This window comes from Rhodococcus sp. ACPA1 (assembly GCF_002300195.1).
Taxonomy (GTDB): Bacteria; Actinomycetota; Actinomycetes; order Mycobacteriales; family Mycobacteriaceae; genus Rhodococcus_F; species Rhodococcus_F opacus.
Genome location: NZ_NSDX01000005.1, coordinates 454276 through 509928 on the forward strand (window position 1 = coordinate 454276; position 55653 = coordinate 509928).

Sequence of the window (55653 nt, forward strand, 5' to 3'; positions counted from 1 at the left end):
CGGCTGCGCCGCGGAGCGATCCGCGGTCGCGCCGTCCTCGTGCCGTGACCGGCGAAAAGATTGCGCGATGCTGCGTGTGATGACTGAGAATGACAGTGGTTCGGTAAACAGGAGGTCTGCGAGATGTGGGAGTTGGCTCGCGAATTCGATGCTCGCGCAAAGAGTTCGCCGGATGAGATCGTGGTCGTCGACGCCTCGGGCGAGTACACCGCTGCGTGCGTGGTCGCGGCCGCGACCGAGCTCGCCGCACTGTTGGCCACCGCCCCCGGGGGGTCGCCCACCGTGCTCGTGCAAGCGGACAACAGTTGGCGGACACTGACTGCGGCACTCGCGGTCGGACTGCGGGGCGGTGTCGTCGCCGTGTTCAGCAGGCATGCCACCCCGTCGGAGTTCGCCGTGGCCCTACACGACATCGCGCCCGATGTGGTGATCGCCGACCGGGAGTCTCTTGCCCACTGGGGTGTACCCGACGACCGCTTCGGTGAAGAGTCGACCGCGCTGGGCGGCTGGGCGGTGCGCTGGTCGCGATCACCGGTCAGCGACGTCGGGCGGTGGAACGGCGGGATCGCGATCGCGATGACGTCCGGGTCGACGGGGCATCCCAAGTGCGTGGTCCAGTCGGAATCTGCGATCCGGTACGCGTGCCGTTGCACGATCGACGCGGTCGGACTCGAACCCGGGGATCCGGTTGCCGCATTCGTCCCGCTCTCGTCGGTGGCCGCGTTCTGCTTCGGGCTGTACCTCCCCGCGATGCTGGCCGCGCCGATGGTCTGTATGGACGGCTGGAAGCCTGCAACCGCCCTCGAGGTGGTGAGGAAACACCAGGTTGCGTGGACGATGCTCGTCCCGACCATGGCGCTCCAGCTGGCCGTCGCGCCGGACGCGTCGGGCGCGCTGACCTCGCTGCGCGCGATGACCGTCGGCGGCGGCCCGATGGACGCCGGTGCGCTCGGTCGCGCCGAGCAGACTCTCGGGACGACGTTTCTGCGGGTGTTCGGTATGTCCGAGTGCCTCGGGCACACCACCCCGCTGCCCTCGGACGAGCCGGCCGTACGCCTGGGCCGGGACGGTCGTCCGTTCCCCGGTACCGTCGTCCGAGCAGTCGACGAACAGGGCGCGCCACTGCCACCGGGGCGGGTGGGCGATGCCCAGGTCGCCGGACCGTCCCTCTTCGTCGGGTATGCGCGAGCCGGGGCTCCGACACCGCCCGACCTCACGGCGGACGGATTCCTGCCCACCGGCGACCTCGTCGAAGTCGCGGAGGACGGGAGCATCCGGGTGATGGGGCGGCAGAAACAGATCATCATTCGCGGGGGTCGCAATATCGATATCAACGAGGTCGAGGCCGCCATCGCGCGCATCCCGACCGTCTCCCAGGTGTGCGTGGTACCGGTGCCGGACGACCTCCTCGGTGAACGCGCCGCAGCCCTGGTCGTGAGCACGGGTGCACCGATTACCCTCGGTGAGGTGACCGCGCACCTCGGAGACGTCGAGTTTCCGAAGTTCAAGTGGCCGGAGTTCGTCTTCACGATCGACGATCTGCCGCAGAACCGCGTCGGGAAACTGTCTCGACCGGATGCGGTGGACCTCGCAACACGCCTGCTCGCCGGTACCGAGAGCCACTGATCTCCACCCGACTTGACCTCAGTTCAGGTAGTCTTACCGGTACCGACCCGACAACAGATGGATGGGGATCCCGTGTCCGTAGAAGCCATGACGCTCCGCGATGGTCCGCGTTCCAAGCGCGGGCTCATCCTCACGGCCGCGATCGAACGCTTCGGGGAAGTGGGCTTCGAGCACACGAAGTGGGCGTCGATCGCCGGCGAGGTCGGTATCGGCCAGACTGCGCTCTACCACTATTTCGAGTCCAAGGCGCACTGCCTGCTGACCATCATGCGTCTCGAACTGGCAGAGTCCCTCGAGCGATTCACGGCCGCGATCGAGGGCGTGGACGACCCGGTGGAGGCGTTGGGTGCCGCCGTCACCAGTGCGCTGGAAGCGACCCCCCGGGACGCCCTGCAGCGTCGCATCCTCCAGAGTCACATGGATCTGCTCGCCACCCCACGTCAGTCCGAGAAGGAAGAAGCCGAGCGCCAGACCTCACGTGCGCTGGTGAACTCGATCGAAGAAGCGTGGTCTCTCCTCATTGCGAAGGGGATGGGCGCCGGAGTCTTCGCCGACGCCGATCCACGTCTGATGGCCCGGCTGGTCCTCGGACTCGTCGTCAGCGTGTGGCGTTGGTACCGGCCCGGCGGCGACATGAGTCTCGACCAGCTCAACCGACAGGTTCGCGACGCCACTCTGCGTATCGTCCGCGCGTAGCGCGCGGCGTTCGTGGAGGGGCTTTTGCACGCCCTCAGTAATTGAACTTAATTCAGGTCAGTATTGGAGCGATGAATGTACAACTTGATCGTCTTGGCCGCCCGTCCCCACGACTGGAGCCACGAGCAATTCATCGAGTGGTGGCGCGGGGAACATGCCGACGTGACCTATCCACTCCCCGGCCTGCGGCGATGGCAGCACACCGAAGTGCTCGACGCGATGGACGACAGGTCCCGGGAATGGGACGGCGTGTCGATCCTGAGCTTCGACTCCCGCGAGGACCTCGATGCCGCGCTCGCCAGCCCGCAGTGGCAAGCCGCGGTGGACAACGTCGGCCGGATGCGTGGAAAGCGCATCCTCGTCATGGGCGAGGAGAAAACGATGGTCGAAGTGGACGGCGGCACACCATGAGGGCTCGGTGGATGGAGCCGGGCTGCTACGAGGTGGCGCCCGGCGTGCACCGAGTACCCCTCCAGATGCCTGCCGACGGTCTCGGAGCGGTGAACGTCTACGCCCTCGAGACTCCGGACGGCCTGGCCCTCGTCGACGGTGGTTGGCGAGTCGACACGACCTTCGGGGAGATGGAGCGCGCACTGCGCCGGATCGGTCACGGCACCGAGCAGATTCACGACATCTACGTCACCCACGTGCACCGCGATCACTACACGTTCGCCGTCGAACTCCGCCGCCGTCACGGTTCACGCGTCCATCTCGGTGTAGCCGAGGCGGACGGATTGGCGGCTGTCGGCGCACTCGGCAGCAACGTCCCGACGGATTCGCTCCACGAACTCCGCCGCGCCGGAGCCCCCGTCCTGGCCGACACCGTCGAGGCCCTGACCGCCGCGGAGCCGTTCTACCCCTCGGACTGGGAAGAGCCCGACCACTGGCTCGCCGCGGGTCCGCTCCGGATCGGGCAGCACGCTGTCGACGTCGTGCACACGCCGGGCCACACCAAGGGGCACATGGTCTTTCATGATACGCAGCGCGGACTGCTCTTCAGCGGAGACCACGTACTGCCCTCGATCACCCCGTCGATCGGCTTCGAGCTCGGTGAGTGGGACCTGCCCTTGGGGCGTTACCTCGACTCGTTGTCCGGATTGCTCGACCGCCCCGATTCGCAACTCCTGCCGGCACACGGAGATCCGACGCCGAGCGTCCACGTGCGAGTCGAAGAGCTTCTCGCGCATCATGACCGGCGATTCGCCGCCATGCGCGACGCGCTGGCCACGCTGGGACCGGTCACCGCGACGGCCGTTGCGGAGGCCATTCCGTGGACCCGTCACGAACGGCCGTTCGCCACGCTGGATCCATTCAACCGGATGATCGCCACCTGTGAGACCCTCGCGCACCTCGACACCTTGGCCGACCGCGGCCAGATCACCGTCCGAAGCCGAGGCGATCGCGACGTCTTCGCCGTCGCATGAGCGGAAGGAACCCTGTGCAGAGCCGTGAGCTGAAACTGGCACGCCATCCCCAGGGGAAGGTTCGGCCGGACGACTTCTCTCTCGACGTGGTGAGCGTTCCCGAGGAACTGGGTCCCGGTGACATCCTCGTTCGCAACTCGTGGCTGTCGATCGACCCGTCCGTCAGGATGCGCCTCGGTCCCACCGGCCCCGCCGGCTACCTGCCCCCGTTCCGCATCGGGGAGACGCTGACCGGGTTGGCCGTCGGCGAGGTAGTCCGATCTCGTGCCCCCGGCTTCGAGCCGGGCGACATGGTGCTGCACATCAACGGCTTTCGTGAGTTCGCCGTGATCCGGCAGGACGGCGACACCCTGGCCGGGGCGGGCGGTGTGACACGACTCGACACGACCGAGCATTCGCCGCAGTCGTATCTCGGAGCGCTCGGCAGCTCCGGGCTCACCGCCTATGTGGGGTTGCAGTGCATCGGCGAACTCACGGGCGACGATGTCGTCTGGATCTCCTCGGCGGCCGGAGCGGTCGGCAGCCTCGCGGCGCAGATTGCGCGGATCCGAGGTCACTACGTGGTCGGCAGCACGGGATCCGCCGAGAAGGCCCGGTTCCTGTCGGAGGAACTGAAACTCGATGCCGCGTTCGATTACCACACTCCGGATCTGATCGGAGCTCTCGAACGCGCGGCACCGAACGGCATCGATCTGTATTTCGACAACGTGGGCGGAGCGCATCTCGAGGCCGCCCTGTATCACCTCCGGCGAGGAGGCCGGGTTGCCATGGCGGGCGCCGTCGCGTCCTATGACGCGGAGGCGCCGACTGCAGGCCCGAACAATCTCTTTCAGATCGTGGCAAAGAACCTCACAGTGAGGGGGTTCCGGGCCGGTGCATACGAACATCTGCTCGGCGACATGCGGGCCGAGGTCGGGAGCTATCTCCGCGACGGCCGGCTAGTTGCTGCGGAAACCGTGTTCGACGGTCTCGAGTCGGCACCGGATGCCATCATCGCGATGCTGCGCGGCCGCACCGTCGGAAAGACGCTGTGCCGTCTACTCTGATGCTCCGGCGGCTACACCGACGAACATGGCCTCCGCATCACGCGGAGGCCATGTTCTTCTGCGCAGCTCAGGCCGCCGTCCACCCACCGTCGGCGTAGATCTCCGAGCCGGTGACGAAGCTGGAGTCGTCGCCGGCGAGGAAGGCGACCGCGGCCGCAATCTCCTCACCGCGTCCGAGCCGTCCCATCGGCGTGCGGGCCAGCATCTCGCGATGACGCTCGCTGCCCTCCCAGCGCTCGAGCAGCGGGGCCGTACCGATGAACCCCGGGTGTAGCGAATTGACCCGCACTCCCGCTTTCGCCCAGTGCAGGGCGGCGTTCTTGGTCATCGTGCGGACGGCGCCCTTGGCCGCCGCGTAGGCGACGCTGTTACCCAGACCGCCCACGGTTCCCAGGATCGAGCACATGTTCACGATCGAACCGCCGCCGCTACGCTCGATCAGTGGGCCGGCATGTTTCATGCCCAGCCAGGTGCCGGTCTGGCCGACCCCGATCACGCGATCCCAATGGGATCGGGTTTCGTCCTCGGCCGTGGCGACGCTGCCGATGGCGGCGTTGTTGACCAGGGCGTGCAACGCGCCGAACGTCGCCTCGGCTGCTGCGACGACCGCCTCCCACTGTTCCTCGGACGAGACGTCCAAGGCGTGCGCGGCATGTCGCTCGGGACGGGCGAGAGAGCGGAGCAGATCGTGGCAGGCCGACTCGTCGAGATCCGTCACGACGACGTGAGCGCCTTCCTCGGCGAGCCTGTGGACTATCTCGACGCCGATTCCACCGGTCGCACCCGTCAACAGGACGACCTTGTCGCGAAGTCGGTCAGGGCCGACAGTCATCGTGACTCCTTGTCACTCGTTCGGATCTGGCAGGGCACATCGACATCACAGATTGCTCAGTACGTTCCGGCCACCGATGAGCATCGCGAACACGACGCCGATGCTGGTCACTGCCGTCATGAGCAGCGCCATCGCAGCCACCAGCGGGTAGGAACCGTTCTCCCACAGGTCGAACAGCAGCGTACCCATCACCTGGGTCGTGGCGGCGCGGACGAGCAGGGAGGCGGCGAACTCGTGGGTGAGCAGGATGAACATCAGGGCGACGGCACTGAGCACGGTCGGCCTCATGAGCGGCAGGATCACCCGGACATTGGTGACGAACGGGCTCGCGCCGCTCGTCGCCGACGCCTCGGCGTAGGTCTCCCCGAGCGACAGCATCGCCGTCATCTGCATTCGAGTGGAGAAGGGCACCATCAGCACGACGTAGACGAGGATGATGACCGCTTTGGTGCCGTAGAGGATCAGCGGAGGCTGGGTGTAGGTCAGCAGGAACCCGACACCGAAGATCACCGCTGGAATGCCCAGGGGGAGGGCCGTGATGACGTCACCGACAGTCCCCAGGACGCGGTGTTTGCGACCGCGCACGAGCAGGGTGGCGGTGAGGTAGCCGATCGGCACGCAGATCACGACCGCCACGACCGAGGTGAGGAGACTCGTGTACACCGAGTCGACGATGCTCGCGGTCTGGAAGAGCGCCCGGAAGTTGTCGAGGGTGAACAGATTCCAGGACAGCGATTCCGACCAGTACGGAGACACGGCCACGATGGCCAGTCCGATCAGCGGAACGACGAGGGCGAGAATCGCGTACACGGAGATCGCCACCGCGGCCCACACCGAGCGACCGGTGTTCGGTGCGAACGCTTTTCCCCCGTGGGTGACGAAGCGCGACTGATTGCCGAGAAGCATCTTCTGTGCGAGCACGACGACGACTCCGAAGATGACGAGCGGTGAACCCGCCGCCGCGGCCGCCGCGAAGTCCGCCGGCGACTCGGACACACGCCGATACATCTCGGTGGTGAGCACCTTCACACCGGAGTTCTGCCCCAGCAGGAGCGGTCCGGTGAACTGTCCCAATCCGAGGAGCAGCGCAATTCCGCCGCCGTACACGAGAGATGGGCGAAGCAGCGGAAGGACCACGCGAAAGAACACTCCGAGCGTCGACGAACCGCTGATCTGTGCAGCCTCGAGGTGCTCGGAACTGATGTTCTGCATTCCCGCGCTGACGAAGAGGTAGACGAAGGAGGTGAGCCCGAAACCGGTGAGAATGATGATCCACGGCGTGCTGTAGACATCGATCGGTCCGGAATCCACGTGGTTCCACCAGGGAAGTTTCCGCAGGAGTGCGTTCAGGTACCCGGGTCCCGGAGAGAGGAGGAATGCCCACCCGACGACATTGGCGACCGCGGGCATCACGATGGGTAGAATGGGGACGATCCGGAGGAAGCTCAGCCGTCGTGGCAGCCTGGTGGCCGCGAACGCGAGCACCGTGCCCAGAACCATTGCGATAGCGAGCGACGTGACGGCGAGGGCGATGGTCGTCCGGATGGTTTGACCGATGTCGTACCGCCCGTACTGGGCCTGATATCCGCGTGCGCCGTCTTCGAACGCCAGCGACTGCAGCCGGAAGAGCGGGAGCACGATGAGGTATGCGAGAACCGCCATCAGCGCGCCGTATCCGAGCCTCGTTCGCCACACCGTGCTGACCACGAGCGGACGCGCGCCGCGGTGTACGGCAACCGTAGCCATCATGCCTCCGATCGGGCGGTGGCCTGGGCGAGCACGGGAACCTGCAGATCGACGTGCCCGTCGAGGTGCGGGAACACCCGCAGTGCGGTGGGGGAGAAGCTGACCACCAGGGGGGATCCCGTGGCGGCGCCACGCAACCAGGGCCCGTGTTGTGCCGCATCCGCGCGAAGGTACAACCGCTCGCCTCCGGCGTTCACCGTGACGTCGAAATGGCGACCCCCGTACTCCGAGGTGACGAGTTCACCCGCGAGGCCGACATCACCCGGGGCGACCTCGTCGAGCGAACGACGAAGTGCGAGGTCGTCGGGACGCATTCTTCCCACTGCCGCGTCGCCGCTGATGTGTCCGCCCTGGACGCCGGCCGCGTCGAGATCTACCGGAGTACCCGCTCGCGTCGTCCAACCCTCGTGCCGCCGGACGAGTTCGAGTCGATTCGCCATGCCGATGAACGCGGCGACATAGTCGGAGGACGGGGACTCGTAGACCCGTTCCGGGGTGTCGTACTGCTCGATTCTGCCCGCCTTCATGATGGCGAGTCGGTCGCCGAGCGCAAACGCCTCGGCCTGGTCATGGGTGACGAATACGGCCGTGAAGCCCAGACGTTGATGAAGCTGATGAATCTGGGACCGCACCTGATCGCGCAGTCGTGCATCGAGATTGCTCAGGGGTTCGTCGAACAGCACCAGATCGGGTTGTGCGACCAATCCGCGCGCCACCGCCACTCGCTGTTGCTGCCCACCGCTGAGTTGGGAGGGATACCGGTCGAGCAGGGCTCCGCAGTCCACCATTCCTGCTGCGGTTTCGATCTGCCCGGCGGCGATGGCGCTCTTCATTCGTCGAACCTTCAGCGGGTATCGGATGTTTTCGCGCACCGTCATGTTGGGCCACAGCGCGTAGGACTGGAAGACCATGCCGATGTTGCGCTTGTAGGCCGGAACGTTGACCCGGGTCGACGCATCGAAGACGGTGTGGTCCTTGAACGTGATCGACCCGCCCTCGGGTGTCTCGAGGCCGGCGATGCAGCGGAGCGTGGTCGTCTTCCCGCAACCGCTGGGGCCGAGCAGGACGAGGAATTCACCGTCCTCGATGTCGAGGTCGAGTTGATCGACGATGGTGTTGGACCCGAAGGTCTTGGTCAGGTTGGAAACCCTGAATTGCGATGTCACCTTGGCACCTGCTTGGTTGCGAGGGGTTTGTCGGGGGAGGAGTAAGGAAAGTGAATTCAGTGTGTATTAGGACTGCGTCGGGCGCTTCGGAGTCCTGGCACCCGCGGAGGTTCCGCCGTCGATCATGAGATCGGAGCCGGTGATGTAGCTGCTGTCGTCGCACGCGAGGAACAGGATGGCCTTCGCCACCTCGAGTGGGAGACCCCGGCGTTGCAGCGGAATGCTTTTCACATACGCGTCCATGTCGTCGTCGGCGAAGTCGGCGCCGGCGGTGATTCCCGTCTCGATGCTGCCCGGGCAAACAGCGTTGACCCGGATATTCGATTCCGCGAACTCCAACGCCGCAACGCGTGTCAAGGCACGAACACCGAACTTCGACGCGCCGTACGCACCGAGTTCGGCGGTGGCGAGGACGCCGCGCAGCGAAGACAAATTGACGACCGACCCTCCTGTGGTCATCGCGGCGCCGGCCGCCTGCAGTCCGAGGAAGGTGCCCACCAGGTTGAGGTCGATCATGCGTCGCAACTCGGCGACCGAGGTCTGCATGATCGACGCCTTGGAGGCGGCGCCCGCGGAGTTGACGAGAATGCGCATCGGATGCCCGCGCTCCGCCATCTCGGTGGTCACCCGGGTCCACTGGGATTCTTCGGTGACGTCGAGGTGTCGATAGTGTGCTCTCGCACCGAGTTTCGCCGCAACACTGTTGCCCAGCTCGTCGTCGACGTCGCACAGGTACACGGTCGCCCCGTGGGCGTGGAAGAGTTCCGCGGTCGCGGCGCCTATCCCGCGTGCAGCACCGGTCACGAGAGCGCAGGTGTCACGCAGTCGCGCGTCGTGGGTGGTCACTGGATGAACCGCTTTTCCCAGTCGGACTGGTATTCGGTGAGCGATTCGGGCGTCAGATCGGAAGTGTTGGGCAGCGCGATGTCCTGCGCGTGCGCGACGCTTCCTTCGATGTCGGGCAGGGCGCTCGCGTAGCCGAGCGACAACGCCTTCTGGCCGGCCGGGGTCACCATGAAGTTCGCCAGCACCTGCGCTGCATTCGGGTGCGGTGCCGCGGACAGGGCGTGGGTGAACCAGGGGGTTCCCCACGGGGGCGACGGCAGCGCCCAGTCCACCGGTGCACCCGATTCCTTCTCTCGCACCAGGGGTTGCACTACGGGGGTCGCGACGATTTCACCCGAGGTCAGGGCCTGAGCGACACCCAGCGCACTCGGATAGATGCGCGGTTTCAGTTCCGCGAGCTTCTGGAGATAGTCGTCGCCGAAGTTCTTTTCGAAGAATCGGTAGAAGTCGACGTAGGCGGCGATACCCGACGGGTTGACGATTCCGATCTTGCCCTTCAATGCCGGGTCGAGCAGGTCTGCCGGCTTCTGCAGACCGCCGGGAAGCGCTGTCGTGTTCCACCCCAGGGCGAACACCGCCGCACTCGTCAGGAAGAACTTGTCGGAAATGATGCTCTTCTGCGGTTCGTATTCCGGCGCGTCGAATGCCGGACCCACGAGGTCGGTCGAGTAGGTACCCGACTCGGCGGCATTCTCGATCCAGGCGGCGTCGGTGAGCATGTGGACGTCAGCCGTGCCGCGCTTCGTCTGGCTCTCGACCTCGACCTTCGGGTTGATGTCGGCGTCGGTTCCCCGGACGTACTCGAGGGAGATCTCGGGATACTCCTGCTCGAAGGCCACTTCGAGGGCGTCGAGGTTGGCAGGGAGTTGGCTCGAATACAGCAGCACACTGCCTTCGCCCTTGGCCGCTGCGACGACGTCGTCCCACGTGCCGGACACGGGCCCAGTGACACCGGCACCGCCGGATCCGCAGGCGGCGGAGGCGAACGCGGCGACCACCGCGACGGCCATCAGCTTTATCGGCACACTTCTCATGGCATGAAAGTCCTTCCGGAATCGGTTCGCCGGATGCGAACCTGTGCAATCGGTTGCGGAGTGCGAGATCGAATGCGGGGCGAAGCCCTACGACGCGAGCGTGTCGAGCAGTGCGGCAACGCGATCGGGAATCGTCACCATGGCCATGTGGCCGGAGTCGAGAAAGACGGTGTCGCCGCCGACGACGGCAGCCGAACGCTCCTGCAGCTCGGGCGGATAGCACGTGTCCTTCGTCAAACGTACGTATGTGCGGGGTACGTCGGCACGGAGACCGGACAGATCCACGAACTCGGTGAGTAGCGCACCGGAATCGTCGACCAACTGGTCGATCATCCAGTCGGTCTGCTCGGCGTCCATGTCGTTGCAGAGCATCGCTGCGGCGCCCAGTGGATCCTGGCGATACACACCACCTTCTATCGACGCTTCGACCGCCACGCGGACGTCCGGATCGATCTGGTCGATCACCCGCGTGCCGTCAGGAGGGACGACGGCGGAGAGGAACACGACGTGCCGTAGTCGGTCCGCGAGCGCTGACATGGCCAGCGGGGCCGTCACTCCTGCGAATGAATGCGCGACGAGAACGATGTCCTCGAGGTTCGCCGCCTCGACGTCCTCGACGAGGGCGGCGGCGCAGTCGGCGAGGGTGACCGACCGCGGGTCGACAGAGCGGCGTTCACCCCGTCCCGGGAGATCGACTGCGAGAGTGTCACCTTCGAGCAACGGGAGGAGAGGCTCCCAGCAGGAGGCGCCCACTCCTGCGCCATGGATGAGAACGAACGACATGATGCCCCTCACTGAATTGAACTGATATCAGTTTGAATCTAGGGAAATCGCCTTGTGATGTCAATCACCTGCTAGCGTGAAGTGAATCCAGTTCAATCGAGAGGTCGGTATGACGACTCCACGTGCAGCGCGGCCGCTGCAGCTCGGCAAGCTTCGGTTGGAAAACCGTCTCGTCGGTACGCCTCACGCCTCGGGAGCCGTTGCGGGCGGCATCCCGTTGCCCGGCGACGCGGACTACTGGCGCCGCCGCGCGGCGGGCGGTGCAGCAATGCTCGTCGTCGGCGGAACCGTGGTGTCGCCCAGCTCGACCAATCGCAACGGCAACATCACCGAGGCCTGGCGTCCCGAAGTCGTCGCCGGCCTGGAGGCTCGGGCACGAGCGATCACGGCGGAGGGAGCCGTCGCGGCATGCCAGCTGGTGCACCTCGGGCGCGAAACGCTCGGCGCCGAGCTGTGGAGCCATCCCGTGGCACCGACCGCCGTCCGCTCTCCGCGCGAACCGACGCGGGCCCGAGTCCTCTCCCACGCCGATGTCGACGGGATCGTCGACGCGTTTCGCACATCCGCCGTTCACGCGTGGTCCGCCGGATTCCCAGTGGTCGAACTGCATGCGGCCCACGGATATCTGCTGGCGCAGTTTCTGTCACCGATCACCAACTTCGGCCGAGGCGCTGGGACGGTTGCGGGGCGTGTGCAGATCCTCGACCGCATTGCGTCTGCGGTTCGCGACGCCTGCCCCGGTGTCGTCCTCGGTGTTCGCGTCTCCGCCGAAGGGGACGACGAGGCCGGCCTGAGCATGGACGGGCTCTGCGAGGTACTTCCGCACCTCTCGGATTTCGACTACGTCAACGTCACGGTCGGGGTGCGCACCACCTATGTTCGCGACATGGCCGTCGCCGACCCGCCGCTGCTCGGTGCCGTCGGACGGTTGCGCGCCGCCACGGTGACGCCGCTGCTGGTGTCGCAATCCTTCCGCACTGGTGCGTCTATCGACACCGCGCTGCAATCGGGAGCCGATCTCGTCGGCATCGCGCGCCCGCTGATCGCGGATCCGGACTTCCCGAGGAAGATACTGACCGGCAGGGAGACCTCGATCCGCCCGTGTGTGTCGTGCAACGAGGACTGCCGGGCGTTCGACCCGGTCCTGCTCTGCTCGGTCAATCCGGAGCTCGCGCCGCCTGGCCATTCCGCACGTCCGGCGTATCCGCTGACCCTGGGCCCGACACGCTCGTCGAGCGGTAGGCGACGGATCGCCGTCGTCGGTACCGGCCCGGCCGGGCTCGAGTGTGCGATGCGGCTCGGATCCGACCACGCCGTCACCCTCTTCGAGCGTCGCGACCGGATAGGTGGCCAGCTCGCCACAGCCGCGGACGCGCCACATCGCAGCGGCTGGCGTCGCCTCCTCGACTACTACTCGGACAACATGCCGAAGGTGGCAATCCGTCTGGCGCACAACGTGAAAACCAACGACCTGGAGGACTTCGACGACGTAGTCCTGGCCGTCGGTGCCGTGGAAGAACTTCCCCAGGGATTGGCGGGAACGTCGTCCATGCTCACCTCTCAGGCGTTGCTCGACGGGGGAGGAGCCCTTCGCGGCGCGGGCCACGTCGTGGTGGTCGACGACGGATTCGGGCTCTGGCCCGCGGCGAGTTCGGTCGAAGCCGCGCTTGCCGCCGGCGCAGACCTCGTGACCGTCCTGACACCTGCCGCGGCCTTCGCGTCCGGCCTCCCCGCGGAGAGTCGCGTGCAGTATCTGCGTCGGCTGTCGGGCACACCGGTCGACGTGCGGGTGCTGTCGTCGCTCGTCGCGGTCGCAGACGGCTCGGTCGAGTTCGAGAACACCCTGTCCGGGGAGAAGACGCGTCTCGACGTCGACCGTGTTGTCGTCGCCGGTGAGCGGCGGTCGCTCGATTGGTCACGCCTTGCGCCGGAAAGCGCACGCGTGCACGTCATCGGCGACGCTCTCGTGCCACGCAAAGTCGCGCACGCGGTCGCCGAGGGTCGTGCAGTCGCCTGTGAGTACTTGTCAACCGCCCGCGGTTGACAAGTACTCACAGGGGGTGTTCGCCGACATCCGCGGCGGCGAGGGTGATGACCAGCAATGGCACCACCTTCGCCGCCGCGATGCGGTAGTGGTTCCTCGACTCCTGCTCGACGATGCGCGCCCCGCCGAGGGCGCGCAGGTGGTGGTAGAGCTGACCGGGCGAGGACAGCCCGACCGCGGTCTGCAGCTCGGCCGCGCCGGCGGGACCGCGCAGCAGTGTGCGGACGATCTCGAGGCGGGTCGGATGTCCCAGTGCGGCGAGCACATTCGATACGGCGGTGGGGGAAAGGTCGAGGGTGGCGCCGGCGTCGTAGCGGATCGTCCACTGGATGTCGCCGCCCAGGTCGACGGTTCCCTGATACCCGATCTGGCCGATGCTCTCGCCGGAATCGGCTGTCGGGGATTCGGCGGACGTGGCCGATTCGAGGGCGTGGACGCGCGCCTCGAGGTCGGCGAGCCGGGCGTCGTACTCGTCGTTCACACGGCACAACTTAACTGCGACGTCGTGTCGGGATCGGTCATCGCCTCGAGAAGCAGCTGCTGGTGCGCGAAGTTCCCGCCGATGATGTTCAGGTAGTCCTCGCTGGAGAGGTTCGACGTCAGCAGCACCGCGGTGGCGACGGTGCCGTCGGGACGACGGATCGTCATCGCCTCGGTGACCACCCCGGGAAGGTTGCCACCTTTGAAACCCAGCCCGTCCAGCCCGGGCGGGGCGGGCTGCCATTCGAGTGTTCGGCGTGCGACGTCGGAGCCGGGACCGAAGTCGCCGGTCGCGATCGCGCGGTGCAACGAGGCCAGGCCCGCGGCCGAACCCGCCACCCCCGACTCCTGCACCCGGGCCGTGACCGCCGGGAAGTCGTCGCCGGGCGACATCCGCACGACCTGTTCGCGGTAGGCGCCGTCGTGTGCGTAGCGCTGGGCGGCGTCCCACCGGCTGTCCCGCGAGATCGCCGGATCGAGGAGAGCGATGGTCGAGCCCAGCAGGGTCGGCACCTCCAGGTCGTCCCAGCCGCCCTGCGCGGCGGCGTCGGCGAGGGCGGCGTCGCCGAGCCGGTCGCGCAGATAGTCGGGGACGGCGTTGTCGCTCTCCTGGATCATCGCGGTCACCATCTGCTCGAGCGGGACCGTGGCGCCCGGTTCGGTGACGCCGAGCCGCTGCAGGGCCTTCGGGTGGGCGCCGCCGTCGGTGTTCGGGAGGTACCAGCGTTCCCACTCGGACAGCGGTACCGGCTCGGCCGGGTCGAGTTCACCCGACGCGACGGCCCGCGCGTAGGCAGCCAGGTGCACCACCTTGATCGCGGACGCCAGCGGAACGGTCTCGCCGGCGCGGTGCGCGACCGTTCGGCCGCGACCGTCGTCGACGGCGAAGGCGACGTCGTCGGGGTGGGAGCCGACGTATCCGACCCACCCGGAGGCCGTCGTGATGTCGGCGGGTGGCAGCGGTGCGCACACGGCAGGAGCCTCCGGTTCGCCCTGCCGGTCTGCGGAGTCGTCGGCGCTGCACGCGCCCAGGCTTACCGCGACCGCGACTGCTGCTGTGACCGTGCCCAGCTTCCTGGTCATCGAGAAGGTCCCTTCACCTGTGTAAATTCGATAATTCGGAATTACGGAATTCTAGAAGTACGGTAGCCCGTACCGGCGGGAGTGTCGAGACCGCACGCTCCGACCATCCCGTTCGGCGTGGCCCGTAGGCTGACACCCGTGCGCGTACTCGTTATCGGCTCCGGAGCCCGTGAACATGCCCTCCTTCTCGCCCTTGCTCGCGATCCGGGTGTCACCGCCCTGATGTGCGCGCCCGGCAACGCCGGGATCGGCAAGATCGCCGAGCAGCACCCCGTCGACATCGCGTCCGGGGAGGCGGTGGCGGCCCTCGCGAAGAAGCTCGACGCCGACCTCGTCGTGGTCGGCCCCGAGGTCCCGTTGGTGCTGGGTGTCGCGGACGCCGTCCGCGCGGCAGGCATCGCCTGCTTCGGCCCGTCGGCCGACGCCGCGCGCATCGAGGGTTCCAAGGCGTTCGCCAAGGACGTCATGGCCGCCGCCGGTGTGAAGACCGCGCACAGCGAGATCGTCGACTCGCCCGCCAAGCTGGACGAGGCACTCGACCGCTTCGGTCCCAACTGGGTGGTCAAGGACGACGGCCTCGCGGCAGGCAAGGGCGTCGTGGTCACCACGGATCGTGACGCGGCCCGCGATCACGCGGCCGAACTGCTCGAGAACGGTCACCCCGTTCTCCTCGAATCCTTCCTCGACGGTCCCGAGGTGTCGCTGTTCTGCGTCGTCGACGGCGAGACCGTCGTGCCGCTGCTGCCGGCCCAGGACCACAAGCGCGTCGGCGACGGCGACACCGGACCCAACACCGGCGGCATGGGCGCGTACACGCCGCTGCCGTGGCTGCCCGAGCAGACCGTGACCCAGATCGTCGACGACGTCGTGAAGCCGGTCGCGGCCGAACTCGTCGCCCGGGGCAGCGCCTTCAGCGGCCTGCTGTACGCCGGGCTGGCGATCGGCAAGGACGGCCCCGCCGTGGTCGAGTTCAACTGCCGCTTCGGCGACCCCGAGACGCAGGCGGTACTCGCGCTGCTGAAGAGCCCGCTCGGGGAACTGCTGAACGCGGCCGCCACCGGAACGCTCGATCAGGTCGCGCCGCTCGAATGGCAGGACGGCTCGGCGGTGACCGTCGTGGTCGCGGCCGAGTACTACCCGGCCACCCCCCGCACCGGCGATGTGATCACCGGCGCCGACGGTGACGGCGTCCTGCACGCAGGCACCAAACTCGTTGACGATCAGGTGGTCTCCGCCGGCGGGCGCGTGCTCAGCGTGGTCGGAGTCGGAGCCGACCTCGACGCGGCGCGCGCGGATGCGTACTCCAAGATCTCCGCGATCAAGCTGCCGGGAAGCCACTTCCGCAAGGACATCGGACTGGCCGCGGTCGAGGGACGCATCGCCCTTCCCTAGGTCGGAGCGCTCCAACGACTGAGAGGCGTGCACCCCCGGAACATCCGGGGGTGCACGCCTTTTTCGTCACGTCACCGGGCGGTCCACCCTCCGTCGATCGTGTAGGAGGCGCCGGTGACCATGCCTGCGTCGGCGGACGCGAGCCACGCGACGAGGGACGCCACCTCCGACGGTTCCACCAGTCGCTTGATCGCGCTCTCGGTGAGCATCACCTTCTCGATCACGTCGGCCTCGCTGATGCCGTGCACCTGTGCCTGATCCGCGATCTGCTTCTGCACCAACGGTGTCAGCACGTAACCGGGGTTGACGCAGTTGCTGGTGACGCCGTGCGGGCCACCCTCGAGCGCCGTCACCTTCGACAGGCCCTCGAGTCCGTGCTTGGCGGTGACGTACGCGGCCTTGAACGCCGATGCGCGGAGTCCGTGCACGGACGAGACGTTGACAATGCGCCCGAAGCCCGTGGAATACATGTGCGGCAGGGCTGCACGGATCAGCAGGAACGGTGCCTCGACCATCAGCGTCTGGATACGCCGGAAGTCCTCGGGGCGGAATTCCTCGATGGGACTGATGGTTTGGATACCGGCGTTGTTGACGAGGATGTCGGTCTCCAGCCGCAGCTCGGTGAGCGGTTCGGTGTCGAGGAGGTCGACGTGCCACGCGGTTCCGTCGATTTCGTCGGCGAGGCTCTTGGCGGCCACGTCGTCGAGGTCGGCGACCGTGACGTGGGCTCCGCGTGCGGCGAGCGTCCGGGCGCAGGCCGCCCCGATCCCGCTGGCGCCGCCGGTGACGAGCGCGGTGCGTCCGGTCAGGTTCCGCTCGGTCATGCGGGGACCCCGTCCTTCGCGCCGGCAGCCTTCTCGTCCGCCAGGATCTGGGCGTCCGCCGCGTCGATCGATTCGAGCGAGATGCCCTTGGTCTCCCGGGCGACGATGACGGCGACGACGGTGACGAGGCACGCGATCGCCAGGTAGATCGCAATCGGAACGGACGAGTCGTACTTGCTGAGCAGGCTGGCCGCGATGATCGGCGCCAGCGAACCGGCCACGATCGAGGTCACCTGGTAGCCGAGGGAGACACCCGAGTACCGCATGCGCGTTGGGAACATCTCGGCCATGATCGCCGGCTGGCCGGCGTACATGAAGGCGTGGAAGACCAGGCCGATGATGATCGCTCCGAGGATGACGGCGTTGTGCCCGCTGTTCATCATCGGGAAGGCGAAGAAGCCCCACGTGCCCGCGGTCAGCGCGCCGATCATGTAGACGGGACGCCGGCCGATGGTGTCGGAGAGCCGCCCGACGAGCGGGATCACCGCGAAGTGCACGGCATGCGCGATCAGCATCCACCAGAGGATCTGCGCGGTGTCCGTGTGGACGACCACCTTGAGGTAGGTGATCGAGAACGTGACCACCAGGTAGTACATGACGTTCTCACCGAAACGCAGGCCAATCGCCGTCAGCACGCCGCGGGGGTAGCGCTTGAGCACCTCGAAGACGCTGAAGGACGTCTCCTTGATGTGCTCCGCTTCCTTCTGCGCCTGGATGAAGATCGGAGCGTCCGTGACCTTCGTGCGGATGTAGTAGCCGACGAGGACGATCACGGCCGACAGCCAGAACGCCACGCGCCAGCCCCAGCTGAGGAACGCCGCATCGGACAGCGTCGTCGTCAGGATCAGCAGGACGACGGTCGCGACGAGGTTGCCGGCAGGCACGCCGGCCTGCGGCCACGACGACCAGAAGCCGCGGGACTTGTTCGGGCTGTGCTCGGCCACCAGCAGCACCGCGCCACCCCACTCGCCGCCGACGGCGAATCCCTGGATGAAGCGGAGGGTGACGAGCAGGGCCGGGGCCCAGTACCCGATCTGGCCGTACGTGGGCAGGCAGCCCATGAGGAACGTGGCCGCGCCGACGAGGAGGAGGCTGAACTGGAGCAGTTGCTTGCGGCCGAACTTGTCGCCGAAGTGACCGAAGACGATGCCGCCGAGGGGCCGGGCGACGAAGCCGACGGCGTACGTGACGAACGCCGCGATGATCGCGTCGAGTTCGTTGTCCCCGGCCGCGAAGAAGACCTTGCTGAACACGAGCGTCGCCGCGGTCCCGTAGAGGAAGAACTCGTACCATTCGACGACGGTGCCGGCCATGGATGCGCCGACCACCTTCTTCAGCCCGGACGGCGGGGCTTCCTTCGCGTGCGCTGTTTCGTCGACGCTCATCTGTCGCTCCTCGTTACACTCCGTACCCCGTTGTGACTGGGGACACAGTTCGTTGGTCCTGCCGAGTATTGATGCATATTTGTGCGCACACAATGACGCAACCTGCAGTCGGCATGTGCAAATATGCACAAGTGACCTCTGGAACAGCCCTGCCCAGCGCCGACGACCTGCTCGTACTGCTGGCAGTGGGGCGGACCGGCCGCTTCAACACCGCCGCCGACGACCTGGGCGTCAACCACACGACCATCTCGCGGCGGATCGCGAGTCTGGAGAAAAGCCTCGGCGGCCGGGTACTTGTGAAGGCCGCGGGCGGGTGGGAACTTACCGACCTCGGGCGGCAGGCGCTGACCGCGGCCGAACGCGTGGAGGCCGCCGTCCACGGACTCGTCGCCGAACCCGGCCGCGCCGACCACCTGAAGGGCGTGGTCCGGGTATCGGCGACCGACGGGTTCAGCGCCTACATCGCGGCACCCGCCGGCGCGCTGATCCGCAGCAGGCACCCCGAGGTGTCCGTGGAGATCGTCGCGATCACCCGCCGGGCCTCACAGCATCGCTCGGGGCTCGACATCGAGATCGTCGTGGGCAAGCCGCAGGTGCACCGGGCGGAGGCGCTGTGGCTGGCCGACTACACCCTCGGCCTGTACGGCGCGAAGTCGTATCTGTCCGCACACGGCACACCGAGGCAGGTGGGTGATCTGGCCGATCATTCACTCGTCTACTTCATCGACTCGATGCTGCAGGTCGACGAACTCGACCTCGCACGCCGCCTCACCGTCTCGATGCGCGAATCGGTGACGTCGACCAACGTGTTCGTGCACGTCGAGGCCACCCGGGCGTCGGCAGGTATCGGGTTGCTGCCGTGCTTCATGGCCGACCGCCACGACGACCTCGTCCGGGTGCTGCCCGGGCAGGTCGAGGCCACGCTGGCGTACTGGCTCGTGGCAAGACCCGAGTCGTTGCGCCGACCGGAGGTCGCGGCGGTGGTGGGGGCGATCCGGGAGACGGTGGAGTCGCAGCGGGACGCGTTGGCGGGGCAGTGAGCGCGTCACGCTAGCGTCAAGGGGTGCGTCCAGAATCCCAGCGGTCCAACATCCAGACCTTCCACGTGATGGACGTGTGGAAGGCCGCCACCGAACGTCAGCGCACCCACGGTGACGTGCTGACGCTCGCAGCGGGGCAGCCGTCCACTCCCGCTCCGCAGCCGGTTCTCCGCGCGACGCGGGAAGTGCTCGACGGACACCTGCTCGGCTACACCGAGACGTTCGGGATCCTGCCGCTGCGCGAGGCGATCGCCGGATACCACTCCTCCAAATCCGGTATCGACGTCGACGCCGAGGACGTCGTCGTGACCACCGGATCCTCGGGTGCGTTCACGCTGCTGTTCCTCGCCGCGTTCGACGTCGGCGACACCGTCGTGGTGGCCCGCCCCGGCTACCCGGCCTACCGGAACACGCTCGCCGCGCTCGGCTGCAACGTCATCGAGATCGACTGCGGAGCGGACACCCGGTTCCAGCCGACGGTCGCGATGCTCGACGCCCTGCCCGAGCCGCCTGCCGGACTGATCGTTGCCAGCCCCGCCAACCCCACCGGCACCGTCATCGACCCCGGCGAACTGGCCGCCCTCGCCCGCTGGTGCGACGACCACGGGACGCTGCTGATCTCCGACGAGATCTACCACGGCATCGGCTACGGCGAGCAGGCGATGACGAGTTCGTGGGAGACGTCGCGCGAATCCGTCGTCGTCGGATCGGTGTCCAAGTACTTCTCGATGACGGGCTGGCGGCTGGGCTGGATGCTGGTCCCGGAGGGGCTGCGCCGGCCGCTGCAGCGCCTGGCCTCGAACATGACGGTGTGCCCGCCGGCCATCTCCCAGTACGCGGCGATCGCCGCGTTCACCGAGGAATCGAGGGCCGAGCTCGACGGCCACGTCCAGCGCTACGCCGTCAACCGGGAGTTGTTGCTCACCGGGCTTCCGGAACTGGGCATCGCCGACCTGGCGCCCGCCGACGGCGCGTTCTACGTGTACGCCGACATCGGGCACCTGCTCGGCGGATCCCACGGCGGCACGTCGACGGAATGGTGCTCGCGACTGCTGCAGGACACCGGTCTGGCGCTGGCCCCGGGCATCGATTTCGACACCGTCCACGGCGACCGGACGGTCCGGCTGTCGTTCGCCGGATCCACCGCCGAGGTCCGGGAATCGCTGGTGCGACTGGGTCGCTGGCTGTAGGCGGAGTTTCTCGACGACAGCTCTTGCGGCACCGCCGCAGCAGTTGTTCGATGGACTTGGGCGCACTGCGTGTTCGGGCGTGCCAGGCAAGGAGAACGGCGATGCTGTACATCGCGTTGTTCGCATTCGTGTTGTGGGTCCTGTGCTTCGCCGACGCCATCACCACCGACGACGACCAGTTCCGGAACCTCTCGAAGGAGGGCTGGCTGGTGATCGTGCTGCTGCTTCCGCTCGTCGGCTCGGTGTTGTGGCTCGTCGTCGGACGGCCGCAGAAGGACCCGGGCGATCGGCTGCCCGCCGACCCCGAGGAAGCCGAGTTCGTGCGGCGGTGCCGGGAACGGGCCGAGGAACAGCGCCGGGAAGGTTTCCACGGGCGCGACCAGGAGTAGAAGGCCTACACTGTGGCTAGGATTACACTGTTACACCCCGGCCCTGAGGCGACGACATGAGCGACATCAGTCATCCACAGCCACCCGTTCCCGGCGGAGTCCGCATCGGGACCGTGGAACGGGAGCAAGCCGCGGCGGCACTCGCCGAACATTTCGCAGCCGGACGGCTCGAGACCGACGAGTTCGACGCGAGGGTCCGCCAGGCGTACCTCGCCAAGACCGCCGCCGACCTCATGCCGCTCTTCGCGGACCTCCCGGACGAACAGCGTTTCGCGCCCGAACCCGATCGCGTGCGCCGCGATCCGGGACGGGAGGCCGCGGCGCTGCGGACGCTGGTGTTCGTGGTGGCCGTGCTCGCCGCGATCCTGTGGGTCGCCCTGGTCCGCGTCCCCCCGCTCGTCTTCCTGCCCATCGTCTGGCTCGTGCTGGCCCGTCGCGGCTTCGGCAGGCGGTCGTGCCGGGCGTGGTGACGCTCTGACCCGGACCGGCGAGAACTGCTGAAAACTACCTCGAGGTCGGTTGTCGCTCCCGTACTCTGACACGCAGGTCCACGCCGTCGAGCGATCGAGGAGCCACGATGACCCCCAGAATTGTGCGATGTGCGAGCCTGATCCCGGTTGTCGCGGCCTCCGCTCTGCTGCTGGGTGGCTGCGGTTCCGACAGCAGTGACACCTCGTCGACCTCTGCCAGTGCCACGGCATCGGCCACGGCCACGACGGCGCCGCCGACAACCACGGGCACGGCGGTGGCGTCGGCGGTCACCAAGCAGCAGGCGGAGCAGATCGCTGTCGCGGCAGTCCCGGGCGGCACCGTCTCGAACTCCGAGGAACAGCAACGGGATGGAAAGACGGTGTGGCATGTCCACATCCGCGACACACGGGGCTACGACTACGACGTCGACGTCGATGCGGCGACCGGCGCGGTGGTCCCCGAGAGCCGGGACGGGGAGACCACAGCTGCACCCGCACCCGCCCCTCCCGCCGGCGGAGCGGTGACCCAGCAGCAGGCGGAGCAGATCGCTGTCGCGACAGTCCCGGGCGGAACGGTCGCGAACGCCGAGGAGCAACAACGGGACGGTAAGACGGTGTGGCACATCCATATCCGCGACGCCAAGGGCTGGGACTACGACGTGAACGTCGACGCGTCGACCGGAGCCGTCGTTCCCGACAACTGACCACAGTGGGTAGAACGACCCATGTGCCCGCCTCGGGAAGATGGGTACGTTGCCCGATGCTCGGGCCGTGGATGTCGCTCTAACGTCGATGGCATGGTCACCACGTCAGTTCTCGTGTCGTGCACCGACTTCCCGTGTTGGGCGGCCCGTACGGGCGCGGCGGGGCCACTCGTGTTCACCGCCGGGTTCGTCCTTCAGGAGATGTTCCGGCGAGACGGCTACAGCCCGATCGCCGATCCCATCAGTGCTCTCGAGGCCGACGCGAGCGGATGGATCCAGCAGGTGAACTTCCTGGTCTTCGCCGCGCTCCTGACGACCTTCGCCATCGGATTGCACCGTGGTGTCGCGGCGACGCGGTTCGGCTGGGCGGGACCGGGTCTGCTCGGCGTCGCGGCGGTGGGACTGGTTCTCGCCGCCGTGTTCCCGTTGCGTGCGGACGCGGCCGGGAACGCCTACGACCCCGGCAACCATGTGATCGCGGGTGTCACGTTCTTCTCGTGCAGCGCGCTCGCACTCGTCGTGCTGTCTCGCCGATTCGCCGCCGATCCGCGGTGGCGCAGCCTCGCGTCGTATGTCGCCGTCGCCGGTGTGGTCGGTCTGGGCTGTTTCGTGATGCTGGGCCGGTTCGCGATGCCCGACGGTTCCGCGCTGCACGACGTCGCCGGACTTCTGCAGCGCTGCACCCTGCTCCTCGTGACGTTCCCGGCGCTGGTGACGATCGCGCTGCGGCTCCGTCGCCTCGCCCGACGGCCGACACTCAGGGCGTCGTGAACGTCGGCACCCGCACCTGGTCGAGGCAGCTTGTGTCGTAGTCCCCGCCCGGACTTTCGAGGAAGCCGACGGTGACGGCGGGGGCACAATCCGAGGACTGCAGCACGTCGTGGCCGAGCCCGGGGAACGCGAGGACCACGACAGGGTTTCGGCCGCGGTCCGCGCCTGCGATCCGCACCGACACCCGCATGGTCCCGACGCTACGCGGGTGGCCTCCACAGCCCACATACTTCACGGTCTGTCGTCCAATTTGCCCTGGTTCGGCACCCGCGGCTGGCAGGATGAATTGGTGTCATCTGCGGCAACTCCCAAGGGCGAACGGCGCCGACAGGCGCTGGTCGAGGCTGCCGCCGATCTGTTGCTCGAGGGTGGATTCGACGCGGTCCGGCACCGCTCGGTGGCCACCCGGGCCGACCTTCCGCTCGCGTCGACCACCTACTACTTCGAGTCGCTGGACGACCTGATCGCGAAGGCCGTCGAATGCAACGGCAACCGTGATCTCGCGGTCATGCGCGGCCGCGTCGACGACGTCACGCACCGGCGCCGCGGCCGCGAATCCACCGTCGACCTCCTCCTCGACCTACTCGTCGGACCGGCCCTGATCAGTGAGGACTGCCGCGAGAGGCTGATCTCCCGGTACGAGCGGTTCACGGCCTGTGCGCGTCGCCCCGAACTGCGCGAGGTGCAGTTGCGGTTGCGCGCGCAACTCGACGACGTACTCACCGAGGCCCTGCGACGCTCCGACCGCGACGTCCGGCAGGAGCAACTCCGGCGGCTCGTCGCCGTCGTCGACGGAGCCCTGGTGACCGCGCTCGGCGAACACGACCCCGACCTGCGGGCCCTCGCCCGGGCCATGCTGCTCGACGTCGTCGACGTCGTCGCGCCCGCCCTCGACCGGCCGGACCACGTCGAGCTGTAGCACCGCCGTAAACTGAGGACTCGTGAGCCGCATCCCGAACGTCCTTGCCAACCGTTACGCCAGCCCCGAACTCGTCGAGTTGTGGTCGCCCGAGCACAAGATCGTCCTCGAGCGCCAGCTGTGGCTCGCCGTGCTGCGTGCCCAGGCGGAACTCGGGATCGACGTGCCGGCCGAGGCGCTCGCCGACTACGAGCGGGTGCTCGAGCAGGTGGACCTCGACTCCATCGCCGACCGTGAGCGTGTCACGCGCCACGACGTGAAGGCCCGCATCGAGGAGTTCAACGCGCTCGCCGGGCACGAGCAGGTTCACAAGGGTTTGACCAGCCGCGACCTCACCGAGAACGTCGAGCAGCTGCAGATCCTGCGGTCGCTCGAGCACGTGCACGCGCACGGTGTCGCGGTCGCCGCCCGGCTGGCCGAGCGGGCCGCCGAGTACGGCAGCCTCGTCATGGCCGGCCGGTCGCACAACGTCGCCGCGCAGGCCACCACACTGGGCAAGCGGTTCGCGTCGGCGGCCGACGAACTGCTCGTCGCGCTCACCCGGCTGCGCGAGCTGATCGACCGCTACCCGCTGCGCGGCATCAAGGGACCCATGGGCACCGCGCAGGACATGCTCGACCTCCTCGACGGCGACGCGTCGAAGCTGGAGGCGCTCGAGCAGAAGGTCGCCGAGCACCTCGGCTTCTCCCACGTGTTCACGAGCGTCGGCCAGGTGTACCCGCGGTCGCTGGACCACGACGTGCTGTCCGCGCTGGTTCAGGTGGCGGCCGGGCCGTCGTCGTTCGCGCACACCATCCGCCTGATGGCCGGCCACGAACTGGTCACCGAGGGCTTCCAACCCGGCCAGGTCGGGTCGTCCGCGATGCCGCACAAGATGAACACCCGTTCCTGCGAGCGCGTCAACGGACTGCAGGTCGTGCTGCGCGGGTACGCGTCCATGGCCGCCGAGCTCGCGGGCGCGCAGTGGAACGAGGGCGACGTGTTCTGCTCGGTGGTGCGCCGCGTCGCGCTGCCGGACGCGTTCTTCGCGATCGACGGACTGATCGAGACGTTCCTGACGGTGCTCGCCGAATTCGGCGCCTACCCCGCCGTCATCGAGAAGGAACTCACCCGGTACCTGCCGTTCCTCGCCACGACCAAGGTCCTGATGGCCCTGGTGCGGGCCGGAGTAGGCCGGGAGACGGCGCACGAGGTCATCAAGGAACACGCCGTCGCCGTCGCGCTGGCGATGCGCGAGGAGGGCAGGGAGCCCGACCTCCTCGACCGCCTGGCCGCCGACGACCGCCTGCCCCTCGACCGGGCCGCCCTCGACGAGGCCCTCGCCGACAAGAAGGCGTTCATCGGTGCCGCCGAGTCGCAGGTCGCGACTGTCGTCGCGCAGGTACAGAAGCTCGTCGACGCCAACCCCGAGGCAGCCGCCTACCAGCCGTCCCCGATCCTGTAGGCGGCTTCGCCGCCCGTGCGTGGTTAACGAGTGCAGGCACTCGTCAACCACGCACAAGCACCGGAGGTGCCTAACCCGTGAACTGCATTTTCTGCGAGATCGTGTCGGGCCGATCCGACGCCAGCGTCGTGCACGAGGACGACGACGTGATGGCGTTCATGGACATCCGGCCGTGGACCTCCGGACACCTGCTGGTGGTCCCGAAGCGGCACGCGACCGGGCTCGCCGACCTCGACGCGGGTGACGGCGCGGCGGTGTTCGCGGTGGGGCAGCGCATCGCGTCCGCGCTGCGCCGCGGGCCGATGCGGGCTCAGGGCGTCAACCTGTTCCTGGCCGACGGGATCGCCGCCGGCCAGGAGGTCTTCCACGTCCACCTGCACGTCGTTCCCCGGACCGCCGGTGACGGGTTCGGGCTGCGCGGAATGCCGAAGTCGCCGAGCCGGATCGCGCTCGATCAGACGGCGGGCGTCATCCGTTCCTCCCTGACGTGAGTGGCAAAGCGTGCGGGAGCACACTTTGTCACTCACGTGCGGGGTAGCGGACCTCGCCGGTGGGGCCGTTCTCGTCGAACCGTCGTTCGGTGATGTCGAAGGTGCCGTCCGGCCGGACCCGCAGCAGTGTCGACGCCCGCGTCCCGTAGTCGCCGTAGTGAATGAACCGGGACGACAGGGCGCGTTCGAGTTCGGGTTCGATGCCCGTGTCGGGTAGCGCCTCCCACGGTGCGGGGTCGCTGTCGGCGAGCACGTCGAAGTATGCCCCCGGATCCGCATCGGGGCTGCCGTCGTCGGCGGCGAGTGCAGCGGCGAACGCCTGCTTGCCGCCGGTCACCTTCGGCCACGGTGTGTCGAGTTCGGCGTTGGACAGGCCGTGGACGCCGGGTTCCACCCGCTGCCGCCGACCGTGGGGCCGGTTGGTGGCCCACCACAGTTCCGAGGGGTCGCCGACGAGCAGGTTGAAGCTGCCGTACTCGGCGCCCGTTGCGGCCACCTGTGCGGCGTAGTCGGCGGGTGACAGCCGACCGCGGAGGTAGTCGACGGGCAGGGCCCCGCGGGACCGTGCCCCGGTGGAGGGTGCGCCGTTGCGGACGTTGGTGACGGCCGCGAATCGCAGGGAGTCGGCGATTCCCATCCAGGTGCCGCCGGCGAGCAGATCGCGGCCCGCGAGGAACCCGTCGTCCCACCTGCTCAGCGGTTCGGTGGGGCGGGCGTAGAACTCGTCCCGGTTGGCCGCGACGACGAGGGGGAGATCGGGGCGGGTATGCCAGGCGAACAGGACCAGGCACATGCAGACGTCTCCTTGTCACCCTCGATCATCCGAACTCGGTGTGCATGCCCGAGCGTAGCCGCCCTCGTAATACCTCTGAAACAGAGCTATATTGATTTCATGGCACAGAACGAGTCGCCTGCCGAACAGCTCTTCGCCGCAATCGGATTGCTGCGCCGGCACACGCGCCGTCGGGTCGGGCGGCCGTGGCCGGAGACGCCGTTGACGGGGGCGCAGGTGGAGCTGGTGCGGCTGCTCCGCCGCAGGCCCGGCACGTCCGTCGCGGAAGCCGCGGCAGCGTTGGGCCTCGCCGCGAACACCGTCTCCACCCTCGTGCGGCAACTCACCGACGCCGGGCTGATCGAACGGGTGCCGGACGAGTCCGACCGCCGCGTCGCCCGCCTGGCGCTCACCGACGACGCGCGGGCCCAGGTCGAACGGTGGCGCGACCGCCGCAACATCGAGGTCGCCGCCGCATTCGACGGACTGAGTGCCGAGGACCGGAAGGCCATCGAATCCGCCGTACCCGCCATCACCCGCCTCGCCGGAGCCCTCCACCCGGATCAGGCCGGGCCGAGCGATCAGGAGGTCGCCAGATGATGTTTCGCAGGGCGCGGACCGCCGCACGACAGCGGCCGTCCCACGACGCGCTGGCACTGTCGCACGTGACCTACTCGTTCGGGGACTACACCGCGGTGAAGGACCTGAGCCTCGTGATCGAGGCGGGGGAGTGCTTCGGCCTACTCGGCCCCAACGGGGCGGGGAAGACCACCACGATCCGACTGCTCAACACGCTTCTTCCGCTGCAGGAGGGCGACGTGAGCATCTTCGGGTACGACGTGCGCACCCAGGCCATGGCCGTTCGACGGCTGCTCGGGTATGTGCCGCAACAGTTGTCGATCGAAGGCGCGCTCACCGCCCGCGAGAACGTGTCCTGGTTCGCCCGCCTCTACGACGTGCCCCGGTCCGAACGCCGGCGCCGGGTGGACGAGGTGCTGGAGATGGTGGATCTCGCCGACGCCGCAGACCGGGTGGCGTCGAGTTTCTCGGGCGGCATGGTCCGGCGCCTCGAACTCGCGCAGGCGTTGGTCAACCGGCCGTCGTTGCTGGTGCTCGACGAGCCGACGGTCGGGCTGGATCCGGTTGCGCGGGATTCGGTGTGGACCCGCGTCACCGAGATGCAGAAGCAGTACGGGATGACGGTCCTGCTCACCACCCACTACATGGAAGAGGCCGAGGCGCTGTGTGATCGGGTCGCGTTGATGCACCGCGGCGAACTGCGGGCGGTCGGTTCCCCATCGGGGCTCGTCGCCGAACTGGGGCCCGACGCGACGCTCGACGACGTCTTCCGCCACTTCACCGGTGACAGTCTCACCGCCGACGAGAAGGGAGGGCTCCGGGATGTCCGTAGCGCCCGCCGCACTGCCCGCCGTCTGGGCTGAACCGCCGACCCGGGGTGTGCTCCGGTTGTTGTCGCGGATCGTCACGTTCTGTCTGGTCGAGCTGCAGAAGCTCCGCCACGACCGGACGGAGTTGGTGACCCGGGCGATCCAGCCGATTCTGTGGCTCGTCATCTTCGGGGAGACGTTCAGCCGCATCCGCGCGATTCCGACCGGCGACGTCCCCTACCTGGACTACCTGGCACCCGGCATCATCGCCCAGTCGGCGCTCTTCGTCGCGATCTTCTACGGCATCCAGATCATCTGGGAACGCGACGCCGGGGTCCTGACCAAACTGCTCGTGACACCCACTCCGCGTGCGGCTCTCGTGACGGGTAAGGCGTTCGCGGCCGGTGTTCGCGCGGTGGCCCAGGCCGTGGTCGTCGTGGTCGTGGCGGCGCTGCTCGGCGTCGGGATGACGTGGAATCCGGTGCGACTTCTGGGTGTCGTCGCGGTCGTGGTGCTGGGCGCGGCGTTCTTCTCGTGCCTATCGGTGGCCATCGCCGGGGTGGTGCTCAAACGTGACCGGCTGATGGGGATCGGCCAGGCGATCACGATGCCGCTGTTCTTCGCGTCGAACGCGCTGTACCCGGTGGAACTCATGCCGGGGTGGGTTCAGGCGATCAGCCGCGTGAACCCCCTGAGTTACGAGGTGTCAGCACTCAGGGGGCTGCTGATCGGCCAGCCCACGAACTACTGGCTGGACTTCGGGGTGCTCGTGGCGGCCGCGGTGCTCGGGATCGCCGTCGCGTCCGCGCTGCTGGGGCGACTGTCCCGATAGCCGGGCCCAGTCACGAGGTCACGAACGTCTTCTCCAGTGCCCGGCGCAGGTCGGACTTGCTGATCTTGCCGACGCCGGTGACCGGGAATTCGTCGACGAACACGACCTTGTCCGGCACCTTGTAGTCGGCGAGCCCGCGGCCGCGGACGAACTTCTTGAGTTCGACGGCCTTCGGCTGCTCACCTTGCACCACGACGAACGCGCAACTCCGTTCGCCGAGATACGGGTCGGGCATCGACACCACCGCGACGTCGGCGACGGCGGGGTGTGCGAGCAGATGGTTCTCGACCTCTTCCGCGGCCACCTTCTCGCCGCCGCGGTTGATCTGATCCTTCGCGCGGCCCTCGACGACGAGGTAGCCGTCGTCCGTGAGCCGGACGATGTCGCCGGTGCGGTAGAAGCCGTCCTCGGTGAAGGACGTCGAATTGTGTTCGGGAGCGCGGTAATACCCGCGGATCGTGTACGGGCCGCGGGTGAGCAGGTGACCGGTCGTGCCGTTCGGGACGGGCTCGCCCCGGTCGTCGACGACCCGGACCTCGTCGTCGGGGCTGATCGGTCTGCCCTGGGTGGTGACGATCGTGTCTTCCGGATCGTCGAGCCGCGTGTAGTTGACCAGGCCCTCCGCCATCCCGAAGACCTGCTGCAGCGTGCACCCGAGTTCGGGACGCACCCGCTTCGCGGCCTCGGCGCTGAACTTGGCACCGCCCACCTGCAGCACCTCGAGGCTCGAGAGGTCCCGTTCCGTGCGACCACGGGCGGCCAGCCAGGCCAACGCGAGCGGCGGCACCAGCGACGCAATCGTGACGCCCTCCTTCTCGATGAGCGCGAACGCGGTGTCGGGGCTCGGATCCGGCGCGAGCACCACGCGACCACCGGCGTGCAGCACGCCGAGGATGCCCGGTGAGCTCATCGGAAAATTGTGCGCCGCAGGCAGAACGACGAGCATGCGGGTGCTCTCGTCGACGCCGCAGATGCGGTCCGACTCGCGCACCGAGTACAGGTAGTCGGTGTGGGTGCGCGGGATCAGCTTCGACACCCCGGTGGTTCCGCCCGAGAGCTGCAGGAATGCCACGGATTCCGGACCCACCGCCGGCCCGTCCGAGATCGGATCCGCCGCCCGCAGTTCGTCGAGTGACGTGAACTCCTCCGCGTCCCCGGCCACGATGATCCTGGGCGGATTCTCGGCCGAGGCCACCACGTCGCGGGCGAGTGTGCGGTAGTCGAATCCGGCGTGCGTATCGGTGACGACGTAGGCCGCGGCGTCGGTGAAGCTGCAGAAGTAGGAGATCTCCTGGGCGCGGTGCGCGGGCAGCGCGAACACCGGCAGTGCGCCGAGCCGGAAGACCGCGAAGATCACCTCGACGTACTCGACGATGTTCGGCAACTGCACCACGACCCGGTCGCCGGGCCGCACTCCCGACGACTGCAGCCCGGCGGCGAGCCGGTCGGCGCGGTCGGACAGTTCCCGGTAGGTGAGGGCGCGGTCGGCCCCGGACGCGTCCGGTCCGGTCACGGCGATCGCGTCCCCGAATTGCTCGGCGCGGGCGCCCAGGAACTGCTGGAACGTCTCGTCCGTCCAGTACCCGGCGTCACGGTAGCGTGCGGCGAGGTCGGCGGGGTAGCCGACGGTGGTCTCCAGGGGAGCGCGAACGCTCGTGGTCATCGAAAGTCCTTTCACGGGCATGGCTGTTCGGGGTCGTCAGGCTCGGAGGGTAGCGCCGCCGTCGACGTAGAGCGCCTGCATGGTGATGTGACGTGCCCGATCCGACAGGAGGAACTCGACGGAGTCCGCGATGTCGGCGGCGTCGGCGATGCGGCCCAGCGGGATACCGACCTTGAACGAGCCCAGGTCTCCGTCGATCGCTCCGCGTGCTCCGGCGTCGTCGGCGGGATCCGACCACAGCGACCGCTGCATCGCTGTGTCCGTCGAGCCGGGGGCGACGATGTTGGCGCGGATCCCGTATTCGGCGAGTTCGAGGCCGAGTACCCGGACGATCATCGAGACGGCGGCCTTGGACGCGCCGTACGCGCCCATTCCGGTGCGGGGGACGCCCGCGGCGTTGGAACCGACCACGACGATGGAACCGGCTGCACGCTCGCGCATTCCGGTGCCGACCGCCCTCAGCACGTTGACGAGGCCGGTGACGTTGACGTCGAACACGCGCTGCCAGCTCTCGGGGTCGGCGTCGAGAACAGAGCCGGTCTCGAGTACACCCGCCACGTGCGCGAGTGCGGTGAGGGGTCCGTGCTCGTCCTCGATCCGGCGGACGGTGTCGGTGACGGCGGCGGTGTCGCGGATGTCGGTGACGGCGGTGCCGAGCGGCGGGGTGTCGAGCAGTGCCGCGGTGGCGGCGAGGCCGTCGGCATCACGATCGAGCAGTACCAGGCGGTGGCCGGACCGCGACAGTGTGACGGCCGTGGCCCGTCCGATGCCCTGGGCCGCCCCGACGACCAGTGTCGTGCCGCTCATCGGGGGAGTCCCAGTGCGGCGAGGACGGTGCCCAGTTTGGTTGTGGTCTCGGCGAGTTCGTCGTCCGGTTCGGAGGCGGCGACGATGCCACCGCCGGCGTACGCCGTGACGGTGGTGCGGTCGGCGTCGATCTGCGCGCACCGGATGGTGACCATCCATTCGCCGTCACCGTCGGCGTCGGCCCAGCCCACGGCGCCGGCGTAGAAGCCGCGGTCGCCCTCGAGTTCGCCGATCAGTGCACGCGCGGCGTCGGTGGGGGTGCCGCACACGGCCGGGGTCGGGTGCACGGCGACGGCGAGGTCCAGTGCGGTCACCGAGCGGTCCCGCAGTCGTCCCGACACGGGTGTGCCGAGATGCCACAGTTGCGGTGTGCTGGTGAGGGTGGGCCGGTCGGGGATGTCGAGTTCGGTGCAGAACGGTTCGAGGCTCGCTCGCAGTGCCTCGACGACGAGGGCGTGTTCACGCAGATTCTTCTCCGACGCCGCGAGGTTCTCCGCGGTCGGCCTGTCGATCTCGGGATCGGTGTGCCGGGGAGCGGATCCGGCGAGAGGATGGCAGGTCACGGTGTCGCCGTGGCGACGGATGAGCACCTCGGGACTCGAGCCGACGAGGTGCCGTCCCGACCAGCCGGTGCCCGCGGCGCTCAGATCGACGCTGAAGCCGTTGCCGCCGAGGTCGTTCGCGACAAGGTTCGCGAGCAGTGCGTGCGGATGCAGCGGTTCGTCGGCGTGCAGGACGACCGATCGGGCGAGCACCACCTTGTGCAGTGCGGCCTCGGGCTCTCGCAGCACGTGAATGGCGGCGGCGACCCGGGCGACGTGCTCGTCCTCCGGGGGAATCGACTTGCCGGCGCGTACGTGTGGAAGGGCCTGCCGACGAGGGGACCAGCTTCGCGGGTGATGACGCAGCGTCTGTGGTGCGATCAGCGCGGCGGGATGTGACGGGTCGAAGGCGAGCGCGCCGACCACCGACGTCGCGGTGCCGCTCCGCAGGGCCGCGGCGGCGTCGCGGGCGGAGTCGTAACCGGTGTGGATGCCGTCGGCGATCACGGTGCCGTGCGGGCGGGAGAGAACGAACGGCGCGCCCGGCGGGAGGTCCGCCGAAGTCTCTGCGGACTCGGCAACGGCCGTCGACTGCATATGCGATCACCTTTCGTAGCGGACAACTGCGGTGCGCCTGGCGATGCGCACCGTCACGTTCAGACCATATACGGTTAGCCTAACCTTTGGTGATTCAGCTTGTCCGCCTGCGGTCCCGTTGCGACCCGTATTCCGTTGCAGGCCAGCGATTTCGAGTCGCGACATGGGGCGCGATATCAGCCGCGAACAGCATCTGGATTCTCGCCACCACCGACTGGCCTAACATCGCATGCACACGTTGCATGGAGGGCAGGCGGCTTCAATGACCGAACGCAGGTTCTCGCTCGATCAGCGGATCGTCGCCGCCCTCCAGGTCGACGGGCGGTGTTCCTGGAGCCGAATTGCGCAGGCGCTCGGCGAACCCGAGCGGAACGTGACCCGGCACGGCATCGCGCTCCTCGAGTCCGGCCGGGTGGCGGTCACCGCCGTCGCGAACAGCGGCGGCACCGCGATCGTCCGCCTCCAGTGCTCCCCGGGAACGGTGCGGGTGGCGGCGAGCGCCCTCGCGCAGCGCAGCGACTGCATCTTCGTGTACATCCTCACCGGCACCGCCGACTGTGTGGCCGAAATCCACGTGTCCCGGGATCGTCTCCCGAAGCTCGTCATGGACGAACTGCCCGCGACGATGGGCGTCGTCCGAAGCTGGACCGACCCGGTGCTGCGGTACTTCCGCACGGTCCGCGAATGGGAGGCCGGGGTCCTGACCCCCGCCGAGAAAGAAGCGATCGGCGGGGTGGCGCCTCCGGCGACCTTCCTCACGGACCTGGAACGCGGCACCCGGGACCCCGTCGACCGGACGATCATCCGCGAGCTGATGCAGAACGGGCGGGTGGGGACCACGGCGCTCGCCCGGACCGCGGGTGTCTCCGAGGCGACGGCCCGGCGACGCGTCCAGGCGCTGCTCACCGAGGCTGCGATCAGTCTCCGGGTGGTGGTCGACCCCGCCCTGTTCGGGCTGCGCGCCGAGGCGATGCTGTTCATCAAGACCCAGCGCAACCGGATCGAACCGCTCGTACGGGGAATGCTCGAGATGCCGTACGTGCGGTACGCGGCCGGCACGGCGGGCGAATACCAGGTGGTCGCCAACATCGCCGCGCCCGACGAGTCGGTGCTCTACGACTACATCACCACCGCGCCGTGGGTGGCCGACGCGATGGCCCTCGAGACCAACATGGTGGTGCAGGCGGTCAAGCGCAGCGGACGGGTCATGTGACGGATTTCGACATCGGACGGCCCCTCCGGCGCACCTGATTGCGATCTCCGACAGTCCGGTGGCCGATTTCGCCGAACCTCGCACAGCTGTTGAGTGCTGTGATCCACACCACGCATGCTTCCTCTACTCCCCGGATGGAAGAAGGAACAGCATGCAACGAGAAGCCATTCTCGGGGCGATCGAGGATTCGCCGCAGCGCCGTTGGCTGCTGCTCGTCCCGGTCGCCCCGGTTCTCGCACTCGTCACCGCCGTGCGGCTGCCGTTTGTGAACACAGCCGACCTGTGGCTCGGGATGCCGCGGCTGCTCGTGTGGTGTTCGGCCTGGGTGCTCCTCCTGCTGCCCGCGCTGGCGGCGGTGGAGTTCGGCCTCGTCCGGCCGCACGAGGAGCGGAGCCACGACCTCCAGCTCGAGGAGGCGACACTATGACGAATTCAGCTCTGTGGATCACCCTGGCCGGCATGATCGGGCTGGCCGTGATCGCGGTCGGTGGACGCCGGGAACGCGCTCAGAACCTGAGCGAGTGGACGGTCGGCAAGCGGAACTTCGGTGTGGTCACCAGCTTCTTCCTGCAGGCCGGTGAATCGTTCACCACCTTCACGTTCCTCGGTGTCGCCGGTATCGCCTTCACCGCCGGCATCGGCGCCACCTACGCCATCCCGTACATCCCGCTCGGCTACGTGGCCCTGTATTTCATCGGCCCGCGGATCTGGAAGCTCAGCAAGGACCGCGGCTACATCACCCAGGCCGACTTCTTCGCGGACCGCTACCGCAGCCCGCTGCTCGGCCGACTCGTCGCGTTGTGCGGCATCATCTTCCTGCTGCCGTACCTGCAGTTGCAGATCACCGGCCTCGGCCTCATCGTCCGCCTAGTGACGGGCAGCGCGAGTTCGGGCACGCTCAGCATGATCGTCGCGACCGTCCTCGTCGTCGGGTTCGTGCTGTGGGCCGGCATCCACGGCCTGGCACGCACCGCCTACGTCAAGGACGTCCTGATCCTGCTCGCCGTCGTGGTGCTGTCCATCGTGATCCCGTTGCACTTCGCCGGTGGCATCGGCGACGTGTTCGGCCAGATCGCTCAGACGCACAGCGAGATGCTGACCGTGAATCCCGGTGACTACGACCGGGTCTGGTGGACCACCAGCCTGCTGATCTCCGCGATCGGCTGCGGATTCCTCACCACCCCGCATCTCTGGCCGCCGCTGCTGGCCGCGAAGAACGGTCGAGTGATCCGCTCCAACAACACTTTTCTGCCGATGTACCAGGTGGTCATGATTCTCCCGATCATGCTGGGCTTCGTCGGAATCCTCGCGCTGAACCCGAACACCAGCAGTAACGCCGTCCTGCTCACGTTGGCCGGGGGCGCCCTGCCGAACTGGGCGCTCGGACTGATCGCGATCGCTGCCGCGTCCGCGGCGATGCTCCCCGCAGGCGCCATCTGCATCGGCATCTCGACACTGGCGTCGCACAACCTTGTGAAGATCGAGAGTGAGCGCACGAAACTCCGGTTCAACCACCTCGTCGTGATCGCCGCCGCCACCACGGCCCTGGTGCTCGGTCTGACGCGCCCCGACCTGCTGGCCAATCTGTTGCTGCTCACGTTCGGCGGTCTCAGCCAGCTCGCTCCGGGTCTGGCGCTGGCCCTGCCCGAGAAGCCGTTGCTGGCCAAGCAGTCCGTGTTCGCCGGGCTCGTCGTCGGCATGCTCACCGTCATCGTGATGACCGTCTTCGACCTGAACCTCGCCAACATCGACGCCGGCATCTGCGGACTGGTCCTCAACCTCGCGGTGATCGCCGTCGTGGAGGCCGCCGTCCGTGCCACCCGTCCCCGCACCCCGACCCCCGCGCCGTCGGACGACCGTCCGGCTGCCACCCCGATCCTGGAGACCACGACATGACCATCGATCACTACTCGACCGCGCGAGAGATGCTCGCCGCACTCCGCAGCAAGGAGATCTCGGCGCGGGAGCTGCTCGGCCTGCACATGGACCGGATCGCGCAGGTTAATCCGACGGTCAACGCGCTCGTCAGCCTCGACCTGGACCGTGCGCACGCCACCGCCGCCGCCGCCGACGAGCAGACGGCAGCAGGCGGGCCGGTGGGGCCGTTGCACGGACTGCCGTTCGCGTTCAAGGACACTCACGACGTCGCCGGGTTCCCCACGGTCGCCGGTTCGCCGCTGCTCGTCGACAACGTGCCCGAGACCAGTGAGCTGATCGCCGAACGCGTCACCGCGGCCGGGGCCGTCACCATCGGCAAGTCCAACGTTCCCGAATTCGCCGCCGGCTCGCACACGTTCAACACCGTCTTCGGGACCACCACCAACCCGTACGACCCGACGAAGAGCGCGGGCGGGTCGAGTGGCGGCGCCGCGTCCGCGCTCGCCGCCGGGCTGGTACCGCTCGCCGACGGCAGCGACATGGGCGGTTCGCTGCGCAACCCGGCGTCGTTCTGCAACGTCGTCGGACTGCGCCCCACCCCGGGACGAGTGCCGTGCTGGCCCAACCGCGCACCCTGGGACTCGCTCGTGACGCAGGGCCCGATGGCCCGGAACGTCGACGACGTCGAACTGCTGCTGTCGGTGATCGCGGGACCCGACGCACGCGTCCGCAGCTCGCTCGGCGCCGATGCCGTCGCTCCTCGTCTCGGTGTCGCCGGCCTGCACGGTCTGCGTGTCGCGGTGTCCGCGGATCTGAACGGCATCTTCCCTCTGGACGCGCCGGTCCGCGAGATTCACGACCGTCAGGCGTCGATCTTCGCCGCGGCGGGAGCGGTGGTGGCCGAGGACGCGCCGTCGATTCCCGACGCCGAGTGGGTGTTCCGCACGCTGCGGGCATGGCGGTTCAAGATCGACTTCGGCGCGCAGGCGGACGCGACCCCCGACATGCTGAAGCCGTCGCTCCTCGACAACATCCGGCAGGCAGACCGGCTGTCCGCCGACGACGTCGCGAAGGCCATGGTGGCGCAGGCGGAGATCCAGTATCGCGCCGTCGAATTCTTCGGCCGCCACGACGTTCTGGTGATGCCCGTGTCCCAGGTACTTCCGTTCGATGCCGAACTCGAGTACCCGGCCGCCGTCGACGGACGCCGCTGCGACGACTACCTCGACTGGATGACGTCGGCGTTGACCGTGACGGTCCTGGGGTGCCCGTCGATCTCCGTTCCGGCCGGATTCAGCGCCGACGGTCTGCCGGTCGGCGTGCAGATCGTCGCCGCTCCCGGCAACGACCTGTTCCTGCTCGACGTGGCGCGGGCGTACGAGCAGCTCAACCCCGTCGGAGCCACCCGTCCGCACCTGCTCCAGGCGGCAGCGTCCAGCCCTTCGTGAAGTCGTCCTCCCCGACGCGGTGGACGTGGATGAGGTTGGTGGATCCGACGGTGTGCGGGGGTGAGCCGGCGACGATGACGACGAGGTCGCCGTGCCGGTAGGTGCCCAGTCGGAGGAGGGCGGTGTCGACCTGCCGGATCATTTCGTCGGTCGATTCGACCGGGTCGACGAGGAACGTTTCGGTGCCCCAGGTGAGGGCGAGTTCGTTGCGCACCTGGGGTACCGGGGTGAACGCCAGCAGTGGCAGCGGGGTGTGGAGTCGGGCGAGTCGTCGCACGGTGTCCCCGGACTGGGTGAACGCGACCAGCGCGGTGGCGTTCAGGCGTTCGCCGATGTCGCGGGCGGCGAACGAGAGAACCCCGCCGTGGGTGCGGGGAGTGTGGGTCAGGGCGGGGACGGTGGTGGACTGGTGTTCGACGGCGGCGAGGATCCGCGCCATCGTCGCGACGGTCTCGATCGGGTAGGCGCCGACGGAGGTTTCCCCGGACAGCATTACCGCGTCGGCGCCGTCGAGGACCGCGTTGGCCACATCCGATGCCTCGGCCCGGGTGGGCCGGGAATTGTCGATCATCGACTCGAGCATCTGGGTGGCGACGATCACCGGTCGGGCGTTCTCCCGGGCGATCTGCACGATCCGTTTCTGCACCAGCGGCACCTGCTCGAGGGGGACCTCCACCCCGAGGTCGCCGCGCGCGACCATGACCGCGTCGAAGGCCCGCACGATCGCCTCGATGTCGTCGACGGCTTCGGGTTTTTCGATCTTCGCGATCACCGGGACCCGGCGGCCGATCCGGTCCATCACCTCGTGGACGGGGTCGATGTCGGTGGGGGCGCGCACGAAGGACAGGGCGATCAGGTCGACCCCGAGGCGTAGGGCGAATTCGAGGTCGTCGATGTCCTTGTCGGACAGGGCGGGGACGGAGACGTTCATCCCGGGCAGGGATACGCCCTTGTTGTTGCTGATCGGGCCGCCCTCGGTCACTCGGCACACCACGTCGTTGCGGTCGACGGCGATCACGGTCAGCGCGATCTTGCCGTCGTCGACGAGGAGGCGGTCTCCGGGGCGTGCGTCCTGGGCGAGGTGGGTGTAGGTGGTCGAGACCCGGTCGTGGGTGCCCGCGCAGTCCTCGACGGTGATCCGGACCTGTTCGCCGGCCGCCCATACGGTCGCGCCGTCGGCGAAGCGGCCGAGGCGGATCTTCGGTCCCTGCAGGTCCGCGAGGATTCCCACGGCTCGGCCGGTGCTGTCGGCTGCGGCGCGGACGCGCCGGTAGTTGGCTTCGTGGTCGGTGTGGTCGCCGTGGCTGAAATTCAGTCGGGCGATGTCCATCCCGGTTTCGACGAGACTGCGGGTGCGCTCGTCGGTGGCGGTGGCGGGCCCGAGCGTGCAGACGATCTTCGCCCTGCGCGGCGACAGCAGCGACGCCGAGTCGACATCGGCAGTGAGTGGCGAGGGGATGTCGGTGAGAGTCATCGTGGTCCTTCGTTGTGCAGAAGTGAGCCGCGGCCGATGTCGCGCCCGATGCGGGTGAGGAGTTCGCCGGTCAGCTCCGGGTCGGCGGCGGTGTTCCGGTCGGTGTAGTCGCCGAGGGCATGGATGTACTCGAAACCGGCAGGAGCCCACTGTTTCCGGGACAGAGTGTTGCGGCCGGCGACGGCGATCACCGGGACCGGGTGGGCGCGGCGGGCCAGGACCGCGAGCAGTTTGCCGTGTTCGGTCTGCTCGTCGATGCTGCCCTCGCCGGTGATCACCAGGTCCATTCCTGCGAGGTAGCCGTCGAAATCGAGTAGGTCGAGGAAGTATTCGGCGCCGGAGACCATGCGCGCGCCGAGCAGCATGGCGGCGAATCCGATCCCACCGGCACTACCGGCGCCGGGGGAGTCCGCCACCGCACGCGCCTGCCGGTAGCCGCTGCGGGTGAACACCTCGACGAGGTTGTCGAGGCCGGTGTCGAGGTAGCGCACGGCTGCGGGGTCGGCGCCCTTCTGGGGGCCGTACACGGCGGCGGCGCCGTGCGGTCCGGTCAGCGGGTTGGTGACGTCGCCGGCGATCACGATCTCCATTCCGGACAGGTTCACTGCGCGGGAGGAGTCGATCGCCGCGACCTCGGGAAGGGTTCGCCCGCACGCCCGCAGGGGTCGTCCCGTGGTGTCCGAGAAGGTGAACCCGAGGGCGGCGAGCATCCCCATTCCGCCGTCGGTACCGGCGCTGCCGCCGAGGGCGAGGACGAGGCGGCGCGGGTGGTGGCGGCGGGCGTGCCCGATGGCCTGGCCGAACCCGAGGCTGGAGGCGTCGAGGGGAGCGGTGCGCCCGCTGGGGAGGGTGGCGAGTCCGCAGGTGTTGGCGACTTCGACCACCGCGGTGGTGCCGTTGTCCGCGATGCGTCCGCGCTGGGGTGTTCCCGTTGCGCCGGCGACGGTGACCGGGTGCGGAGTGAATCCGACCGCCACCGCCGCGTCGACGCTGCCGTCGCCTCCGTCGGCGAGAGGAAGTTTCCTGCTGTCGATTCCCGCCGACGCGAGGCCGGCCGAGAGATGTTCGGCGACAGCTGCTGCGGAGAGCGAGCCCTTGAACTTGTCCGGGGCAACCAGAACCCTCATCGGCCTTCCTTTCTCGTGTGCAGTGCGGATGCGGTCATCGCTGGGTGGAGTGCGCGGGCGTCGTCGCCGCGGGGTCGAGCCGTTCGTGGTCGATGCTGACAGCGTCCGGTTCCTCGATCATGTGGTGGTGCTTGTCCCGTGGTTCCTGTTCCAGGATCTCCATGTCGAAGTCGTTCTCGACGTCACCGTCGGGTGGGGGAAGTACTTCGCCGGAGAAGACGCGGCGGGCGCGGTCGACGTCGAGTTCGTGGTTCCATTTGGCGACGAACAGGGTGGCGACGGCGTTGCCGATGAAGTTCACCAGGGCGCGGCATTCGGACATGAACTTGTCGATACCGAAGATGAGCATGATGCCGGCCGCGGGGATGGTGCCGAGGGTGCTCAACGTTGCTGTCAGCGCGATGAATCCGCCTCCGGCGACACCTGCGGCGCCCTTGGAGGTGAGGAGCATGACGCCGAGGAGGCCGAGTTGCTGCGGAATGGACAGGTCGGTGTTGGTGGCCTGCGCGATGTACAGCGCGGCGAGCGAGAGGTAGATGGCTGCCCCGTCGAGGTTGAAACTGTAACCGGTGGGCACGACGAGACCGACGGTGGTCTTCTTGACGCCGGCGTACTCCAGCTTGCGCATCAAACCGGGCAGCGCGGGCTCGGCAGTGGAGGTGCCGAGAATGAGCAGGAGCTCTTCCTTGAAGAAGCCGAGCATCCGGAAGATGTTGAGCCGCAGATACGCCATGACCGATCCGAGGACAACGAAGACGAAGAACGCGGACGTGACGTAGAACAGCAGGATCAGGCTGCCGAGGCTGGTGAGGGTGGAGACACCGTACTTGCCGATGGCGAAGGCCATGGCGCCGAACGCACCGAGGGGTGCGAGCTTCATGATGAAGCTAAGGACCTTGAAGACCACCGCGGTGAGGCGTTCGACGGCGTCCCGGATCGGTGCGGCGATCTGCCCCACCGCGTTGATGGCGACCCCGAAGATGACGGCGAGGAAGATGACCTGGAGGATGTCGCCCTCGACGAACGGGCCGAACACGCTGTCCGGGACCAGGTGGGTGATGAACTCCCACCACTGTTTCTCTTCACCGGTCTGAATCAGTTTGTTGGCGGAGTCGGTCGTTTCCAGCGAGGCGGCGTCGGCATTCACCCCGTCCCCGAGACGGAAGAGGTTGATCGCGACGAGGCCGGTGAGCAGCGCGAGGATCGTTCCGACCTGGAAATAGGTCAGCGCCTTGATTCCGGTCAGCCCGACCTTCTTCAGGTCCGCGACACTCGCGATGCCGCCGACGATCGTCAGGAACACGATCGGGCAGATCAGCATCTTCATGGCGGTGATGAAGGTGGTGCCGATCGGCTCCATCGCCTCGCCGGTGTCCGGCCAGAGCCACCCGACCAGGATGCCGAGCACGATCGCGATGAGAACCCAGAAGTACAGTTGCCTGTACCAAGGTTTCTTCACAGTCGCCGGTTGGTAACTCGCTGCGCTGCTGGGTGTTTCCATGACATTCACCTCGGGTGAGAGTGTTCAGGTGTGAAGACGGGGGTGGCCGAGAGTTACCGACCGTTCGAGGGGTGGGGCCCGACCCGGCAGATCCTGCCGAGTCGGGCCGGCTGTGACTGTGGATTGCGGTCAGGCCGGGGTCAGCGCGGTCTGCAGCGCGTGCACGATCGCCTCGGTGACGGCGTCGGTGTCCGACGAGCCGCCGATGTCGCGGGTCAGTGCTCCGCTCGCGGTGGCGGCCTCGATGGCGGCTTCGACGCGGCGGGCCTCGTCGTGCAGCCCGAAGTGGTCGAGCATCAGGGCGGCGCTGGCGATCGCGCCGATCGGGTTGCTGATGCCCTGGCCCGCGATGTCGGGTGCGGAACCGTGGACGGGTTCGAACATGCTCGGGAAGCGGCGCTCCGGGTTGAGGTTCGCGCTCGCCGCGATGCCGAGGCTTCCCGCCAGCGCGGAGCCGAGGTCGGAGAGGATGTCGGCGTTGAGGTTCGACGCCACCACCACGGACAGATCCTCCGGGTGCAGGATGAACTTGGCGCTCATCGCGTCGACGAGGACGCTTTCGGTCGCGACGTCGGGGTAGTCGAGGGCGACGCGGTTGAAGACCTCGTCCCACAGGACCATGCCGTACTGCTGGGCGTTGGACTTGGTGACGCTGGAAACCTTCTTCACCGTGCGGGTGCGGGCCAGGTCGAACGCGAACCGCATGATGCGCTCGCAGCCCTTCTCGGTGAACAGCGCGGTCTGCAGTGCGACCTCGTTGCCCGGACCGCGGCCGCTGAGGTTACGTCCGCCGAGGCCGGCGTACTCGCCCTCGCTGTTCTCCCGGACGACGACCCAGTCGAGTTCGGTGTCGTCGGCCTTGCGCAGCGGGGACCGCACGCCGGGGAGGAACTTCACGGGCCGCACGTTGGCCCACTGGTCGAAGTTCTGGGTGATGTTGAGCCGCAGCCCCCAGAGGCTGATGTGGTCGGGGACGTTCTCCCATCCGACCGCGCCGAAGTAGATGGCGTCGAACGCCTGCAGGGTGTCGAGGCCGTCGTCGGCCATCATCTTCCCGGTCTGCTCGTAATACCCGCATCCCCAGGGAAATTCTTCCCAGTCGAAGGCGAAACGCCCACCGGACTGTTCTGCGAGGACGTCGAGCACGCGCCGTCCGGCAGCGACGACCTCCTTGCCGACGCCGTCGGCGGGGATCGATGCAATCTTGAACGTCTGCAGTAGTGCCATGTCGTTGCCTCCATCGTGTTGTGCTCGTCACAGTGTGTGATGCATTCATTAACCCGTCACAATCACGCAGCGTCCATGACCAAGAGTCGATCCGGCTTATAGGTTTCACCTAATCGAGGCGCGTTTTCGCAGGTAGAGTGAGTGTGCATGCGGCGGTCGCCGACAGCCACGCTCGAGGGTTCGGCCGCACATCGACGGGAATGAGGGGTTCGGATGGACGCGCGTCAGTTGCGGTACTTCCTGGCTGTGGTCGATCAGGGAGGCATCAACCGCGCGGCGGAAACACTGCTGATCGCGCAGCCCTCGCTCTCCCAGTCGATCTCCGCGCTGGAGCGTGAACTCGGGGTACCGCTCTTTCACCGCGTCGGACGCCGGCTGGTGCTCAGCGACGCCGGCGAAACGCTCGTCGGCCCGGCCCGCGTGGTGTTGCGCGATCTCGAGGATGCGAAGGCATCCGTCGATGCGCTGAAAGGGCTCCGGGCCGGTCGCGTGGACCTGATCACGATGCCGTCACCCGGGATCGAACCCCTCACCACGATCCTCACCAGCTTCAGCCGCACCTATCCTTCGGTCACTGTCAATGCCGAGGCGGCGTTCACTCCCGAAGAGGTGCTGCACGCCGTGCGCACCGGCGTCTGCGAGGTCGGGATCCTGGGTTCACCGGCCGCGGTGCGTGCCCCCGAACTCGACGTCGTCGCGCTCGAAAGCCAGCCGCTGATCCTCATCTCCGGGCCGGGCGCCGAGACACCGAGCCGCCCGGAGATTCGGAGATCGGAACTGTCCGGATTTCGACTGATCGTCTCGCAGCGCGGATCGCTGATGCGAACCCTCGTCGACGAGGTCCTCGCCAGCGGCGTCGCAGCCACCATCGTCGCCGAGGTCGCCCACCGAACCTCGATCCTTCCGATGGTCCTCAGCGGATTCGGGCAGGCCGTCATGCCGTCGTCGTGGGCGCCGTCGGCCCGGCAGTCCGGCGCCACCGTGCACCGCATCGTCCCCGAGTCCTACTTGCACATCGCCGCCGTCTGCCGGCGAACCCATCTCACGCCACCCGCGCGGACGCTCATGGACGAGGCACGAAAGTACGCAGAACGCACACCGGCCGCCTGGGATGCCCCCGCCGCGGAGAGCCCGCAAAACTCCTGAACGACAGTCGTGCCCACGATCCGTGCGGTTTCGACGCGCGGGGGACTCAGCCCAGGTCTGTCCCTTCGCCGGAGTTCTGTGGTGTCGGGTCCGGTATGCGCCTCATGCGGAACGAATTGAACACCCCGATGAGACCGGCGAGGATGGGGATGAGCAGGGCGATTTGAAGGGCGAGCGGTCGTGCGTCGGTGTTGATGCGGATGATCTCGTCCTGAATCTCCGGGGGCTGGTCGACGAGCAACTGTTCGAGCTGGGTGTTGCTCATGACTTCGGCGTCGTCCTCGAGCACCTGCGCCACCTGTTGCTGCTCGGCCGGCGGGAGCACGGTGCTCGACTCCGCCATCGAGGTGAAGGTGAAGGACAGCGTTGCCAGCATGATGGCGCCGGCGAACGCCAGCCCGAACGAGAGCCCGAACGATCCCGCCGCGGAATTGACGCTGGCGGCCTCGCTGATCCGCTCCTCCTCGATCGGTGCCAGCGTGTAGTTGTTGAGTTGAGACACCAGCAACCCCAACCCGGATCCGGCGATCACCAACGGGATCACCAGGCCCCAACCGAACTCGGCGCGCGGCACGATCGGGATCAGCGCCGCGATCCCGATCGTCAGAAGCACGAATCCCCACCGGATGATGCTGCTCGGGCGCCGGTCGCCCGCCTTCTTGCCCGCGAGCACCGCCACTGCGAACATGCTGAGCGAGAGAGGTGCGAGGGACAAGCCTGCCTGCATCGCGTTGTACTCGAGCACCATTTGCAGGTAGATCGGCAGCGCGATCATCGTGCCACCCAGGGCGATCTGCTGGAGCATCTGCCCAGAGATGCCCAGTCGGAAGACCTTGGAGCGGAACAGGTCCGGGTCCAGCAGTGCCGGCTTCCCTTGACGTTTGCGCCGCACGAGCCAGTACGCCAGCACAGCCATCGCAATCGCACCGATCACCAGGAGCGCACCAACGGATTCGCCACCCTCCTGCCACACCAGGATTCCGAGCACGATCCCGCCCATGCCCAGAACGGAGAGGGCCGCGCCCACCAGGTCGATGACTCGGGGTCCGGTGTAGGGCACGTCGCGGACCAGTTTGATGCCGGACAGGACGACCGCGATGATGACGACTTCGAGCACGAACCCGACGCGCCACGAGAGGTAGGTGGTGATGAAACCGCCGAGCAGCGGTCCGACGGCGGCGGCGATCGCGGCCGCCGCCCCGACCAGGGCGTAGACCTTCTTCTGAGCGGCGCCTTCGAAGTTGCCGTGGATGAGGGACTGCATGGCGGGCAAGAGGAGTGACGCGCCGATTCCACCGAGTATTGCCCAGAAGATGATGATCGCGGTCAGGCTCTGTGCGAGTGCCATCGCCGACGCACCGACTGCGTAGCCGAGCAGGCCCAGCACATACGCCCGTTTGCGTCCGATGAGATCGCCGACCTTGCCACCGATGAGGATGAACGCGGCGGATACCAGCGCCTCGAGTGCGATCGCCGCCTGGACGCCGCTGACGGTCGTGTCGAGGTCGCGAACCACCGAGGAGATCGACACGTTCATCAGTGATGTGTCGACGACGAGCACGAACATCGCCATCGCCAGCAGCAGTCCGAGCAGGCGTTGAGGGCCCGCTACCCGCTTCGAATCACTGGAAGTCGGTTCTTCGGTCATCGGAGGCCCACCGTCCGTCCATCGCGCGCTGCACAGAGTGTCCCATGCGTGGGGACGACGAAGCTACATCTTCACTTTGTTATCGGTTCGATCCGGCCACCGGTCTCGCGACAGTTACGGTGATGAGACACTGCACCGAGGTGAGGAGTCGCCGTGCCCAAATTGGAGATCAAGAGGAAGTCCGAGCTCTCCCGGAAAGAGGTGTCCGACCGGCTCATCGCGCTCGGACAGGCACTCGCGAGCGGCTCCGAGGTGGAACTGGGCTCGGGTGGTGACTCGATTTCCGTCGTCGTCGCCGACCGGGTCCGGTGGGAGCTCGAGATAGAGGTCGAAGGCGACGAGACCGAGATCGAAATCGAAATCAGTTGGCGCGACGATCCGTCCGTAGAGTCGACGGCCGACGCGGAACCGGAATCGGAGAGTCCGCCTCCCGTCAAGACCGCGCGTCGGGGGCGGCCCCGCAAGAGCACCGCCAGGTGAGCTCCGCGAAGTCAGGTCGGTGACATCGGTTCGAACGGCCGGATTTCGTCCTGGCCCGGTCGGACCACCCCGGCCGAGGATTCCGGCACCTCGTTCCACGCGCCTTCGAGGTCGCGGAGGGGTTCGGAGACCACGAATCGGGTCTCCCCGCCCAGGTTGTGCAGGACCTCGACCTCCGGGTGCAGTGCGCGCAGCTTCGCGACCTCGGTGGAGAAGAACAACGACCTCGACTGCCGCTCACTCGAATAGCGGAAGATCCACAGCGATTCGCCGTCGGTGGTCGCGACGGTCATCTGCACCGGATGCTCGACCCCATGGGCGCGGCCGACATCTTCGACGAAGCCGACCGCACGGGCCACAGCACCGAGGGGGTCGTCGACGAGGCCGAACGTCAGGGCGAGGAAGAACAGTGCCTCGGAGTCCGTCGACCCTTCGAGGTCGGAGAACAGCTCCGGGTCGACGGCCATCACCAGGTCGCGCCGGGTCTCGTGAAACCCGCGCAGTGCGCCGTTGTGTACCCACAACCACCGCCCGTGCCGGAACGGGTGACAATTGCTGCGCTGCACCGGCGTCCCGGTCGAGGCGCGCACGTGAGCGAGTAGCATCGGCGTTCGCACCTGACCGGCGATCTCCCGCAAATTGCTGTCGTTCCAGGCCGGTTCGATGCTCTTGTACACCGCCGGCTCACTGCCTTCGCCGTACCAGCCGACACCGAACCCGTCGCCATTGGTGGTCGTCGCCCCGAGACGGGAGTGCAGACTCTGGTCGATCAGCGAATGTTTAGGGCGGAACAGCAGGTCCTCCGCGAGGATCGGCTCCCCCGAGTACGCCATCCACCGGCACATACATCAATTCAAGCAGAACCACATCGGTGTGCCCACCCCCGTTTACCGATGAACCTGCTGGTATTTGCCGCGAACGCAGTCCGAGCGGAGGAGGATGGGAATCAACCGGCCATATCGCGTCACTCGAGGAAGGCAGACTGCCATGTCCGCGGAACACGACGAACCGGTGGCACATCCGAGCCGGGCCGAGCGCGCACAACGAGGGGCGGCCGCCCGCCGAGACACTCCGCCGGCTGCGCTCGCGGAATACGGTGTGGCCGATCGGCGCGACCCGGTGGGCCTCCTCGAGAAGCAGGCGACGGAGAGAGTCGCGGAACTCGTTCCGATCCGGTACGGGCGTATGGCGGCGACGGCCTTCGCCTTCTACCGCGGCGGCGCCGCGATCATGGCCGACGATCTGTCCCACTCGCCCACCACGGGCCTGCGCACGCAGCTCTGCGGCGACGCGCACCTGAGCAACTTCGGAATCTTCGCCACCCCGGAACGCCGGCTGGCATTCGACATCAACGACTTCGACGAGACACATCCCGGCCCCTTCGAATGGGATGTCAAACGCCTGGTCTCGAGCCTCGCGATCGCGGCGCAGGAGAACGGATTCAGCGGCACGAAGACCAGGAAGATCACCCGCGCCTGCGCCGCCGAATACCGCGAAACCATGGCCGGCCAGGCGCAACTGGGAAACCTGGCCGTCTGGTACTCCCACATCGAGCCCACAGCGGAACTCGTGGGGCTTCGAGACGAGCTGGACAAGTCGCAGAGGAAACGCGCCCGAACCGCTCTGGAGAAGGCGCGCCGCCGGGACAGCGTTCAAGCGCTCTCCAAGCTGACCGCCGTCGTGGACGGGGAGAGGCGGATCATCAGCAACCCGCCACTGTTGGTCCCGGTCGAGGAGCTGTACGCGGGCGAGGACCTCGAATCGCTGTACCGAGACCTACGGCATCGTCTGAACGTGTATGCACAGTCTCTGCGGTGGGACCACCGCGTCCTCTACGACCAGTTCCGGATGGTGCAGATTGCCCGCAAGGTGGTCGGGGTCGGCAGTGTGGGCACCCGCACCTGGATCATTCTGATGCTGGGAGCAGACGAAGACGATCCGCTGTTTCTGCAGGTGAAGGAGGCGGGTCCGTCCGTGCTGTCGCGTTACGTCGACGTCCCGTCGTTCGCTGCCGAGGGCGAGCGGGTGGTCAGCGGACAGCGGCTGATGCAGGCCGCGAGCGACATCTTCCTGGGCTGGGAACGTGGTGCGGGCCCCGACGGCGTCGAGCGGGACTTCTACGTGCGCCAACTGCGCGACGGCAAGGGTTCGGCGGTGGTCGAATCCCAGACACCCAGCGTCATGATGCTGTATGGGCGATTGTGTGCACGCGTCCTCGCCTATGCGCACGCGCGGGCCGGCGACCGGATCGCGATCGCCGCCTACCTCGGGGACGACACCGAATTCGATCATGCGATAGCCGAATTCGCCGAAACGTACGCAGAGCAGAACACCCGAGACCATCAGGCCCTCCTCGAGGCCATCTCGGGGGCCCGCATCGTCGCGGCTACCGGACTCTGAACAGCGACGTCCCGGAACCGTCCGGGAGTCCGCCCGCCCACACGACCGGTGGCCTGGGTTCGACTCCACCGGCCGGCACGGTTCAGAAGATCTGCACGAAGCGGTACCAGTCGTATTCGATGTGCTGATATCCGATCTCTCCGTCACGCTGGGGTCGGCCGATCTTGTCGGTGCCGCCCGGCAGATGAGCGACTCCGACAAGATTGACCAGGCCACCTTCGAGGTAGAAGTGGCAGCCGGTGTCGAGCTGCTCGACGCGCCAGGTGTCGTACAGGCCGATCCTCTGGTCCTCGGACGACGGTGTGCACGTCTGCGCGTATGCGGTCAGTTCGCCCACCGACAGCCGCCACCCGAGGTCGGAAGGCACACCGAAGAATACGAGGGTCGCCGTCAGTGCCACCATCGCCGGCGCAACGCAGATGCGTCGATCCCACCGGTACCGCCCCAGTTGCACGCCGGCGAGGATCAGCCACACGGCACCCAGAATCAGCAGGGCGAAACCAGCCAGCACGACGTACGGGAAGACCGGGTCGATCGGAATCGTGATCACCAGCGTCGCAGCGCAGGCGAACGCGACGAGGGCGGTGAGGACGATTCCGGTCGCCAACCGCCACCACCGCGGCGTGTCCGCCCGGTGGCGTGGCCTGTGCTGGGATGGCTGTTCGTCGCGGCCGTCCATCAGCGGTCTCCGTTCGCCGGCGCTCTCCGAGAGGTGGTCAGGTCGGTGACCTCCCGTCCGGCTCGCGCGGGCGGTGGACCGCCGAAGCCGCGGAGGTCGCGGGCGGTGGCGCCGGGCCCGAATCGTCCGATCACGGTGTGCCTGCTGTCCCAGAGCACCCCGCGAGTGGGGAGGGCCCACCGGCTGGAGAACGCGGACGTGTCGTCCTCGTCGTCCGTGGACGGGTCGTGCGCCGCGGCGATGTGCGCGGCGTAGGCGCGCAGCGCGACCGCGAAGGCGTTGGGTTCGCGGCCGGCGTCGAGAAAGTGCGCTCGGTCGCCGCACTGCGGGCAGTGCCACGACGCGCGGTGGCATCCGCCGGCGAGGCCGACGGCCGGTGTTTCGCCTCCGCGCGGACCGGCGGTGCGATACGCGTCGAACGGGTCGGGCTGCTCGATCCGATCGGGCGCCTGCCGAGCCGCCGCAACCATGTCCCGCCAGGCGGCGTGCACGTCGAAACCCCCGAGCATCAGTACCTCTTCGGGCATCGGGCCGATGAACGGGGAACCCGCGCACAGCACCCGGCTGTGGTCGTGGGCGTAGCTGTATCTCGGGTCGAGAGCCCGGGCGTGCCGCATCTGCTGCATGCGCTCGGTGATCGCGAGCCCGTGCCATGCGCGTCCGCAGTGCGGGCACGGGTCCTGGTTCACGTTCGAGTCGTGCCCGGATCGGTTGTCGTGGTTCGCGAGTTGGTCGTGTACGAGCCGGTCGATCCGGTCGACGAGGTCACGGTCGGTCATGGTGGATACCCACGGTAGCGGCGGCGGCCGCTCGGCGCAGTCAGTATCCCGCGTCGAAGTCGAACTCGTTGAGCAGCGCGTCGTCACCCGACAGGTAGCGTCCGAGGTTCTCGACGAACAGATCGACGATCTTCGCGTTCTCCGACGGCACGTTGGCAGCGCTGTGCGGGCTGAGGATGACGTTGTCGGCCGTCCACAACGGCGAATCGTCTCGGAGCGGTTCGGTGGAGGTGACGTCCAGGACCGCCCCGCCCAGCCGGCCCGTCGACAGTGCTTCTGCGAGAGCGTCTTCGTCGATGATCGGCCCCCGTCCGAGATTGACGACCAGGGCGCCGTCGGGGAGGGCCGCGAGTTCCCGGCGTCCGATCAGTCCGCGAGTGTCGTCGGTGAGGGCGCAGGAGATCACGAGAATGTCCGCGGCGGGCAGGTGCTCGGCGATCCGGTCCGTGGTGGTCATGCTGTCGAAGGGGGCGCCTGCGGGTCGTGGGTTGCGGGCGACCCCGCTTGCGGTGACGGAGAAGCACCGGAGGAGTTCCGCTGTGCGCGAGCCGATCTTGCCGGCGCCCACGATCAGCGCGTGGCGTCCCGCGAGCTCGGACGTTTCCTGCTTGCGCCAGGTCCGGGTCTGCCGGTCGGCGATCAGCCGGTGGAGTCCGCGCGCGAAATACAGAATGCCGGCGAGCGCGAACTCCGCCAGCGGCTCGGCGTGGACTCCCGCGGCGGTCGTCACCGTCAGCGGCGCACGCGACAGCCCGAATTTCTCGATCAGCTGCCCGGCACCCGCGGACGTCGCCTGAATCCATCGCAGATTCGGCGACTGTTCGAGTGTGCGTTCGGGGTGCCGCCAGTCGAAGTCGAACATCACGTCGGCGGTCCGCAACATCGACGACCACCGGTCGTGCTCGCCGGCCGTCAGATCACGCGGTACCCCGACGTGATCGCTGTGCCATCGAGGCCGGGGGAGCAGTTCGGGTGCGTACGCCACCCGGACCCGAGGGTCGCAGCCTGCGATCCTGTCGACCAGGTCCTGCTCGAGATACGACGCGACGAGCACGTCGATGCACGGGTCGGGCACGGGTCCCTCCTTCACAGCCGGCGGTCGGACGTCGGTGCGCTCGGCTCGACCTCCGGCGCGGAGGCGGATTTCGGCATCGCCGCCGCGGCCACGACGAGTACGACGGCCGCGCCGAGGGCGGCCACGAACACCAGATGCAGGGCCCCGGCCAGTTCGGCCGGGGCGGGGTTGTCGGCGCCGCCCAGTCGCGCGTTGACGAGGGCGCCGAACAGGGCGACCCCCACGGCGCTGCCGATGGAGCGGGCGAACATGTTGGTCGAGGTGACGACGCCGCGCTCCGACCAGTCGACGCTCGACTGCGCCGCGATGAGGGTGGGGCTCGCGACGAGACCCATGCCGCCGCCGATGACGAAGCAGCAGATCGCCACCTGCCACACCGCCGAGTCGATGGACAGGCTCAACGTGAGAGCGGTGCCCGTCACGACCAGCAGGCTGCCCGCGGTGGCCGTGACCCGGAAGCCGAAGCGCAGGTACACGCGCCCGGACTGCGACGCGGCGATCGGCCAGCCGATGGTCAGGGTGGCAAGCGCGAACCCGGCCACCAGTGCGCCCGTCCCGAGGACGCCCTGGGTGAAGGTCGGCACGTAGGTGGTCAGGCCCAGGACGATGGCCCCGACCAGCAGTGACACGAGACTGCTCGCCGCGAGAACCCGACGGGTGAACACCCACAGCGGAAGTACCGGTTCGGCGGCCCGCCGTTCCACGAGGACGAAGACGATCAGGAACACGAAACCCGCCGCGAAGATGCCGAGGCTGATCGGGGAACTCCACGCCCAGGCCTGCCCGCCTTCGAGGAGTCCGAGGATGAGCAGCGTCGCCCCGACTGCCAGGATTCCGGCGCCGGCGTAGTCGATCGACCGCTGGGTGCGCACCCGCTTCTCGTCGAAGTTGCGGATCAGCATCACGGCCGCGAGCAGACAGAGAGGAATGTTGACGAAGAAGATCCACCGCCACGACAGGTACTCGGAGAACACCCCGCCGAGGGTCGGGCCGACCACCGCCGACATGCCCCAGACGCTGGCCAGATAGCCCTGGGCCTTGGCACGTTCGGCGAGGGTGTAGATATCTCCGGCGATGGTCATGCTCATCGGCTGAACGGCCCCGGCGCCGAGACCCTGCACCGCGCGGAACGCAATGAGAGCGGGCATGCTCCACGCGATCCCGCACAGCACCGAGCCGACGCCGAACAGGGCGATGCCGAGGAGCATCACGGGCCTGCGGCCGAAGATGTCGGCCAGCTTGCCGTAGATCGGCACCGACACGGCCTGGGTGAGCAGGTAGATCGAGAACAGCCACGGGAACTGCGAGAAGCCGCCGAGGTCCCCGACGATGGTGAAGACGGCGGTGGAGATGATGGTCGCATCGAGCGCGACCAGTGACGTCGTGAGCATCAGCGACACGAGAATCGGTCCGCGTTCCGAACGGAACCCGACGTCGACCGGGGTCGTGTCCGTCGCCATTACCCACCTTCTCCGTTACCGCGCTCACAAGAGTTCCTGACCAACGGTAACGACAACGGGAGACGAAGTGTTCCGCGGCTGTGCCCGGGACGCCGCTACGCGGTCGCCGAGGATCCGCGGAACGCCGCGCGGTAGGAGTGGGGGCTGGTCCCGACGACGCGCTTGAACCGGTCGCGGAACGCGGTCGGCGACCCGAACCCCACCTGCGCGGCGATGCGGTCGACGGAGTGAGCGGTGGTCTCCAGGAGGTACTGCGCCTGATGAATCCGGACGCGGTGGAGCCACTGCAACGGTGTGGTGCCGGTCTGCTCGCGGAATCTCCGATTGAGGGTGCGGGTGCTCATCCCGGCTCGCCGGGCGAGGTCGTCGAGTGTCAGGTCTGCGCGGCTGTTCTCCTGCATCCACAGCAGCAGCGGCTCGAGGCTCGTCAGTTCCGCGGACGGCGGACGTTCGTGAACGATGAACTGCGCCTGTCCGCCTTCGCGTTCCAGCGGCATGACCGACAACCGGGCAGCGTCGGCGGCCACCGCCGACCCGTGATCCGAGCGGATCATGTGCAGACACAGGTCGAGGCCTGCCGCGGCGCCGGCCGAGGTCAGGAACTGGCCGTTGTCGACGTAGAGCACGGCCGGGTCCACGTCGACCAGCGGGTGACGCGAGGCGAGGAGTTCGGCGGCCGCCCAATGCGTCGTCGCCCGCCTGCCGTCGAGCAGTCCGGTGGCGGCCAAGGTGAACGCTCCCACGCAGATCGACGCGATCCGGGTGCCACTGCCGGCCGCCCGGCGCAGTGTCTCGAGTACTTCGGGTGCAAGCGGAGCGGTGGGGTCGGCCAGCCCCGGCAGGATGATCGTGTCGGCCGCGTCCAGAGCGCTCAGATCCCAGGGCGCGCGGAGTGTGAATGCGCCGGCATCCACGTCACCGTCCGGGGCGCACACCTTCACCCGGTAGGCCGCGCGTCCGTCCGGCAACCTGGTACGACCGAAGACCTCGACCGGCGTGGCGAGATCGAACGCGATGACACCGTCGAGTGCCAGGACTGCCACGGTGTGCATGGCTACAACATACGCAGACGATTGATTTCCGCCAAGCGTTCATAACCCCGGTGAATGTCGATGCGCTGTGCAAAAATCTGCGGAAATAGCGTGGCGACAATCCGTTGGATTGTGGCGAAAATGCCAGTTCTCAGGCCTCGATCGGCTGGCTGACGTCACTAGCGCCTCGTGTACTCGGCACAAGGCAGACAGTGAAAGGCCCACGGATGCATGTCCAGATCGCGCTGTTCGACGGCTTCGACCCGCTCGACGTCATCGCCCCGTTCGAGGTACTGCACGCGGGTGGCCTCTACGCCGACGGCGCGCTGACCGTCGAATTGGCCTCCGCCGAGGGCGTGCGCGAGGTCCCCAGCGGAACAGTGCCGCTGAGTCTGCGGGCCGCCGCGAGGCTCGACGCCGGCCGGGCCGATGTGATCGTCGTGCCGGGTGCGTCGGGGCGTGTGGAAGAGCGCACCGAGGGCGACGACACCATCCCGAAAATTCTCGGACGGACCCTCGAGACGCGGCTCCCCGACGTGCTGCGGGAGGCCTGCGCCGACCCCGAACTGATCGTCGCCACCGTGTGCGGTGGGTCGCTCGTCCTCGCGATGGCCGGACTCGTCGAAGGCCGCCACGCCGTCACCCATCACCTGGGAATGGATCTGCTCGACGCCACCGGGGTGGTCGCCGTGGACGCCCGCGTCGTCGACGACGGAGACCTCGTCACCGCGGCCGGCGTCACCTCCGGTCTGGATCTCGGACTGTATCTGCTCGAACGGGAGCTGGGACCGCGCATCGCGCACGCGGTCGAGACGTTGTTCGCCTACGAGCGCCGCGGCACCGTCTGGCGTGCCCGTGGGCTCGAACCCACCATCATCTGAGGAGCGGACCATGTCTGTCGACGGCACCTGGAACGTCGTGATCGCCACGCCCGTCGGGAAGCAACGCGTCGAACTGACCTTCGTCACGCAGGACGGGGAACTCCGCGGCACCGCTCGCGGAGCCTCCGAGGAAGTCCCGCTCACCGACCCGGCGCTCGACGGGAACCGGCTCACCTGGTCTCAGTCCATCACCAAGCCGCTGCGCCTCCACTTGCAGTTCGATGTCCTCGTCGAGGGCGACGAGATGACGGGGAAGTCGACGGCGGGACGTCTCCCCAGCTCGAAGGTCAGCGGCCGCCGGTCGGTGCCCGACCGATAGGCTGGGTCACCGTGCGCCCCTCACTCGATTCATACGCCCATCTGGCCGGTGGCAAGGTCCGCGACCTCTACACGATCGACGACGAGCACCTTCTGTTGGTCGCGAGCGACCGGATCTCCGCCTACGACCACGTCCTCAGCACCCCGATCCAGGACAAGGGACGGGTGCTCACCGCGATGAGCGTCTTCTTCTTCGGCGTCCTCGGTGGCAACAACCATCTGGCCGGTGAACCCGACGACAGCCGGATCCCCGAAGAGGTTCTCGGCCGCGCGCTGGTGGTCCGGAAGCTGGACATGGTCCCCGTCGAGTGCGTAGCCCGCGGCTACCTCACGGGGTCGGGGCTGATCGACTACAACGAGACCGGCGCGGTGTGCGGCGTCGCACTGCCCGAGGGGCTGGTGGAGGCGAGCCAGCTTCCCGACCCGATCTTCACGCCCGCCAGCAAGGCCGAGCTCGGCGAGCACGACGAGAACATCAGTTTCGAGGCCGTGGTCGAGAAGGTGGGCCAGGACCTGGCCGTGAAGCTGCGCGACGACACCCTCGACATCTACGGCCGGGCGTCCAACTTCGCCGCGGACCGGGGCATCATCCTCGCCGACACCAAGCTCGAGTTCGGACTGGACCCGCAGGGCAACCTGGTTCTCGCCGACGAGGTCCTCACCCCCGACTCGTCCCGGTACTGGCCGGCCGACGGGTACGAGGCAGGGAAGGTGCAGCCGAGCTTCGACAAGCAGTTCGTCCGCAACTGGCTCACCGGCCCCGAATCCGGCTGGGACCGAGCGTCCGACACTCCGCCGCCGCCGCTGCCCGCGGAGATCGTGGAGGCGACCCGCGAGCGGTACATCGAAGCGTACGAGCGGATCTCGGGTCTGTCGTTCGCGGACTGGGTGGGCTGAGACATGACCTCCGAAGGCACGAAACTCACCCCGCCCGTCGCGAAGAAGGTCCCCACCGAACGCGTCCACCACGGTCACACGTTCGTCGACGAGTACGAGTGGCTGCGCGACAAGGAAGACGCCGAAGTCGTCGCGTACCTCGAGGCCGAGAACGCGTACACCGAGCAGCAGACCGCCCATCTCGCGCCGCTGCGGGACCAGATCTTCCAGGAGATCAAGTCCCGCACGCAGGAGACCGACATGTCGGTTCCCACCCGCATGGGCGACTGGTGGTACTACGCCCGCACCATCGAGGGCAAGCAGTACGGCGTCCAGTGCCGGGCACCGATCGCCGGCCCCGACGACTGGACCCCGCCGGAACTGACTCCGGGTGTCGAACTCCCCGGTGAGCAGGTGCTGCTCGACGGCAACGCCGAGGCCGAGGGTCACGACTTCTTCTCCATCGGCGCCTTCTCGCTCAGCCACGACGGCACGCTCCTCGCGTACTCGGTCGACGTGGTCGGCGACGAGCGGTACACGCTGCGTTTCAAGAACCTCGTGACCGGCGACCTGCTGCCCGACGAAA

At 67.8% G+C, this 55653-nt stretch carries 57 protein-coding genes (2 of these 57 cut by a window edge); 31 read left to right on the forward strand and 26 right to left on the reverse strand.

Annotated elements, in window-relative coordinates; all coding sequences use genetic code 11:
* The 6 genes from CJ177_RS26480 to CJ177_RS26505 form a co-directional block, all read left to right on the forward strand.
* Positions 1 to 48, forward strand: partial view of an NAD(P)-dependent alcohol dehydrogenase gene (locus tag CJ177_RS26480; RefSeq protein ID WP_095869236.1) — the end only. 984 nt of this gene lie to the left of the window's left edge; only the last 48 of its 1032 coding nucleotides appear in the window; the start codon falls outside the window, past its left edge; its stop codon occupies positions 46 to 48.
* A gap of 75 nt (positions 49 to 123) precedes the next feature.
* Positions 124 to 1626 (forward strand): class I adenylate-forming enzyme family protein, encoded by a 1503-nt coding sequence (locus tag CJ177_RS26485; protein WP_095868995.1) that lies wholly within the window; start codon positions 124 to 126, stop codon positions 1624 to 1626.
* An 87-nt stretch (positions 1627 to 1713) separates the two neighbouring features.
* Entirely contained in the window at positions 1714 to 2322 is a 609-nt protein-coding gene (locus tag CJ177_RS26490; protein WP_080578208.1) for a TetR/AcrR family transcriptional regulator, read from the forward strand.
* A 75-nt stretch (positions 2323 to 2397) separates the two neighbouring features.
* Positions 2398 to 2733 (forward strand): EthD family reductase, encoded by a 336-nt coding sequence (locus CJ177_RS26495; RefSeq protein WP_095868996.1) that lies wholly within the window; start codon positions 2398 to 2400, stop codon positions 2731 to 2733.
* Positions 2730 to 3746, forward strand: coding sequence for an MBL fold metallo-hydrolase (locus CJ177_RS26500; RefSeq protein ID WP_257014687.1), 1017 nt, complete (start codon positions 2730 to 2732; stop codon positions 3744 to 3746). The genes CJ177_RS26495 and CJ177_RS26500 overlap by 4 nt, the downstream gene beginning before the upstream one ends.
* Before the next feature lie 14 nt (positions 3747 to 3760).
* Positions 3761 to 4792: an NADP-dependent oxidoreductase gene (locus CJ177_RS26505; RefSeq protein ID WP_095868997.1), complete on the forward strand. Its 1032-nt coding sequence runs from the start codon at positions 3761 to 3763 to the stop codon at positions 4790 to 4792.
* A 67-nt stretch (positions 4793 to 4859) separates the two neighbouring features.
* On the opposite strand, the gene CJ177_RS26510 is transcribed toward CJ177_RS26505, so the two are convergent.
* The 6 genes from CJ177_RS26510 to CJ177_RS26535 form a co-directional block, all read right to left on the reverse strand.
* Positions 4860 to 5624 (reverse strand): SDR family NAD(P)-dependent oxidoreductase, encoded by a 765-nt coding sequence (locus CJ177_RS26510; RefSeq protein ID WP_061042227.1) that lies wholly within the window; start codon positions 5622 to 5624, stop codon positions 4860 to 4862.
* 45 nt (positions 5625 to 5669) lie between these two features.
* A complete protein-coding gene (locus CJ177_RS26515) occupies positions 5670 to 7370 on the reverse strand; it encodes an iron ABC transporter permease (protein ID WP_061042226.1) in 1701 nt (566 codons plus the stop codon).
* Entirely contained in the window at positions 7370 to 8536 is a 1167-nt protein-coding gene (locus CJ177_RS26520) for an ABC transporter ATP-binding protein (protein WP_095868998.1), read from the reverse strand. Before CJ177_RS26520 ends, CJ177_RS26515 begins: the two co-directional genes overlap by 1 nt.
* A 66-nt stretch (positions 8537 to 8602) precedes the next feature.
* Positions 8603 to 9382, reverse strand: coding sequence for an SDR family NAD(P)-dependent oxidoreductase (locus CJ177_RS26525; protein WP_005244469.1), 780 nt, complete (start codon positions 9380 to 9382; stop codon positions 8603 to 8605).
* On the reverse strand, positions 9379 to 10416 hold the full coding sequence (locus tag CJ177_RS26530; RefSeq protein ID WP_025431851.1) for an ABC transporter substrate-binding protein: 1038 nt from the start codon (positions 10414 to 10416) through the stop codon (positions 9379 to 9381). Before CJ177_RS26530 ends, CJ177_RS26525 begins: the two co-directional genes overlap by 4 nt.
* An 87-nt stretch (positions 10417 to 10503) precedes the next feature.
* Complete coding sequence (locus CJ177_RS26535) at positions 10504 to 11199, reverse strand: alpha/beta fold hydrolase (RefSeq protein WP_061696782.1); 696 nt, start codon at positions 11197 to 11199, stop codon at positions 10504 to 10506.
* A 109-nt stretch (positions 11200 to 11308) separates the two neighbouring features.
* Here CJ177_RS26535 and CJ177_RS26540 point away from each other — a divergent pair, with 109 nt between their 5' ends.
* Positions 11309 to 13243, forward strand: coding sequence for an FAD-dependent oxidoreductase (locus CJ177_RS26540; protein ID WP_061042223.1), 1935 nt, complete (start codon positions 11309 to 11311; stop codon positions 13241 to 13243).
* 7 nt (positions 13244 to 13250) lie between these two features.
* Here CJ177_RS26540 and CJ177_RS26545 read toward each other — a convergent pair whose 3' ends face one another.
* Both CJ177_RS26545 and CJ177_RS26550 read right to left on the reverse strand, forming a co-directional pair.
* Positions 13251 to 13724: a helix-turn-helix transcriptional regulator gene (locus tag CJ177_RS26545; protein ID WP_061042220.1), complete on the reverse strand. Its 474-nt coding sequence runs from the start codon at positions 13722 to 13724 to the stop codon at positions 13251 to 13253.
* Positions 13721 to 14806, reverse strand: a complete 1086-nt coding sequence (locus CJ177_RS26550; RefSeq protein ID WP_061696787.1) for a serine hydrolase — start codon at positions 14804 to 14806, stop codon at positions 13721 to 13723. The genes CJ177_RS26545 and CJ177_RS26550 overlap by 4 nt, the downstream gene beginning before the upstream one ends.
* 138 nt (positions 14807 to 14944) lie before the next feature.
* Here CJ177_RS26550 and purD point away from each other — a divergent pair, with 138 nt between their 5' ends.
* Positions 14945 to 16198, forward strand: a complete 1254-nt coding sequence (purD, locus tag CJ177_RS26555) for a phosphoribosylamine--glycine ligase (protein ID WP_061696789.1) — start codon at positions 14945 to 14947, stop codon at positions 16196 to 16198.
* 71 nt (positions 16199 to 16269) lie between these two features.
* On the opposite strand, the gene CJ177_RS26560 is transcribed toward purD, so the two are convergent.
* Both CJ177_RS26560 and CJ177_RS26565 read right to left on the reverse strand, forming a co-directional pair.
* Positions 16270 to 17022, reverse strand: a complete 753-nt coding sequence (locus tag CJ177_RS26560; protein WP_095868999.1) for a 3-hydroxybutyrate dehydrogenase — start codon at positions 17020 to 17022, stop codon at positions 16270 to 16272.
* On the reverse strand, positions 17019 to 18407 hold the full coding sequence (locus CJ177_RS26565) for an MFS transporter (RefSeq protein WP_095869000.1): 1389 nt from the start codon (positions 18405 to 18407) through the stop codon (positions 17019 to 17021). Before CJ177_RS26565 ends, CJ177_RS26560 begins: the two co-directional genes overlap by 4 nt.
* 113 nt (positions 18408 to 18520) lie before the next feature.
* Between CJ177_RS26565 and CJ177_RS26570 the strand changes: the two genes are divergently transcribed.
* The 6 genes from CJ177_RS26570 to CJ177_RS26595 all read left to right on the forward strand — a co-directional run bounded on the left by CJ177_RS26570 (position 18521) and on the right by CJ177_RS26595 (position 22971).
* Positions 18521 to 19447 (forward strand): LysR family transcriptional regulator, encoded by a 927-nt coding sequence (locus CJ177_RS26570; RefSeq protein ID WP_037180062.1) that lies wholly within the window; start codon positions 18521 to 18523, stop codon positions 19445 to 19447.
* 23 nt (positions 19448 to 19470) lie between these two features.
* A complete protein-coding gene (locus tag CJ177_RS26575; protein WP_005244454.1) occupies positions 19471 to 20637 on the forward strand; it encodes a pyridoxal phosphate-dependent aminotransferase in 1167 nt (388 codons plus the stop codon).
* A gap of 101 nt (positions 20638 to 20738) precedes the next feature.
* Positions 20739 to 21026, forward strand: a complete 288-nt coding sequence (locus CJ177_RS26580) for a PLDc N-terminal domain-containing protein (protein WP_005244453.1) — start codon at positions 20739 to 20741, stop codon at positions 21024 to 21026.
* 56 nt (positions 21027 to 21082) lie between these two features.
* A complete protein-coding gene (locus CJ177_RS26585) occupies positions 21083 to 21496 on the forward strand; it encodes a DUF1707 domain-containing protein (RefSeq protein ID WP_005244452.1) in 414 nt (137 codons plus the stop codon).
* A 107-nt stretch (positions 21497 to 21603) separates the two neighbouring features.
* Positions 21604 to 22200 carry a PepSY domain-containing protein gene (locus CJ177_RS26590; RefSeq protein ID WP_005244451.1) on the forward strand — a complete coding sequence of 199 codons (597 nt, stop codon included), beginning with the start codon at positions 21604 to 21606 and terminating at the stop codon, positions 22198 to 22200.
* Between the two features lie 93 nt (positions 22201 to 22293).
* Positions 22294 to 22971 (forward strand): DUF998 domain-containing protein, encoded by a 678-nt coding sequence (locus CJ177_RS26595; RefSeq protein ID WP_095869001.1) that lies wholly within the window; start codon positions 22294 to 22296, stop codon positions 22969 to 22971.
* Here CJ177_RS26595 and CJ177_RS26600 read toward each other — a convergent pair.
* The gene (locus CJ177_RS26600) at positions 22958 to 23206 is read right to left on the reverse strand and encodes a hypothetical protein (protein ID WP_218835132.1); all 249 of its coding nucleotides are present in this window, start codon (positions 23204 to 23206) and stop codon (positions 22958 to 22960) included. The two genes, CJ177_RS26595 and CJ177_RS26600, sit on opposite strands and share 14 nt — an antisense overlap.
* Positions 23207 to 23260: 54 nt before the next feature.
* On the opposite strand from CJ177_RS26600, the gene CJ177_RS26605 reads away from it, so the two are divergent.
* The 3 genes from CJ177_RS26605 (at position 23261) to CJ177_RS26615 (ending at position 25825) form a co-directional block, all read left to right on the forward strand.
* The gene (locus tag CJ177_RS26605) at positions 23261 to 23890 is read left to right on the forward strand and encodes a TetR/AcrR family transcriptional regulator (RefSeq protein ID WP_005254889.1); all 630 of its coding nucleotides are present in this window, start codon (positions 23261 to 23263) and stop codon (positions 23888 to 23890) included.
* A gap of 22 nt (positions 23891 to 23912) precedes the next feature.
* A complete protein-coding gene (purB, locus tag CJ177_RS26610; protein WP_005244448.1) occupies positions 23913 to 25334 on the forward strand; it encodes an adenylosuccinate lyase in 1422 nt (473 codons plus the stop codon).
* Positions 25335 to 25411: 77 nt separating this feature from the next.
* Positions 25412 to 25825, forward strand: coding sequence for an HIT family protein (locus tag CJ177_RS26615; RefSeq protein ID WP_095869003.1), 414 nt, complete (start codon positions 25412 to 25414; stop codon positions 25823 to 25825).
* Between the two features lie 28 nt (positions 25826 to 25853).
* Here CJ177_RS26615 and CJ177_RS26620 read toward each other — a convergent pair whose 3' ends face one another.
* Entirely contained in the window at positions 25854 to 26618 is a 765-nt protein-coding gene (locus tag CJ177_RS26620; RefSeq protein ID WP_095869004.1) for an NRDE family protein, read from the reverse strand.
* Positions 26619 to 26717: 99 nt separating this feature from the next.
* Between CJ177_RS26620 and CJ177_RS26625 the strand changes: the two genes are divergently transcribed.
* Genes CJ177_RS26625 through CJ177_RS26635 form a run of 3 tightly spaced genes read left to right on the forward strand, consistent with a single transcriptional unit; the run spans position 26718 to position 28817 of the window.
* Positions 26718 to 27197 (forward strand): MarR family winged helix-turn-helix transcriptional regulator, encoded by a 480-nt coding sequence (locus tag CJ177_RS26625; RefSeq protein ID WP_095869005.1) that lies wholly within the window; start codon positions 26718 to 26720, stop codon positions 27195 to 27197.
* Entirely contained in the window at positions 27194 to 28039 is an 846-nt protein-coding gene (locus CJ177_RS26630; RefSeq protein ID WP_095869006.1) for an ABC transporter ATP-binding protein, read from the forward strand. Before CJ177_RS26625 ends, CJ177_RS26630 begins: the two co-directional genes overlap by 4 nt.
* Complete coding sequence (locus CJ177_RS26635) at positions 27999 to 28817, forward strand: ABC transporter permease (protein WP_054245748.1); 819 nt, start codon at positions 27999 to 28001, stop codon at positions 28815 to 28817. Before CJ177_RS26630 ends, CJ177_RS26635 begins: the two co-directional genes overlap by 41 nt.
* 10 nt (positions 28818 to 28827) lie before the next feature.
* Here CJ177_RS26635 and CJ177_RS26640 read toward each other — a convergent pair whose 3' ends face one another.
* From CJ177_RS26640 to CJ177_RS26650, 3 genes are read right to left on the reverse strand one after another with little or no spacing between them, the layout of a single operon-like run.
* Positions 28828 to 30480 carry a (2,3-dihydroxybenzoyl)adenylate synthase gene (locus CJ177_RS26640; protein WP_095869007.1) on the reverse strand — a complete coding sequence of 551 codons (1653 nt, stop codon included), beginning with the start codon at positions 30478 to 30480 and terminating at the stop codon, positions 28828 to 28830.
* A 36-nt stretch (positions 30481 to 30516) separates the two neighbouring features.
* Complete coding sequence (locus CJ177_RS26645; RefSeq protein WP_095869008.1) at positions 30517 to 31287, reverse strand: SDR family oxidoreductase; 771 nt, start codon at positions 31285 to 31287, stop codon at positions 30517 to 30519.
* Entirely contained in the window at positions 31284 to 32426 is a 1143-nt protein-coding gene (locus tag CJ177_RS26650) for an isochorismate synthase MenF (protein ID WP_095869009.1), read from the reverse strand. The genes CJ177_RS26645 and CJ177_RS26650 overlap by 4 nt, the downstream gene beginning before the upstream one ends.
* Positions 32427 to 32688: 262 nt before the next feature.
* Between CJ177_RS26650 and CJ177_RS26655 the strand changes: the two genes are divergently transcribed.
* The 4 genes from CJ177_RS26655 (at position 32689) to CJ177_RS26670 (ending at position 36965) form a co-directional block, all read left to right on the forward strand.
* Complete coding sequence (locus CJ177_RS26655; RefSeq protein ID WP_005244439.1) at positions 32689 to 33639, forward strand: Lrp/AsnC family transcriptional regulator; 951 nt, start codon at positions 32689 to 32691, stop codon at positions 33637 to 33639.
* A gap of 151 nt (positions 33640 to 33790) precedes the next feature.
* On the forward strand, positions 33791 to 34066 hold the full coding sequence (locus tag CJ177_RS26660; RefSeq protein WP_095869010.1) for a hypothetical protein: 276 nt from the start codon (positions 33791 to 33793) through the stop codon (positions 34064 to 34066).
* Complete coding sequence (locus CJ177_RS26665) at positions 34063 to 35535, forward strand: sodium:solute symporter (protein ID WP_095869011.1); 1473 nt, start codon at positions 34063 to 34065, stop codon at positions 35533 to 35535. The genes CJ177_RS26660 and CJ177_RS26665 overlap by 4 nt, the downstream gene beginning before the upstream one ends.
* Entirely contained in the window at positions 35532 to 36965 is a 1434-nt protein-coding gene (locus CJ177_RS26670) for an amidase (protein WP_005244436.1), read from the forward strand. The genes CJ177_RS26665 and CJ177_RS26670 overlap by 4 nt, the downstream gene beginning before the upstream one ends.
* On the opposite strand, the gene pyk is transcribed toward CJ177_RS26670, so the two are convergent.
* The 4 genes from pyk to CJ177_RS26690 form a co-directional block, all read right to left on the reverse strand.
* The gene (pyk, locus tag CJ177_RS26675) at positions 36904 to 38439 is read right to left on the reverse strand and encodes a pyruvate kinase (protein WP_095869012.1); all 1536 of its coding nucleotides are present in this window, start codon (positions 38437 to 38439) and stop codon (positions 36904 to 36906) included. The genes CJ177_RS26670 and pyk overlap by 62 nt on opposite strands.
* The gene (locus CJ177_RS26680) at positions 38436 to 39566 is read right to left on the reverse strand and encodes a glycerate kinase (RefSeq protein ID WP_095869013.1); all 1131 of its coding nucleotides are present in this window, start codon (positions 39564 to 39566) and stop codon (positions 38436 to 38438) included. The genes pyk and CJ177_RS26680 overlap by 4 nt, the downstream gene beginning before the upstream one ends.
* Positions 39567 to 39600: 34 nt before the next feature.
* Positions 39601 to 41067, reverse strand: a complete 1467-nt coding sequence (dctA, locus tag CJ177_RS26685) for a C4-dicarboxylate transporter DctA (RefSeq protein ID WP_005244433.1) — start codon at positions 41065 to 41067, stop codon at positions 39601 to 39603.
* A 129-nt stretch (positions 41068 to 41196) separates the two neighbouring features.
* Positions 41197 to 42294, reverse strand: coding sequence for a tartrate dehydrogenase (locus CJ177_RS26690; protein WP_095869014.1), 1098 nt, complete (start codon positions 42292 to 42294; stop codon positions 41197 to 41199).
* Between the two features lie 213 nt (positions 42295 to 42507).
* Here CJ177_RS26690 and CJ177_RS26695 point away from each other — a divergent pair, with 213 nt between their 5' ends.
* A complete protein-coding gene (locus tag CJ177_RS26695) occupies positions 42508 to 43440 on the forward strand; it encodes a LysR family transcriptional regulator (protein WP_025431857.1) in 933 nt (310 codons plus the stop codon).
* Between the two features lie 46 nt (positions 43441 to 43486).
* Here the strand turns inward: CJ177_RS26695 and CJ177_RS26700 are convergent, their stop codons facing one another.
* The gene (locus tag CJ177_RS26700; RefSeq protein WP_005244430.1) at positions 43487 to 45088 is read right to left on the reverse strand and encodes an MFS transporter; all 1602 of its coding nucleotides are present in this window, start codon (positions 45086 to 45088) and stop codon (positions 43487 to 43489) included.
* A gap of 153 nt (positions 45089 to 45241) precedes the next feature.
* Between CJ177_RS26700 and CJ177_RS26705 the strand changes: the two genes are divergently transcribed.
* Positions 45242 to 45568 carry an amphi-Trp domain-containing protein gene (locus tag CJ177_RS26705; RefSeq protein ID WP_005244429.1) on the forward strand — a complete coding sequence of 109 codons (327 nt, stop codon included), beginning with the start codon at positions 45242 to 45244 and terminating at the stop codon, positions 45566 to 45568.
* An 11-nt stretch (positions 45569 to 45579) separates the two neighbouring features.
* Here the strand turns inward: CJ177_RS26705 and CJ177_RS26710 are convergent, their stop codons facing one another.
* Positions 45580 to 46401 carry a class II glutamine amidotransferase gene (locus CJ177_RS26710; RefSeq protein WP_061040627.1) on the reverse strand — a complete coding sequence of 274 codons (822 nt, stop codon included), beginning with the start codon at positions 46399 to 46401 and terminating at the stop codon, positions 45580 to 45582.
* Positions 46402 to 46555: 154 nt separating this feature from the next.
* Between CJ177_RS26710 and CJ177_RS26715 the strand changes: the two genes are divergently transcribed.
* Positions 46556 to 47968, forward strand: a complete 1413-nt coding sequence (locus tag CJ177_RS26715; RefSeq protein ID WP_095869015.1) for a DUF2252 domain-containing protein — start codon at positions 46556 to 46558, stop codon at positions 47966 to 47968.
* Between the two features lie 82 nt (positions 47969 to 48050).
* On the opposite strand, the gene CJ177_RS26720 is transcribed toward CJ177_RS26715, so the two are convergent.
* From CJ177_RS26720 to CJ177_RS26740, 5 genes are all read right to left on the reverse strand, one after another.
* Positions 48051 to 48647: a hypothetical protein gene (locus tag CJ177_RS26720; RefSeq protein ID WP_143548707.1), complete on the reverse strand. Its 597-nt coding sequence runs from the start codon at positions 48645 to 48647 to the stop codon at positions 48051 to 48053.
* The gene (locus CJ177_RS26725) at positions 48647 to 49426 is read right to left on the reverse strand and encodes a hypothetical protein (RefSeq protein WP_095869016.1); all 780 of its coding nucleotides are present in this window, start codon (positions 49424 to 49426) and stop codon (positions 48647 to 48649) included. Before CJ177_RS26725 ends, CJ177_RS26720 begins: the two co-directional genes overlap by 1 nt.
* Positions 49427 to 49466: 40 nt before the next feature.
* The gene (locus CJ177_RS26730; RefSeq protein ID WP_095869237.1) at positions 49467 to 50501 is read right to left on the reverse strand and encodes a D-2-hydroxyacid dehydrogenase; all 1035 of its coding nucleotides are present in this window, start codon (positions 50499 to 50501) and stop codon (positions 49467 to 49469) included.
* Positions 50502 to 50512: 11 nt separating this feature from the next.
* Positions 50513 to 51961 carry an MDR family MFS transporter gene (locus tag CJ177_RS26735; protein ID WP_005244423.1) on the reverse strand — a complete coding sequence of 483 codons (1449 nt, stop codon included), beginning with the start codon at positions 51959 to 51961 and terminating at the stop codon, positions 50513 to 50515.
* 95 nt (positions 51962 to 52056) lie between these two features.
* The gene (locus tag CJ177_RS26740; protein ID WP_061040630.1) at positions 52057 to 53013 is read right to left on the reverse strand and encodes a GlxA family transcriptional regulator; all 957 of its coding nucleotides are present in this window, start codon (positions 53011 to 53013) and stop codon (positions 52057 to 52059) included.
* Between the two features lie 206 nt (positions 53014 to 53219).
* Here CJ177_RS26740 and CJ177_RS26745 point away from each other — a divergent pair, with 206 nt between their 5' ends.
* The 4 genes in view from CJ177_RS26745 to CJ177_RS26760 are tightly spaced (at most 11 nt apart) and all read left to right on the forward strand, a layout consistent with a single transcriptional unit that may run on beyond the window.
* A complete protein-coding gene (locus CJ177_RS26745; protein ID WP_005244421.1) occupies positions 53220 to 53873 on the forward strand; it encodes a DJ-1/PfpI family protein in 654 nt (217 codons plus the stop codon).
* Positions 53874 to 53883: 10 nt separating this feature from the next.
* Positions 53884 to 54192, forward strand: coding sequence for a hypothetical protein (locus tag CJ177_RS26750; RefSeq protein ID WP_061040631.1), 309 nt, complete (start codon positions 53884 to 53886; stop codon positions 54190 to 54192).
* 11 nt (positions 54193 to 54203) lie between these two features.
* Positions 54204 to 55088 (forward strand): phosphoribosylaminoimidazolesuccinocarboxamide synthase, encoded by an 885-nt coding sequence (locus tag CJ177_RS26755; protein WP_005244419.1) that lies wholly within the window; start codon positions 54204 to 54206, stop codon positions 55086 to 55088.
* Between the two features lie 3 nt (positions 55089 to 55091).
* A protein-coding gene (locus CJ177_RS26760) for a S9 family peptidase (protein WP_095869017.1) crosses the window boundary here: on the forward strand, positions 55092 to 55653 show its beginning. It continues 1568 nt past the right edge of the window; the window shows 562 of its 2130 coding nt (coding positions 1–562); the start codon lies at positions 55092 to 55094; its stop codon lies off the right edge, out of view.

Bases quoted from the DNA above. Each gene is read 5' to 3' on its own strand.
- CJ177_RS26485 (WP_095868995.1), top strand. From the start codon at position 124: ATGTGGGAGTTGGCTCGCGAATTCGATGCTCGCGCAAAGAGTTCGCCG.
- CJ177_RS26490 (WP_080578208.1), top strand. From the start codon at position 1,714: ATGACGCTCCGCGATGGTCCGCGTTCCAAGCGCGGGCTCATCCTCACG.
- CJ177_RS26495 (WP_095868996.1), top strand. From the start codon at position 2,398: ATGTACAACTTGATCGTCTTGGCCGCCCGTCCCCACGACTGGAGCCAC.
- CJ177_RS26500 (WP_257014687.1), top strand. From the start codon at position 2,730: ATGAGGGCTCGGTGGATGGAGCCGGGCTGCTACGAGGTGGCGCCCGGC.
- CJ177_RS26510 (WP_061042227.1), bottom strand. From the start codon at position 5,624: ATGACTGTCGGCCCTGACCGACTTCGCGACAAGGTCGTCCTGTTGACG.
- CJ177_RS26515 (WP_061042226.1), bottom strand. From the start codon at position 7,370: ATGGCTACGGTTGCCGTACACCGCGGCGCGCGTCCGCTCGTGGTCAGC.
- CJ177_RS26530 (WP_025431851.1), bottom strand. From the start codon at position 10,416: ATGAGAAGTGTGCCGATAAAGCTGATGGCCGTCGCGGTGGTCGCCGCG.
- CJ177_RS26535 (WP_061696782.1), bottom strand. From the start codon at position 11,199: ATGTCGTTCGTTCTCATCCATGGCGCAGGAGTGGGCGCCTCCTGCTGG.
- CJ177_RS26540 (WP_061042223.1), top strand. From the start codon at position 11,309: ATGACGACTCCACGTGCAGCGCGGCCGCTGCAGCTCGGCAAGCTTCGG.
- CJ177_RS26550 (WP_061696787.1), bottom strand. From the start codon at position 14,806: ATGACCAGGAAGCTGGGCACGGTCACAGCAGCAGTCGCGGTCGCGGTA.
- CJ177_RS26560 (WP_095868999.1), bottom strand. From the start codon at position 17,022: ATGACCGAGCGGAACCTGACCGGACGCACCGCGCTCGTCACCGGCGGC.
- CJ177_RS26565 (WP_095869000.1), bottom strand. From the start codon at position 18,407: ATGAGCGTCGACGAAACAGCGCACGCGAAGGAAGCCCCGCCGTCCGGG.
- CJ177_RS26570 (WP_037180062.1), top strand. From the start codon at position 18,521: ATGTGCAAATATGCACAAGTGACCTCTGGAACAGCCCTGCCCAGCGCC.
- CJ177_RS26580 (WP_005244453.1), top strand. From the start codon at position 20,739: ATGCTGTACATCGCGTTGTTCGCATTCGTGTTGTGGGTCCTGTGCTTC.
- CJ177_RS26585 (WP_005244452.1), top strand. From the start codon at position 21,083: ATGAGCGACATCAGTCATCCACAGCCACCCGTTCCCGGCGGAGTCCGC.
- CJ177_RS26590 (WP_005244451.1), top strand. From the start codon at position 21,604: ATGACCCCCAGAATTGTGCGATGTGCGAGCCTGATCCCGGTTGTCGCG.
- CJ177_RS26595 (WP_095869001.1), top strand. From the start codon at position 22,294: ATGGTCACCACGTCAGTTCTCGTGTCGTGCACCGACTTCCCGTGTTGG.
- CJ177_RS26620 (WP_095869004.1), bottom strand. From the start codon at position 26,618: ATGTGCCTGGTCCTGTTCGCCTGGCATACCCGCCCCGATCTCCCCCTC.
- CJ177_RS26625 (WP_095869005.1), top strand. From the start codon at position 26,718: ATGGCACAGAACGAGTCGCCTGCCGAACAGCTCTTCGCCGCAATCGGA.
- CJ177_RS26630 (WP_095869006.1), top strand. From the start codon at position 27,194: ATGATGTTTCGCAGGGCGCGGACCGCCGCACGACAGCGGCCGTCCCAC.
- CJ177_RS26635 (WP_054245748.1), top strand. From the start codon at position 27,999: ATGTCCGTAGCGCCCGCCGCACTGCCCGCCGTCTGGGCTGAACCGCCG.
- CJ177_RS26640 (WP_095869007.1), bottom strand. From the start codon at position 30,480: ATGACCACGAGCGTTCGCGCTCCCCTGGAGACCACCGTCGGCTACCCC.
- CJ177_RS26645 (WP_095869008.1), bottom strand. From the start codon at position 31,287: ATGAGCGGCACGACACTGGTCGTCGGGGCGGCCCAGGGCATCGGACGG.
- CJ177_RS26650 (WP_095869009.1), bottom strand. From the start codon at position 32,426: ATGCAGTCGACGGCCGTTGCCGAGTCCGCAGAGACTTCGGCGGACCTC.
- CJ177_RS26655 (WP_005244439.1), top strand. From the start codon at position 32,689: ATGACCGAACGCAGGTTCTCGCTCGATCAGCGGATCGTCGCCGCCCTC.
- CJ177_RS26660 (WP_095869010.1), top strand. From the start codon at position 33,791: ATGCAACGAGAAGCCATTCTCGGGGCGATCGAGGATTCGCCGCAGCGC.
- CJ177_RS26665 (WP_095869011.1), top strand. From the start codon at position 34,063: ATGACGAATTCAGCTCTGTGGATCACCCTGGCCGGCATGATCGGGCTG.
- CJ177_RS26670 (WP_005244436.1), top strand. From the start codon at position 35,532: ATGACCATCGATCACTACTCGACCGCGCGAGAGATGCTCGCCGCACTC.
- pyk (WP_095869012.1), bottom strand. From the start codon at position 38,439: ATGACTCTCACCGACATCCCCTCGCCACTCACTGCCGATGTCGACTCG.
- CJ177_RS26680 (WP_095869013.1), bottom strand. From the start codon at position 39,566: ATGAGGGTTCTGGTTGCCCCGGACAAGTTCAAGGGCTCGCTCTCCGCA.
- dctA (WP_005244433.1), bottom strand. From the start codon at position 41,067: ATGGAAACACCCAGCAGCGCAGCGAGTTACCAACCGGCGACTGTGAAG.
- CJ177_RS26690 (WP_095869014.1), bottom strand. From the start codon at position 42,294: ATGGCACTACTGCAGACGTTCAAGATTGCATCGATCCCCGCCGACGGC.
- CJ177_RS26695 (WP_025431857.1), top strand. From the start codon at position 42,508: ATGGACGCGCGTCAGTTGCGGTACTTCCTGGCTGTGGTCGATCAGGGA.
- CJ177_RS26700 (WP_005244430.1), bottom strand. From the start codon at position 45,088: ATGACCGAAGAACCGACTTCCAGTGATTCGAAGCGGGTAGCGGGCCCT.
- CJ177_RS26710 (WP_061040627.1), bottom strand. From the start codon at position 46,401: ATGGCGTACTCGGGGGAGCCGATCCTCGCGGAGGACCTGCTGTTCCGC.
- CJ177_RS26715 (WP_095869015.1), top strand. From the start codon at position 46,556: ATGTCCGCGGAACACGACGAACCGGTGGCACATCCGAGCCGGGCCGAG.
- CJ177_RS26720 (WP_143548707.1), bottom strand. From the start codon at position 48,647: ATGGACGGCCGCGACGAACAGCCATCCCAGCACAGGCCACGCCACCGG.
- CJ177_RS26725 (WP_095869016.1), bottom strand. From the start codon at position 49,426: ATGACCGACCGTGACCTCGTCGACCGGATCGACCGGCTCGTACACGAC.
- CJ177_RS26735 (WP_005244423.1), bottom strand. From the start codon at position 51,961: ATGGCGACGGACACGACCCCGGTCGACGTCGGGTTCCGTTCGGAACGC.
- CJ177_RS26740 (WP_061040630.1), bottom strand. From the start codon at position 53,013: ATGCACACCGTGGCAGTCCTGGCACTCGACGGTGTCATCGCGTTCGAT.
- CJ177_RS26745 (WP_005244421.1), top strand. From the start codon at position 53,220: ATGCATGTCCAGATCGCGCTGTTCGACGGCTTCGACCCGCTCGACGTC.
- CJ177_RS26750 (WP_061040631.1), top strand. From the start codon at position 53,884: ATGTCTGTCGACGGCACCTGGAACGTCGTGATCGCCACGCCCGTCGGG.